The organism is Curtobacterium sp. ME12 (genome assembly GCF_903970855.1).
GTDB classification, from domain to species: Bacteria; Actinomycetota; Actinomycetes; order Actinomycetales; family Microbacteriaceae; genus Curtobacterium; species Curtobacterium poinsettiae_A.
Map to the genome: position 1 here is coordinate 1 of NZ_CAJCKD010000028.1, position 45,905 is coordinate 45,905.

General features: G+C 71.3%; 40 protein-coding genes, 1 tRNA gene and 1 pseudogene. 37 read left to right on the forward strand and 5 right to left on the reverse strand.

From position 1 onward, the window contains the following. Window positions 1-65: 65 nt before the first annotated feature. The 4 genes and pseudogenes from gmk to H7A73_RS13275 form a co-directional block, all read left to right on the forward strand. Window positions 66-656 (forward strand): annotated as a pseudogene (gmk, locus tag H7A73_RS13260) (guanylate kinase); the annotation flags it as partial. Window positions 657-683: 27 nt separating this feature from the next. Continuing rightward, window positions 684-947 carry a DNA-directed RNA polymerase subunit omega gene (gene rpoZ / locus H7A73_RS13265; protein WP_017887186.1) on the forward strand — a complete coding sequence of 88 codons (264 nt, stop codon included), beginning with the start codon at window positions 684-686 and terminating at the stop codon, window positions 945-947. A 5-nt stretch (window positions 948-952) separates the two neighbouring features. Next, on the forward strand, window positions 953-2,164 hold the full coding sequence (gene metK / locus H7A73_RS13270) for a methionine adenosyltransferase (RefSeq protein WP_182066396.1): 1,212 nt from the start codon (window positions 953-955) through the stop codon (window positions 2,162-2,164). A gap of 8 nt (window positions 2,165-2,172) precedes the next feature. Further along, window positions 2,173-4,155 (forward strand): primosomal protein N', encoded by a 1,983-nt coding sequence (locus H7A73_RS13275; protein ID WP_182066397.1) that lies wholly within the window; start codon window positions 2,173-2,175, stop codon window positions 4,153-4,155. Window positions 4,156-4,276: 121 nt separating this feature from the next. Here H7A73_RS13275 and H7A73_RS13280 read toward each other — a convergent pair whose 3' ends face one another. Continuing rightward, window positions 4,277-4,732 (reverse strand): DUF4383 domain-containing protein, encoded by a 456-nt coding sequence (locus H7A73_RS13280; protein WP_027465734.1) that lies wholly within the window; start codon window positions 4,730-4,732, stop codon window positions 4,277-4,279. A gap of 134 nt (window positions 4,733-4,866) precedes the next feature. Between H7A73_RS13280 and H7A73_RS13285 the strand changes: the two genes are divergently transcribed. Then, on the forward strand, window positions 4,867-5,802 hold the full coding sequence (locus H7A73_RS13285; protein WP_182066398.1) for a methionyl-tRNA formyltransferase: 936 nt from the start codon (window positions 4,867-4,869) through the stop codon (window positions 5,800-5,802). Further along, the gene (locus H7A73_RS13290) at window positions 5,799-7,367 is read left to right on the forward strand and encodes an RsmB/NOP family class I SAM-dependent RNA methyltransferase (protein ID WP_259362894.1); all 1,569 of its coding nucleotides are present in this window, start codon (window positions 5,799-5,801) and stop codon (window positions 7,365-7,367) included. Before H7A73_RS13285 ends, H7A73_RS13290 begins: the two co-directional genes overlap by 4 nt. A gap of 41 nt (window positions 7,368-7,408) precedes the next feature. Here the strand turns inward: H7A73_RS13290 and H7A73_RS13295 are convergent, their stop codons facing one another. Next, the gene (locus H7A73_RS13295) at window positions 7,409-8,062 is read right to left on the reverse strand and encodes an NAD(P)-dependent oxidoreductase (protein WP_182066399.1); all 654 of its coding nucleotides are present in this window, start codon (window positions 8,060-8,062) and stop codon (window positions 7,409-7,411) included. A gap of 62 nt (window positions 8,063-8,124) precedes the next feature. Here H7A73_RS13295 and H7A73_RS13300 point away from each other — a divergent pair, with 62 nt between their 5' ends. The 17 genes from H7A73_RS13300 to H7A73_RS13380 all read left to right on the forward strand — a co-directional run bounded on the left by H7A73_RS13300 (window position 8,125) and on the right by H7A73_RS13380 (window position 27,491). After that, window positions 8,125-8,724, forward strand: coding sequence for a TetR/AcrR family transcriptional regulator (locus tag H7A73_RS13300; protein ID WP_182066400.1), 600 nt, complete (start codon window positions 8,125-8,127; stop codon window positions 8,722-8,724). Window positions 8,725-8,794: 70 nt separating this feature from the next. Beyond that, window positions 8,795-9,454 (forward strand): ribulose-phosphate 3-epimerase, encoded by a 660-nt coding sequence (gene rpe, locus H7A73_RS13305; RefSeq protein ID WP_111029262.1) that lies wholly within the window; start codon window positions 8,795-8,797, stop codon window positions 9,452-9,454. A 101-nt stretch (window positions 9,455-9,555) separates the two neighbouring features. Next, the gene (locus tag H7A73_RS13310) at window positions 9,556-9,819 is read left to right on the forward strand and encodes a phosphoribosyl-ATP diphosphatase (RefSeq protein WP_027465728.1); all 264 of its coding nucleotides are present in this window, start codon (window positions 9,556-9,558) and stop codon (window positions 9,817-9,819) included. Between the two features lie 46 nt (window positions 9,820-9,865). After that, window positions 9,866-10,705, forward strand: a complete 840-nt coding sequence (gene hisG, locus H7A73_RS13315) for an ATP phosphoribosyltransferase (protein WP_027465727.1) — start codon at window positions 9,866-9,868, stop codon at window positions 10,703-10,705. 11 nt (window positions 10,706-10,716) lie between these two features. Beyond that, entirely contained in the window at window positions 10,717-11,472 is a 756-nt protein-coding gene (gene hisF / locus H7A73_RS13320; protein ID WP_259362895.1) for an imidazole glycerol phosphate synthase subunit HisF, read from the forward strand. 25 nt (window positions 11,473-11,497) lie between these two features. Continuing rightward, the gene (gene hisI / locus H7A73_RS13325) at window positions 11,498-11,896 is read left to right on the forward strand and encodes a phosphoribosyl-AMP cyclohydrolase (RefSeq protein ID WP_027465725.1); all 399 of its coding nucleotides are present in this window, start codon (window positions 11,498-11,500) and stop codon (window positions 11,894-11,896) included. Then, entirely contained in the window at window positions 11,893-13,437 is a 1,545-nt protein-coding gene (locus tag H7A73_RS13330) for an anthranilate synthase component I (protein ID WP_182066402.1), read from the forward strand. Before hisI ends, H7A73_RS13330 begins: the two co-directional genes overlap by 4 nt. Next, window positions 13,434-14,132 (forward strand): Trp biosynthesis-associated membrane protein, encoded by a 699-nt coding sequence (locus H7A73_RS13335; RefSeq protein ID WP_182066403.1) that lies wholly within the window; start codon window positions 13,434-13,436, stop codon window positions 14,130-14,132. The genes H7A73_RS13330 and H7A73_RS13335 overlap by 4 nt, the downstream gene beginning before the upstream one ends. After that, a complete protein-coding gene (locus tag H7A73_RS13340; protein ID WP_182066404.1) occupies window positions 14,129-14,368 on the forward strand; it encodes an HGxxPAAW family protein in 240 nt (79 codons plus the stop codon). Before H7A73_RS13335 ends, H7A73_RS13340 begins: the two co-directional genes overlap by 4 nt. A gap of 19 nt (window positions 14,369-14,387) precedes the next feature. Next, a complete protein-coding gene (trpC, locus tag H7A73_RS13345) occupies window positions 14,388-15,173 on the forward strand; it encodes an indole-3-glycerol phosphate synthase TrpC (RefSeq protein ID WP_111039113.1) in 786 nt (261 codons plus the stop codon). Between the two features lie 100 nt (window positions 15,174-15,273). After that, window positions 15,274-16,488: a tryptophan synthase subunit beta gene (gene trpB / locus H7A73_RS13350; RefSeq protein WP_182066405.1), complete on the forward strand. Its 1,215-nt coding sequence runs from the start codon at window positions 15,274-15,276 to the stop codon at window positions 16,486-16,488. Next, entirely contained in the window at window positions 16,485-17,279 is a 795-nt protein-coding gene (trpA, locus tag H7A73_RS13355; protein WP_182066406.1) for a tryptophan synthase subunit alpha, read from the forward strand. The genes trpB and trpA overlap by 4 nt, the downstream gene beginning before the upstream one ends. A gap of 96 nt (window positions 17,280-17,375) precedes the next feature. Beyond that, complete coding sequence (gene lgt / locus H7A73_RS13360) at window positions 17,376-18,362, forward strand: prolipoprotein diacylglyceryl transferase (RefSeq protein ID WP_182066407.1); 987 nt, start codon at window positions 17,376-17,378, stop codon at window positions 18,360-18,362. 224 nt (window positions 18,363-18,586) lie between these two features. Beyond that, entirely contained in the window at window positions 18,587-23,191 is a 4,605-nt protein-coding gene (gene gltB / locus H7A73_RS13365) for a glutamate synthase large subunit (protein WP_411469317.1), read from the forward strand. Continuing rightward, entirely contained in the window at window positions 23,184-24,641 is a 1,458-nt protein-coding gene (locus H7A73_RS13370; protein WP_182066408.1) for a glutamate synthase subunit beta, read from the forward strand. Before gltB ends, H7A73_RS13370 begins: the two co-directional genes overlap by 8 nt. Window positions 24,642-24,820: 179 nt before the next feature. Continuing rightward, a complete protein-coding gene (pyk, locus tag H7A73_RS13375) occupies window positions 24,821-26,266 on the forward strand; it encodes a pyruvate kinase (RefSeq protein ID WP_110891587.1) in 1,446 nt (481 codons plus the stop codon). Between the two features lie 130 nt (window positions 26,267-26,396). Then, window positions 26,397-27,491 (forward strand): VIT1/CCC1 transporter family protein, encoded by a 1,095-nt coding sequence (locus tag H7A73_RS13380; protein ID WP_182066409.1) that lies wholly within the window; start codon window positions 26,397-26,399, stop codon window positions 27,489-27,491. 23 nt (window positions 27,492-27,514) lie between these two features. Here H7A73_RS13380 and H7A73_RS13385 read toward each other — a convergent pair whose 3' ends face one another. Continuing rightward, a complete protein-coding gene (locus tag H7A73_RS13385) occupies window positions 27,515-28,054 on the reverse strand; it encodes an HdeD family acid-resistance protein (RefSeq protein WP_173033968.1) in 540 nt (179 codons plus the stop codon). Between the two features lie 151 nt (window positions 28,055-28,205). Between H7A73_RS13385 and H7A73_RS13390 the strand changes: the two genes are divergently transcribed. The 6 genes from H7A73_RS13390 to H7A73_RS13415 all read left to right on the forward strand — a co-directional run bounded on the left by H7A73_RS13390 (window position 28,206) and on the right by H7A73_RS13415 (window position 32,744). Continuing rightward, on the forward strand, window positions 28,206-29,747 hold the full coding sequence (locus H7A73_RS13390) for an aldehyde dehydrogenase family protein (protein ID WP_182066410.1): 1,542 nt from the start codon (window positions 28,206-28,208) through the stop codon (window positions 29,745-29,747). Then, entirely contained in the window at window positions 29,747-30,145 is a 399-nt protein-coding gene (locus tag H7A73_RS13395; protein WP_182066411.1) for a DUF779 domain-containing protein, read from the forward strand. The genes H7A73_RS13390 and H7A73_RS13395 overlap by 1 nt, the downstream gene beginning before the upstream one ends. Window positions 30,146-30,197: 52 nt before the next feature. Continuing rightward, window positions 30,198-31,367: a GAF domain-containing protein gene (locus H7A73_RS13400; protein WP_182066412.1), complete on the forward strand. Its 1,170-nt coding sequence runs from the start codon at window positions 30,198-30,200 to the stop codon at window positions 31,365-31,367. A gap of 55 nt (window positions 31,368-31,422) precedes the next feature. Further along, a tRNA-Leu gene (locus tag H7A73_RS13405) sits at window positions 31,423-31,507 on the forward strand. 51 nt (window positions 31,508-31,558) lie between these two features. After that, the gene (locus tag H7A73_RS13410) at window positions 31,559-32,164 is read left to right on the forward strand and encodes an ANTAR domain-containing response regulator (protein WP_017887240.1); all 606 of its coding nucleotides are present in this window, start codon (window positions 31,559-31,561) and stop codon (window positions 32,162-32,164) included. 109 nt (window positions 32,165-32,273) lie between these two features. Further along, window positions 32,274-32,744, forward strand: coding sequence for a GNAT family N-acetyltransferase (locus H7A73_RS13415; protein ID WP_182066413.1), 471 nt, complete (start codon window positions 32,274-32,276; stop codon window positions 32,742-32,744). 16 nt (window positions 32,745-32,760) lie between these two features. On the opposite strand, the gene H7A73_RS13420 is transcribed toward H7A73_RS13415, so the two are convergent. After that, window positions 32,761-33,129: a PaaI family thioesterase gene (locus H7A73_RS13420; protein ID WP_051596794.1), complete on the reverse strand. Its 369-nt coding sequence runs from the start codon at window positions 33,127-33,129 to the stop codon at window positions 32,761-32,763. Window positions 33,130-33,230: 101 nt separating this feature from the next. Between H7A73_RS13420 and polA the strand changes: the two genes are divergently transcribed. The 7 genes from polA (at window position 33,231) to H7A73_RS13455 (ending at window position 43,810) form a co-directional block, all read left to right on the forward strand. Further along, window positions 33,231-35,900, forward strand: a complete 2,670-nt coding sequence (polA, locus tag H7A73_RS13425; RefSeq protein WP_182066414.1) for a DNA polymerase I — start codon at window positions 33,231-33,233, stop codon at window positions 35,898-35,900. A 50-nt stretch (window positions 35,901-35,950) separates the two neighbouring features. After that, window positions 35,951-37,630 carry a DUF885 domain-containing protein gene (locus H7A73_RS13430; protein WP_182066415.1) on the forward strand — a complete coding sequence of 560 codons (1,680 nt, stop codon included), beginning with the start codon at window positions 35,951-35,953 and terminating at the stop codon, window positions 37,628-37,630. A gap of 158 nt (window positions 37,631-37,788) precedes the next feature. Next, the gene (rpsA, locus tag H7A73_RS13435; RefSeq protein ID WP_182066416.1) at window positions 37,789-39,264 is read left to right on the forward strand and encodes a 30S ribosomal protein S1; all 1,476 of its coding nucleotides are present in this window, start codon (window positions 37,789-37,791) and stop codon (window positions 39,262-39,264) included. Between the two features lie 92 nt (window positions 39,265-39,356). Then, window positions 39,357-39,959 (forward strand): dephospho-CoA kinase, encoded by a 603-nt coding sequence (gene coaE / locus H7A73_RS13440; protein WP_182066417.1) that lies wholly within the window; start codon window positions 39,357-39,359, stop codon window positions 39,957-39,959. After that, entirely contained in the window at window positions 39,956-40,999 is a 1,044-nt protein-coding gene (locus tag H7A73_RS13445; RefSeq protein WP_182066418.1) for a BPSS1187 family protein, read from the forward strand. The genes coaE and H7A73_RS13445 overlap by 4 nt, the downstream gene beginning before the upstream one ends. 22 nt (window positions 41,000-41,021) lie before the next feature. Further along, window positions 41,022-42,518 carry a class I adenylate-forming enzyme family protein gene (locus H7A73_RS13450; RefSeq protein WP_182066419.1) on the forward strand — a complete coding sequence of 499 codons (1,497 nt, stop codon included), beginning with the start codon at window positions 41,022-41,024 and terminating at the stop codon, window positions 42,516-42,518. Window positions 42,519-42,565: 47 nt separating this feature from the next. Then, a complete protein-coding gene (locus H7A73_RS13455) occupies window positions 42,566-43,810 on the forward strand; it encodes an acyltransferase (RefSeq protein WP_182066420.1) in 1,245 nt (414 codons plus the stop codon). A gap of 143 nt (window positions 43,811-43,953) precedes the next feature. Here H7A73_RS13455 and H7A73_RS13460 read toward each other — a convergent pair whose 3' ends face one another. After that, window positions 43,954-45,282, reverse strand: a complete 1,329-nt coding sequence (locus H7A73_RS13460; RefSeq protein WP_182066421.1) for an MFS transporter — start codon at window positions 45,280-45,282, stop codon at window positions 43,954-43,956. Window positions 45,283-45,452: 170 nt separating this feature from the next. Between H7A73_RS13460 and H7A73_RS13465 the strand changes: the two genes are divergently transcribed. After that, on the forward strand, window positions 45,453-45,905 hold a 453-nt coding region (locus H7A73_RS13465; protein ID WP_182066425.1), incomplete at its 3' end, for a DEAD/DEAH box helicase family protein.

Genomic DNA, 45,905 nt, shown 5'->3' on the forward strand with positions numbered 1-45,905 from the left:
CCCCGGCTCTCCCGGGCGCAGCCGCCCTTTCCCTACACGACGCTCGTCCGGTCTAGCGCGCAGCCCTGGCCGACTGGCTCGCCGCCCGCGGTCGCAAGCGTGGTGCCTCGAAGCTCGTCGTGCTCGCCGGACCCACCGCGGTCGGCAAGGGCACGGTCAGCGCGCACATCCGACAGCACTACCCGGACGTCAACCTCAGCGTCTCCGCCACCACCCGGAAGCCGCGCCCCGGCGAGGTCGACGGCGTGCACTACTACTTCGTGGACGACGACGAGTTCGACCGCATGATCCGCGACCGCGAGCTGCTCGAGTGGGCGACCGTCCACAACTCGTACCGCTACGGCACCCCGCGCCCGCCGATCGACCGTGCGCTCGACGCGGGCGAGAAGGTCATGCTCGAGATCGACCTGCAGGGCGCCCGGCAGGTCCGCGACGCCATGCCCGAGGCGGTGCTCGTGTTCCTGTTGCCCCCGACGTGGGAGGAACTGGTGCGCCGGCTCATCGGCCGCGGGACCGAATCCGCCGAGGAACAGGCCCGTCGCCTCGAGACCGCGAAGGTCGAGCTGGCCGCCCAGGACGAGTTCGACGTGCGGATCGTGAACTCCGATGTCGGCACCGCGGCACGTGAGGTCGTAGACTTGTTCTCTGCGCCCTGACGGGTGCACTGACTTCGAGGAGACACCATGGCCAACCCCCAGGGCATCATCGACCCGCCCATCGACGACCTGCTCAGCAAGGTCGAGTCGAAGTACGCGCTCGTCATCTTCGCGTCGAAGCGCGCCCGCCAGATCAACGACTACTACGCCGACCTGCACGAGGGCTCGCTCTTCGACAACGTCGGACCGCTGGTCGACTCGACGATCGACGACAAGCCGCTGTCCGTCGCGCTCCACGAGATCAACGAGGACAAGCTCACCGTCACCAAGCAGCAGCAGCCCACCGACTGATCCCGGTGACTGCAGCTGCTCTCCGCCTCTTCACGTCCGAGTCGGTGACCGAGGGGCACCCCGACAAGATCTGCGACCAGATCTCGGACAGCATCCTCGACGCACTGCTGACGGTCGACCCGAACGCGCGCGTCGCCGTCGAGACGATGGTGACCACCGGGCTCGTGCACGTCGCCGGCGAGGTCACGACCTCCGGCTACGTCGAGATCCCCAAGCTCGTCCGTGACGTCATCACCGGCATCGGCTACAACTCGTCGGACGTCTCGTTCGACGGCGCCACCTGTGGTGTCGAAGTCTCGATCGGCGCCCAGTCGCCCGACATCGCGCAGGGTGTGGACGAGTCGCTCGACTCCCGCACCGGTGCGGTCGACCCGCTGGACCGTCAGGGTGCCGGCGACCAGGGCATCATGTTCGGTTTCGCGACGAACGAGACCCCCGTGTACATGCCGGTCGCGATCTGGCTGGCGCACCGCCTGGCCGAGCGCCTCGCCGCGGTCCGCAAGTCGGGCGAGCTGTCGTTCCTGCGTCCGGACGGCAAGACCCAGGTCACCATCGGGTACGACGGCGTCGTGCCGAAGACCGTCGAGACCGTCGTGCTCTCCACGCAGCACTCGCCGAGCGTCACGCTCGACGAACTCACCGCTGCGATCACCGAGCACGTGATCCGTCCGGTCCTCGACCTGGTCGACCTCGACTCGTCGCACGTCGACGTCATCGTGAACCCGACCGGTCGCTTCGAGATCGGTGGCCCCCAGGGCGACGCCGGGCTCACCGGCCGCAAGGTCATCGTCGACACCTACGGCGGGGCCTCCCGTCACGGCGGGGGTGCGTTCAGCGGCAAGGACCCGTCGAAGGTCGACCGTTCGGCGGCGTACGCGCTGCGCTGGGTCGCCAAGAACGCGGTCGCCGCAGGGCTGGCCGACCGGCTCGAGGTGCAGGTCGCCTACGCGATCGGCCGTGCGAAGCCCGTCGGGCTCTACGTCGAGACGTTCGGCACCGGACACGTGGACGACGCCACGATCGAAGCAGCCATCCGCCAGGTGTTCGACCTGCGTCCGGCCGCGATCATCCGCGACCTCGACCTGCTCCGACCGATCTACGCGCAGACCGCGACATACGGCCACTTCGGCCGTGAGCTCCCCGGGTTCACGTGGGAGCGGCTCGACCGCGTCGAGGAACTCCGCGCCGCCGCAGGACTCGTCGCCGCGACCGTCTGAAGCACCGCGTGACCACCGTCGCGCGCGTCGTCCTCGACTCGCCGCTCCCGCAGTTGGACCGTCTGTTCGACTACCGGGTGCCGGCCGAGCTCGAGGACGACTGCGTCGCGGGGGTCCGCGTCAAGGTGCCGCTGCGCACCGGAGCCCGGATGTCGGACGGGTACGTGGTCGAGATCGTCAGCGAGGGTGAGTACCCGGGCGAGCTCAGCCAGGTCGAAGCCGTCCTGTCCCCGGTGCCCGTCCTGGCGCCGGAGATCTGGACCCTCGCGCGCGCCGTCGCCGACCGGGCCGCGGGCGTCGCCTCCGACGTCCTGCGGCTCGCCGTGCCGCCGCGGCAGGTGCGGGCGGAGAAGTCCTGGCTCGCCCGCGACACCACCTGGTCGCCCCCGCCGGTGACCGCCCCGCCCGTCAGCGGCTACGCCGACGGCGTCCTGGAGGCCGTGGTGACGGAGCACGGACGCGCCGCGGTCGCCGCCGTGCCCCAGCCCGTGGCGATGGGTGACGCGGACGAGCCGGTCTGGGTTCCCGGGTGGGCCGCCACGCTCGCCCAGGCCGCCGCGCACACGCTGGCAGCCGAGCAGTCCGCGGTGATCGCCGTGCCGGACTTCCGCGACGTCGTCGACCTCGAGCGTGCCCTGCTCGCCGTGCTGCCACCGGAGCGGGTGGTGCGGTTCGACGCCAAGCAGACGAACGGGCAGCGGGCGAAGGCACTGCTGCAGGCCCGCACGCACCCGGTGGTCGCGATCGGCAACCGTACAGCGATGTACGCGCCGGCGTCCGAGCTCGGGCTGATCGCGATGTGGGACGACGGCGACGCCTCGTTCATCGAGCAGCGGGCGCCCTACGTGCACACGCGCGACGTCGCCCTGGTGCGGGCCGCCCAGTCGGGTGCCGCCCTGCTGTTCGTCTCGCACGCGCGCAGCACCGACGTGCAGCGCCTGGTCGAGCTGCACTGGCTGCAGGACGTCGTGCCCTACCGCGTGAAGACCCCGAAGGTCATCCCCACCGTGCAGCAGACCGGGGCCGAGGGGTTCGCCGCACAGGCTCGCATCCCGAGTTCCGCCTGGCGTGCCGCGCGCGAGGCGAGCCAGCACGGTGCCGTCCTGGTGCAGGTCGCGAGCCCGGGCTTCGGCACGGGGCTGGTCTGCGCCGAGTGCGGCGAACGCGCGCACTGCCGCGTCTGCGGTGGGCCGCTCGGGAGCCCGCACCGTGGCGCCACGCCGCAGTGCCGGTTCTGCGGCGCACTGGCCGTCGGGTTCCGCTGCCCGACGTGCGGCAACGGCACCGTCAAGCCGGTCGGCCAGGGGGCCCAGCGCACCGCGGAGGAACTCGGGCGGGCGTTCCCCGGTACCCGGATCATCGTCGCCGACGGCTCACGCCCGCTCGACGAGGTCCCCGCCCGCCCGTCCGTCGTCGTCGCCACCCGCGGGGCCGAGCCGTCGGTGCCCGGCGGCTACGCCTGCGTGCTGCTGCTCGACGGCGAGAAGATGCTCGCCCGCGAGGGGCTCCGCGTGCAGGAGGACGTCCTGCGCTTCTGGACGAACGCGGCGGCGAAGTCGGCCCCCGGTGCCGAGGTGTACCTGGTCGGGATCGGCGGCCGGCTGGCGTCGGCGATGGCCCTCTGGCGACTCGACGGACCCGCGCACGACGAGCTGACCGACCGCCGCGAACTCCACTTCCCACCGGCCGTCCGGGTGGCGACGATGACCGGCACCGACGAAGCCGTCACGGCGGCGGTCGAAGCGCTCGGCGACGCCGTCGTCGGTCCGGTGCTCGGCCCGGTCCCGGTCGAGGACGACGCCCTGCCCGGTACGGTCCGGGCGATCGTGCGGTTCCCGTACGCGCACGGGGCCGAGGTCGCCGCGACGCTCAAGGCCGAGGTGATCCGGCGCTCGTCGACCCGGCGGGTGCTCAAGGGCGGGAACCGCCGACGGGCGGCTCCGACGCTGCGGGTGCGGTTGGACGACGCCGAGCCGTTCTCCGAGGTCTGACCCGGCAGGCCTGCCCGGGCCCGATCGCTGCACGACGAAGCGCGACACCGCCGACGTCGTCGGACGTCGGCGGTGTCGTTCGGGGTCCGCCGCGCTGCCGCGACGGGCCGATGTGGGCCGGTCAGGCGTTGGCGGGCCGGCGACGCTCGCGCGGCAGCACCACGCCGAGGGCGACCATGCCGATGGCGAGCACCAGGTGCAGCCAGTTGTCGGCGTTGTTCAGCGGCACGAAGTTCGCGCCCGAGCTGTGGCCGGCGGTGAACAGGCCGTAGATCCACAGCACGAAGTAGACGATCCCGCCGATCACCAGGTACATCCGCGAGCCGGAGGCACGGTTGGCGGCGAGCAGTCCGACGACGCCGAACAGCAGGTGCACGATGTTGTGGAGCACGGACACCTGGAAGATGCCGAGCAGCATGCCCATCGACTCGTGTCCGGCCCCGGCCAGGTCACCGGTCGTGATGCCGGGGATGAACCCGGCGATCCCGACGAGCAGGAACACGATGCCGACGACGAGGGCGGCCTTCTGGACGGACGAACCGGCGTAGCGGTTGGTGGCGGTGGTGACGTCGCTCATGGGAGTTCCTTTCCTGATGTGATGGAGACGGTACGCAGGTGCTGCCCTGCTGTCTCCAAGGTGAGCCGGAACGCGCACCAGGTCGGTGTCGACCGGGCAAGGCGCACCGGCTCGCCCGTGGGAGGATCGAACCCATGCGTCTCGTCGTCGCCGGCAGCCCCGCTGCGGCCGTTCCCACCCTCCGCCGTCTGGCGGCGTCCGACCACGAGATCGCCGCGGTCCTGACGCGGCCGGCGACGCCCCAGGGCCGGAAGCGTGTCCTGACGCCCACCCCGGTGGCCGTCGTCGCCGAGGAGCTCGGGCTGCCGGTGATCGAGGCGAGCCGGGTCGACGACGCCGTCACCGCCCAGATCGCGGACCTCGACGTCGACCTCGGCGTGATCGTCGCCTACGGCGCACTGCTCCGCCGCCCGGCCCTCGACGCCCCGCGGCACGGGTGGATCAACCTGCACTTCTCCGACCTGCCGGCGTACCGCGGCGCCGCTCCGGTGCAGCGCGCCGTGATGGCGGGTGACACCCGCACCGCCGCGACGGTGTTCCAGCTGGTCGAGGCGCTCGACGCCGGCCCGGTCTACGCAGCCCTGCCCTTCGAGATCGACCCCGAGGCGACCTCGGGCGAGGTCCTCGGCGCGATGGCCGATGTCGGCGCCGACGTGGTGGCGGACGTCGTCGACGGCATCGCCGCCGGCACCGCCGTCGCGACCGAGCAGTCCGGCGAGCCAACGGTCGCCCCGAAGCTCACGATCGACGACGGCCGCATCGACTTCGCAGCGCCGGCCACCGCCGTGCACGCGCGGCTGCGCGGGGTGACGCCCGAGCCCGGCGCGTTCGCCCACCTGGGCGAGACCCGCGTGAAGCTGCTCCGCAGCACCCGCCTGTCGGGAGGCACGGGGGACCCCGCCCCGCAGCTCGCGCCCGGCGCCCTCGCACTCCACGGCGGTCGGCTGCTGGTCGGGACCGCCGACACCCCGCTGGTGCTGCTCGAGGTGCAGCCCGCGGGCAAGAAGGCGATGGACGCCGCCGCCTGGGCCCGTGGCCTCGGTGCACTGGACGGGAAGGTCCTCGCATGAGCCAGCCGACGAAGCACCAGGGAGCCCGCCGCGGCCCCCGTCCGGCGAACGCCCGTCGCGTCGCCTTCGACGTCCTCCGCGCCGTGCAGGTCGACGACGCCTACGCGAACCTGCTGCTGCCGACGCGCATCCGCCGCGCCGGCCTCTCCGCCCGCGACGCCGGGTTCGCGACCGAGCTCACCTACGGGTCGATCCGGATGCTCGGTCGCTACGACGTCGTCATCGCCCTCGCGTCCGGCCGTCGAGCGGAGAACATCGAGGCCGACGTGCTCGACGTCCTGCGCCTCGGCGCCCACCAGCTGCTGGCCATGCGGACCCCGACGCACGCCGCCGTCGACGCCACGGTCGAGCTCGCCCGCGAGGTCGGAGCCCGCCGCGCGACCGGGTTCGTGAACGCCGTGATGCGCAAGATCGCCGCCCGCACCGATCAAGAGTGGGACGCCCTGATCACCGAGGGCCGCGCCGGGGACGCCCTGCTCGCCACCCGCTGGTCGCACCCGGTCTGGGTCGTCTCGGCGCTCCGCGACGCCCTGGCCGCGGAACGCTCCCGCGACGAGCTCGCCGCCCTGCTCGCTGCCGACAACGCCGCACCCAGGGTGCAGCTCGCCGCTCTTCCCGGACTCGCCACCGACGAGGACATCGCCACCGCGACCGCCCGCACCGCCCCGGACGACGACACCGACGCCGCGTTCGCCGACGCGACCGGTGCGGACGACGTGCCCGCGGCCCTGGTGCCCGCCGACGACGAACCGGAGGCCGACGGCGCAACCGGGACCGTGCCTCCCGTCCGGGCCGGCGAGCCCGTCGTGGAGGCGGACGCCGCACCGGTGTCGCCCGTCGGCATCCGCGGCATCAGCGGCGACCCGGCGCGCGTGCCGGGCGTCGCCGCGGGACGCCTGCGCGTCCAGGACGAGGGCTCGCAGCTCGCGGCGCTGGCGCTGAGCCGCTCATCGGCCGTGCGCGCGGGGGAGCGGTGGCTCGACATGTGCGCCGGCCCAGGCGGGAAGGCGGCGCTCCTCGCCGCCGAGGCACAGCAGGGTGGGGCGACCCTGGTCGCCAACGAACTCGTGCCGGCGCGTGCCGGCCTCGTGCGGAACGCGCTCGAGGTGTTCGGCGACCACGTGCGGGTCGTCGAGGGCGACGCCCGTCGGTACGGACGCGACGGCACCGGGATGACCTTCGACCGCATCCTGCTCGACGCACCGTGCACCGGGCTCGGCGCGCTGCGTCGCCGACCGGAGGCACGCTGGCGGAAGCTCCCCGAGGACGTCGAGGAGCTCGCCGGGCTGCAGACCGAACTGCTCGACGCCGCCGTCCGGGTGCTCGCACCGGGCGGGACGTTGGCGTACGTGACCTGCTCGCCGCACCTGGCCGAGACCCGGGGGCAGGTCGACGCGCTCATGCGGCGGCACGGCGACCTGCTCGAGCAGCTCGACACCGCGTCGGTCGTCCGGGGCGTCGCCGCTCGCGACCCTCGGGTGGCGGACGGCGACACCGTGCAGCTCTGGCCGCACCGGGTGGGGACGGACGCCATGTTCATCGCGCTGTTCCGCCGCGTCGACTGATCAGCCCGCCGACCGGGATCAGGCTCAGCGCGACCGTCGGGTCAGCGTGACCGTCGGTAGGCACTGCCGTCGCACGTGTGCACGGCCGTCTCGTCGAACAGGGTGCGCAGGTTGTACGCGGCGCAGTCCCGGAAGGTGCCGATGCTGATCCACCGCGCCGAACGGCGGAGCTCGCCCTTCGCGGGGCCGTCCGAGCCGATGCCGGCGCGGTGGACCGTCCAGGCGATGTCCTGCGCCTCGGCGTCGAGGTAGCGCATCACCGACTCGTTGTCCGCGTGCTGGCCGCGGTAGTCCCGCGCGAGCGTCGACCGGACGACGCGGAGCACGGGGGCGAGCCGCTTGCCGGGAGGGGCGCTCAGCCCGCCGGCCTGGTACAGCAGGCGCCGGGTGCCGCTCCGGCGCATAGCGGGGACGAGGGTGCGGACGAACTGCGTGTTGACGGGTCGCTCGCGTTGCGCGGCGACGTCCCCGAGCATCACGACGACGCCCGTCACGCCGTCGAGCAGCGCGTCGAGGTCGAGGTCGTCCGGGACCGAGCCCTGCACGACCTGCAGGTCGTCGTGCTGGACCGCCAGCTTCGACGGCGTCCGCGCGACGGCGCGGACACGGTGTCCGGCATCGAGTGCGAAGCGGGTGAAGTGCTGGCCGGTTTGGCCGGTGGCGCCGAAGACGAGCAGGTGCTCTCGAAGTGTCATGCGCCCAATCTAGGCACTGTCTAGAAAATAGGCAACGCCTAGTACCGCGGTAGACTCTCCCCATGGCGGAGCGTCCCTTCCACCACGGGAACCTGCGGGCCGTGTTGCTCGACGAGGCCGTCGCGGTCCTGCGCGAGGACGGCGTCGACGGGTTGTCCCTCCGAGACCTGGCGCGCCGCGCGGGGGTCAGCCACGGCGCCCCGCGGAGCCACTTCGTCGACCGCCAGGCGCTCGTGGACGCCCTCGCCGTGCTCGGTTTCGAGCGACTGACCGCCGCGGTGCGTCGGGCACTCTCCGGCTCGGCCGACCTCGACGACCGGTTCCGCCGGGTCGCCATGGCGTACGTCGACTTCGCCATCGACGACGCGGCGCTCATGGACCTCATGTTCCAGGCGTCGACGGGGGGTCGCCCCGGACCCGTCCGCTCCGCCGCCGAGTCGCTGTTCGCCGTGCTCGACGGCGCGCTCGGCACCGCACCGGTCGATCCTGGGGAGGACCCGCGGACCACCTTCAAGCTCCTGTTCGCCGCGACCATGCAGGGGATCGCGGCCCTCGTCGTCGCGCGCCGGATCGACCGCCAGCAGGGCGAGCAGTTGGTCGAAGCAGCACTCGGGACGATGCTCCGGTCCGACCTCGGCACGCGCGCCCTCGGCGACGGCTGAGTCCGCCCGGAACGGCGCGGCCCGCACCGGTGCGGGCGGCCGAGCAGGCATGCGCCGGTAGGCTCGGGGGGTGACGATCCGCATCTCGCCGAGCATCCTGTCCGCCGACTTCGCGAACCTCGAGCGCGAACTCCAGCGCATCGAGACCGCCGACCTGGTGCACGTCGACGTGATGGACAACCACTTCGTCCCGAACCTGACGCTCGGGCTGCCGATCGTGCAGCGCCTGCAGCAGGTGTCGCCGGTGCCGCTCGACGTGCACCTGATGGTCACCGACGCCGACCGCAACGCGCCGAAGTACGCCGAGACCGGTGCCTCGAGCGTCACGTTCCACTTCGAGGCAGCCGACGACCCGGTGGCGACCGCTGCCGCGATCCGGTCGAACGGTGCCCGCGCCGCCGTCGCCGTGAAGCCCGGTACCCCGATCACGCAGGTGCTGCACCACCTCGACGCCTACGACATGATCCTGCTGATGACCGTCGAGCCCGGGTTCGGCGGTCAGTCCTTCATGCCGTCCGTGATGCCGAAGCTCGCCGACGCCCGCGCCGCGGTCGACGCCTCGGGCCTCGACGTCTGGCTCGAGGTGGACGGCGGGATCGCGGTCGACACCGTGCCCGAAGCCGTGCGGAGCGGTGCCGACACGCTGGTCGCGGGCTCCGCCGTGTACGGCGGCGAGCCCGCCGCGCGCATCGCCGACCTGCGCGAAGCCGCCGCTCGAGCACGCTCGTGACCGGGGGAGCGCCGGACGGCACCGGCACCACCGAGGCGACCACCGCCTCCCGTCCGGACGGTGCGTCGGGAGCGTCAGCGGAGACCGGTAGCCTGGACCCCGTGAAGACGTTCGACGACCTGTTCCAGGAGCTCACCGAGAAGGCGCGCACGCGCCCCGAGGGCTCCGGCACCGTCGCCGAACTGGACGCCGGCGTGCACCAGATCGGCAAGAAGATCGTGGAGGAAGCCGCCGAGGTCTGGATGGCGGCCGAGTACGAGGGCGACGAGCGCACCTCGGAGGAGATCTCGCAGCTGATCTACCACCTCCAGGTGCTCATGGTCGCCAAGGGGCTCACCCCGGCGGACGTCTGGCGACATCTCTGATCCGCTGATCAGCCGCCGACACCCCTCCCAGAAAGCAGACTCCCTGATGCTCCGCATCGCCGTGCCCAACAAGGGCTCCCTGTCCGAGACCGCGTCCGACATGCTGCGAGAGGCCGGGTACGCCGGCCGCCGCGATCCGAAGGCGCTGCACCTGCTCGACGAGCGCAACGGCGTCGAGTTCTTCTTCCTCCGCCCCCGGGACATCGCCACGTACGTGGGGTCCGGCGCGCTCGACGTCGGCATCACCGGCCGTGACCTGCTGCTCGACTCCGGGTCCGAGGCCCACGAGGTCGACGCGCTCGGCTTCGCCGACTCCACCTTCCGGTTCGCCGGCACGCCCGGTCGGTTCGCTTCGCTGCAGGACCTCGACGGCGTCCGGGTCGCGACGAGCTACCCCGGCCTGGTCGGTGCGTTCCTCGCCGAGCACGGGGTCAGCTCCACGCTCGTGAAGCTCGACGGCGCGGTCGAGAGCGCCGTGCGGCTCGGGGTCGCCGACGCCGTGGCCGACGTCGTGTCGACGGGGAGCACGCTCCGGCAGGCGGGCCTCGAGATCTTCGGCCCGGTGATCCTCGAGTCGACCGCGGTGCTCGTCAGCACCGACGAGACCATCCCCGGTATCGACGTGCTCCGCCGACGCCTGCAGGGCGTGCTCGTCGCCCGTGGCTACGTGATGCTCGACTACGACGTCCCCACGGCGCTGCTCGAGCAGGCGACGGCGGTGGCGTCCGGCATCGAGTCGCCCACGGTCTCACCGCTGCACGATCGCGACTGGGCGGCGGTCCGCGTGATGATCCCGCGCGACGACGCGAACCTCATCATGGACGCGCTCTACGACCTCGGCGCCCGGGCGATCCTCGTCAGCCCGATCCACGCCGCACGCCTGTGACCGCCGGGGGCGTGTCGGTCCGGGTCATCCCGTGCCTCGACGTCAAGGGCGGCCGCGTCGTCAAGGGCGTCAACTTCCTGGACCTCCAGGACGCCGGTGACCCCGTCGAGCTCGCGGCCCGGTACTACGAGCAGGGTGCTGACGAGCTGACCTTCCTCGACGTCGGTGCCACGGTCGAGAACCGGGCGACGATGTACGACACCGTGACCCGGGCCGCCGAGCAGGTCTTCATCCCGCTCACCGTCGGCGGCGGGGTGCGCAGCGTCGACGACGTCTCGCGGCTGCAGCAGTGCGGCGCCGACAAGATCGGCGTGAACAGCGCAGCGATCGCCCGGCACGAGCTCATCGGCGAGATCGCCGACCGGTTCGGTGCCCAGGCCGTCGTGCTGTCGCTCGACGTCAAGCGGTCCGACCGGATGCCGTCGGGCTTCGTGGTCACCACCCACGGCGGGCGGACCGAGTCCGACCTCGACGCCATCGCGTGGGCACGCGAGGCCGTCGAGCGAGGCGCCGGGGAACTGCTCGTCAACTCCATCGACGCCGACGGCACGAAGAACGGGTTCGACCTCGAACTCGTGGCCGCGGTACGCGCCGTCTCGTCCGTCCCGGTGATCGCCTCGGGAGGCGCGGGTCGTGTCGAGCACTTCGCCCCCGCCGTCGACGCGGGTGCGGATGCAGTCCTCGCCGCCAGCGTCTTCCACCGTGGCGAGATGACCGTGGGGGACGTCAAGGCCGCGCTCCGCGCGACCGGCCACGCCGTCCGCTGATCCGCCGCCGTAGGCTAGGAGCCTCATGACCGACAGCACCAGCACCGACACCGAGGCGGTCCTCGACCGCGCACGCTTCGGTGCGGACGGCCTGCTCCCCGCCATCGTGCAGGAGGAATCGTCGAAGGACGTCCTCATGCTCGGCTACATGGACCGGGAAGCCCTCCGCCGCACCCTCACCGAAGGCCGTGTGACCTTCTGGTCGCGGTCGCGGAACGAGTACTGGCGGAAGGGCGACACGTCGGGCCACGCCCAGTACGTCCGGGGCGCTGCGCTGGACTGCGACGACGACACGCTCCTCGTCACCGTGCAGCAGGTCGGGGCGGCGTGCCACACCGGTGCGCACCGGTGCTTCGACGTGGACCCGCTCGCGCCCGTGACCATGTCCGCCCCGGCGGACACGGCCGTGGAGCCGACCCGATGACCACCGCGACGATCTCCGAGACCCCGCACACGACCTCCCGACCCGAGTTCGACGGCCTGCTCGGCGACCACCGCGTCCTGCCGGTCGTCCGCGCGCTGTACGGCGACAGCGAGACGCCGGTCGGCGTCTACCGCAAGCTCGCCGACGGCCGCCCCGGGTCCTTCCTGCTCGAGTCCGCCGGTCAGGGCGGCCTGTGGTCCCGCTGGTCGTTCGTCGGCGTGCGGAGTTTCGGCGTCCTGACGCAGGACGGCGACCGCGCGGCGTGGATCGACACCGGCATCGACGCCGAGCGCGCCGTCGGGTCGCTCGACGGTGCCCCGCTCGAAGTCCTCGCGCGGCTGCACGAGCGCTGGGCCACGCCCCGCGTGCCCGGCTCGCCGCCGCTCGTCGGCGGCACCGTCGGCTTCATCGGTTGGGAGGCCGTGCGGCAGCTCGAGCACCTGCCGAACGTGCCGCCGGCCGACTTCGACGTGCCCGGCCAGGCGTTGTCGTTCGTCTCCGAACTCGCCGCGCTCGACCACCGCACCGGTCTCGTGCTGCTCGTCGCGAGCGTGCTGAACGACGGCACCGACGACGCTGACACCCTCTGGGCGGACGCGCAGCAGCGCCTCGACCGCATGCAGGGCGACCTGGTCCAGCCGAGCGTCGCGACCGTCGCCGAGGCCTTCGAGATCGCGGAGCCGACCCCGACGCACCGCACGAGCCCGGCCGACTACATGGCGGCCGTCGAGCGTTCGAAGGGCTTCATCCGCGACGGTGACGTGTTCCAGGTCGTCGTCTCGCAGCGGTTCGACCACGAGGTCACGGCCGACCCGCTCGACGTCTACCGGGTGCTCCGGACGCTGAACCCGAGCCCGTACATGTACTTCCTCGCCCTCGCGGACACCGCCGACGAGCGGTTCTGGATCGTCGGCGCCTCGCCCGAGGCCCTGGTGAAGGTGCAGGGCGACCGGGCCATCACACACCCGATCGCGGGGTCCCGCCCGCGTGGTGCGACGCCCGAAGCGGACGTCCACCTCGGCGAGGACCTGCTCGGCGACCCGAAGGAGCGCGCCGAGCACCTGATGCTCGTCGACCTCGCCCGCAACGACCTGCAGAAGGTGTGCGAGCCGGGCACCGTCAGCGTCACCGAGTTCATGACCGTCGAGCGGTTCAGCCACATCATGCACCTGGTGTCGAGCGTCGAGGGGCGGGTGCGTCCCGACGCCTCGGCGATCGACGTGTTCCGGGCGACGTTCCCGGCCGGCACGCTCTCGGGCGCGCCGAAGCCGCGTGCGCTCGAGATCATCGACGAGCTCGAGCCGGCGAAGCGCGGTGCGTACGCCGGTGTCGTCGGGTACTTCGACTTCGCCGGTGACGCCGACCTGGCGATCGCGATCCGTACCGCCCTGATCAAGGACGGCGTCGCCCGCGTGCAGGCCGGTGCCGGACTCGTCGCGGACTCCGACCCGGAGACCGAGCACGTCGAGGCGGTCAACAAGGCCGCCGCCCCGTTGCGTGCCGTCGCCACGGCCAACCGGATGCGCGAGGTCCGCTCGTGAAGCGCTCGCGTCCGATCGTGGTCGTCGCCGGGCTCCTGGTCGCTGGCGTCGTCATGCTCGCCTGGACCCAGACCTGGTTCACCGTGCGCCTGCACGCGGGCGCTGCCGTCACCTCGACGGTCTCGGCCGACGGCGCTGCGGTCGTGCCGCAGTACACCGCGCTGGCGATCGCGAGCCTCGCGCTCTTCCTGGCGATGACCATCGCCGGACGGGTGCTGCGCATCGTGCTCGCCGCCGTCGAGATCCTGCTCGGCCTCGGCGTGGTCGTCAGTGGGATCACCACACTCCGTGACCCGATCGCCGCTGCACGCGGGGCCGTCGGCGAGGTCGCCGGGGTCAGCGACCTCGGCGCCGTCCGCGGCGTCGTGTCGAGCGTCTCCGTGAGCCCGTGGCCCGCCGTCGGGATCGCGGGCGGCGTGCTCGCCGTGCTGCTCGGCGTGGTCGTCATCGTGGTCCAGCGCGCCTGGCCCGGCCCGAGCCGGAAGTACGGTGCCGCGACCGCCGGAGCCGCCGCGGCGGCACGCGCAGCAGCACCTGTCCAGCGCGACGCGGTCGTCGACTGGGACGACCTGAGCGCGGGCGTGGACCCGACCACCGCCGACGGCGCGGGCGCGGGGGCGCCGAGTGACGACGCGGTAGGATCGACAGGGCGTCGCTCGACCGACGACGCCGGAGCAGAACGAGGAGCACCGTGAGCAACACTGAGCCCGCAGAACTCGGCGAAGGCCACTCGCCGGCCGCCTGGACCGCCGTCGTGATCATGCTGATCGGATTCGCGGCAGGCACGCTGTTCTTCTGGTTCGACCAGCCGTGGGGCGTCTGGGCCTCCGCTGGCGTCGTCCTCATCGGCCTCGTCGTCGGTGGCGTGATGAAGAAGGCCGGCTACGGCGTCGACGGTCCGAAGTTCGTCCCCAAGCACCACGGCGAGTAGGGGCCTCCCGATGCCGAACGTGCTCGAGACCCTCGTCGCGGGCGCGCTCGAGGACGCCGCCGCCCGTCGTGTCGACCGTCCGTACTCGGACGTCGAACGCGACCTCGACCGGGTGGCGTCGCCGCTCGACGCCCTCGCGTTCCTCAGCCCGGGCGACCGGGTGAAGATCATCGCCGAGGTCAAGCGAGCCAGCCCGTCCCGCGGGTCGATGGCCGCGATCGCCGATCCTGCAGCCCTGGCCGCCGACTACGAGCGTGGCGGGGCCTCGACGATCAGCGTCCTGACCGAGGGGCGCAAGTTCCTCGGCAGCCTCGCCGACCTCGAAGCCGTGAAGGCTCGTGTCGGGGTGCCCGTGCTCCGCAAGGACTTCATCGCCGACCCGTACCAGGTGATCGAGGCCCGGGCGTCCGGAGCCGACGTCGTGCTGCTCATCGTGGCGGCGCTCGAGCAGGCCCGCCTGGTCGAGCTGCACACCCTGGCCGAAGAACTCGGCATGCGCGTGCTGGTCGAGGCGCACTCCGGCGACGAGGTCACGCGTGGCCTCGACGCCGGCGCCCGCATCCTCGGCGTCAACGCGCGGGACCTCACCGACTTCTCGCTGGACCGCGACCTGTTCGGGTCGCTCGCCGACCGCATCCCCGACGGGGTCGTGCGCGTCGCCGAGTCCGCGGTCTCCGGTCCGGCCGACGTCGCCCACTACCGTGCTGCGGGTGCCGACGTCGTCCTGGTCGGCGAAGCGCTCGTGACGGGGGACGACCCCGCCGCGACCCTGGCGTCGTTCGTCGACGCCGCCGACCGGGCCTGACCGGCTCCGCCCACGCATCGAGGCCGCCGACCGCGGCCGCACGTTCCACCCGTCCGACGCGGCTGACCGGCCGCGTCGGACTCGTCCCGGGAGACACATCGTGACCTCACTCCGCGACCTGCACGGCCCCTACTTCGGTGACTTCGGCGGACGCTTCGTCCCCGAGTCACTCGTCCTCGCGCTCGACGAGCTCGAGGCCGCCTTCCGTCAGGCCTGGGCGGACCCGGCGTTCCGGGCGGAGCTCGACGAGCTGCAGCGCGACTACACCGGGCGCCCCTCGATCATCACCGAGGTGCCGCGGTTCGCGAAGCACGCCGGTGGTGCCCGGGTCATCCTGAAGCGCGAGGACCTGAACCACACCGGGTCCCACAAGATCAACAACGTCCTCGGCCAGGCGCTCGTCGCCCGTCGGCTCGGCAAGACCCGCCTGATCGCCGAGACGGGTGCCGGCCAGCACGGCGTCGCCACCGCCACCGCTGCCGCACTGTTCGGCATGGAGTGCGTCGTCTACATGGGCGCCGTGGACACCGAGCGACAGGCGCTCAACGTGGCCCGGATGCGCCTGCTCGGCGCCGAGGTGATCCCTGTCGAGACCGGTTCGCGCACCCTGAAGGACGCCATCAACGACGCCCTGCGCGACTGGGTCGCCAACGTCGAGTCGACGCATTACCTGCTCGGCACGGTCGCCGGTCCGCACCCGTTCCCCGAGATGGTGCGCGAGTTCCACAAGGTCATCGGCGAGGAGGCACGCCAGCAGGTCCTCGACCGCGTCGGGCGCCTGCCGGACGCCGTCGCGGCGTGTGTCGGTGGTGGTTCGAACGCGATGGGCATCTTCGAGGCGTTCCTCGACGACGAGTCCGTCGCACTGCACGGCTTCGAGGCCGGCGGCGACGGCGTCGAGACCGGCCGGCACGCGGCGAGCATCACGCTCGGTCGCGAGGGCGTGCTGCAGGGCGCGAAGTCGTACCTGATGCAGGACGAGGACGGCCAGACGATCGAGAGCCACAGCATCTCCGCCGGACTCGACTACCCGAGCGTCGGACCGGAGCACGCGTACCTTGCGTCGATCGGCCGTGCGGAGTACCAGCCGATCACCGACACCGAGGCGATGGAGGCCTTCCGCCTGCTGAGCCAGACCGAGGGCATCATTCCGGCGATCGAGTCCTCCCACGCCCTCGCCGGCGCCATCAAGCTCGGCAAGGAGCTCGGCCCCGAGGGCGTCGTGCTCGTGAACCTGTCCGGCCGGGGTGACAAGGACGTCGCGTCCGCCAGTCGCTACTTCGGCATCCTCGACGAGAACGCGGTGCAGCTGTGACCACGAACCGGACCGTCGCAACGACGATCGACACCGCCAACGCCGAGCGCGCCGGAGCCGTCGTCGGCTACCTGCCCGCGGGGTACCCGAACCTGCAGACCAGCGTCGACGCCGCCGTCGCCCTCGCCGAGAACGGCGTGGACGTCATCGAGTTCGGCCTGCCGTACTCCGACCCGGTGATGGACGGCCCCGTGATCCAGCGGGCGGCCGAGGAGAGCCTGGCGAACGGCTTCCGGGTGGCACAGGTCTTCGACGCCGTGCAGCAGATCACCGAGCGGGTCGACGTGCCGGTCCTCGTCATGACCTACTGGAACCCGGTGCTGCGCTACGGCGTGGACCGTTTCGCCGACGATCTCGTCGCGGCCGGTGCCGCCGGCCTCATCACGCCAGACCTCATCCCCGACGAGGCCGCCGCGTGGACCGAGGCCTCCGAGCGGACCGGGCTCGACCGGGTCTTCCTCGCCGCACCCTCCTCGTCCGACGAGCGCATGCGCCAGGCGGTCCGGGCCAGCCGTGGCTTCGTCTACGCCGTCTCCACGATGGGTGTGACCGGTGCACGCGCCGGGGTCGACGTCGCCGCACGCACGGTGGTGTCGCGCCTGCGCGACGCCGGGGTCGAGCGCACCTGCGTGGGTCTCGGGATCTCGACGGCCGAGCAGGTCGGCGAGGTGCTCGAGTACGCCGACGGTGCCATCGTCGGGTCCGCGTTCGTCCGCGCGCTGGCCGACCTCGGTGTGCAGGGTGTCGCCGACCGTGCCGCCGACCTCGCCACCGGCGCCCGCCGCCGCTAGTCCAGTTCCTGTCCGGCCCGTGAGCCGCGCTACAGTGAGCGAGGCCGACGCCACGTCGACCGCGCCCCGTCAGTTCCGAAAGGCGACAGCACCTCCATGCCCCTCCTGAGCATCCCGAGTCCGAGCACCGCCTGGCAGTACTTCGACCTGACCGCCTGGCTGCGCGACGCTTTCGGCTGGTCGCTGCCCCTCGACTTCCGCATCCACGCGTACGCGATCTGCATCCTGATCGGGATCGTGGCCGCGGTCGTCCTGGCGAACCGACGACTCAACGCCCGTGGCGTCGAGCGCTGGATCATCATCGACATCGCGATCTGGGCCGTGCCCGCCGGCATCATCGGCGGTCGCCTCTTCCACGTGTTCACCCACGTGTCCGACTACTTCGGCCCCGGCATCGACCCGCTGTCCTTCCTGTACATCTGGGAGGGCGGGCTCGCAATCTTCGGGGCGCTCATCCTCGGTTCGGTGGGCGCGTGGATCGGCTGCCGCCAGGTGGGCCTGCGGTTCACGTCGTTCATCGACGCCGTGGTGCCGGGCGTCCTGCTCGCGCAGGCCTTCGGCCGCCTGGGCAACTACTTCAACCAGGAGCTCTTCGGCATGCCGACGAGCCTGCCCTGGGGCCTCGAGATCGACTCGAGCAACGCCGCGTTCCCGAAGGGCCTGCCCGAGGGCACGCTGTTCCACCCGACGTTCCTGTACGAGATCATCTGGAACGTCCTCGGCGTCGTCGTCATCCTCTTCCTGGCGCGCAAGTTCACGCTGCAGTGGGGCAAGGTCCTCGGTCTGTACCTGATCTGGTACGGCGCCGGACGCTCGGTGCTCGAGTCCATCCGCGTCGACACGAGCGAGACCTTCTCCGGCGTCCGCACCAACGTGTGGGTCGCCCTCGCCGCGGTCGTCATCGGCATCCTGATCTTCGTGGTGCAGAGCCGTCGGCACACCGGCAAGGAGCCGAGCCCGTACCTGCCGGGTCGCGGGCCCCGTCCGGCCTCCGTTGTAGACTCCGAGGACACCTTCTCGGAGCACGATGACGACGCAGCAGACGGCGTCACGAGCGACGAACCGGTCACGACCACTCGCTGATCCCGTGGTGGGAGCACCCGCTCCCGACGACCACCGGTCACGTGCAGCACCACCACCAGCAGCAGCACCAGACGGTCTCCGCCACAAGCGGGGCCCAGCAACCTCGCCGGCCGACAGGGCAACTCACTGACGGCGGGCACGGGCACCAGTCCCGCCCGCTCGGGCGGAACGCACCACCGGGCCACCGCTGTCCCTGTTCCACTTCCTCGTGAGGACGGTTCCCCATGGCGCTCCAGCCAACCCAGCCCTCGGCACCGACGAGCCTCGTGCCGCCGCACCGCCGCTTCTCCGCGATCCCGGACGCCACGGGCATGTACGACCCGGCGAACGAGAAGGACGCCTGCGGCCTCGCGATGGTCGCGACCCTGCGCGGCACGCCCGGACACGACATCGTCGACGCGGCGCTCGGTGCGCTCCGGAACCTCGAGCACCGCGGTGCCGTGGGCTCCGACGCGGGTACCGGTGACGGCGCGGGCATCCTGTGCCAGGTGCCCGACGAGTTCCTCCGGGCCGTCGTGCCCTTCGAGCTGCCGGCAGCGGGGGAGTACGCCGTCGGTACCGCCTACCTGCCCCTCGACGACGACGCGCGCCACGCGGTGAAGGGTGCCGTCGAGCGGCTCGCCCGCGAAGAGGGCCTGAAGGTCCTCGGGTGGCGCGAGGTCCCGGTGCGTCCGGAGGTCCTCGGCACGCTGGCCCGTGCCGCGATGCCGGCGTTCGAGCAGCTGTTCGTCGCCTCCATCCGGCACGACGTGCACGGTGCCTCGTGGAGCGGCATCGCGCTGGACCGCCAGGCCTTCCGGCTCCGCAAGCGCGCCGAGCACGACAACGACCTGTACTTCATGTCGCTGTCGAGCCGCACCATGGTCTACAAGGGCATGGTCACGACGCTCCAGCTCGAGCCGTTCTACCCGGACCTCAGCGACGAGCGCTTCGCTTCGAAGCTCGCGATCGTGCACTCGCGGTACTCCACCAACACGTTCCCGTCGTGGCCGCTCGCGCAGCCGTTCCGGACGATCGCCCACAACGGCGAGATCAACACGGTGCGCGGCAACCGCAACTGGATGCGCGCGCGCCAGTCGCAGCTCGAGAGCGAACTGCTCGGCGACATGGCGCCGCTGCTGCCCATCGTGAGCCCGGGGGCGAGCGACTCGGCCTCGTTCGACGAGGTCCTCGAGCTGCTGACCCTGACCGGCCGGACCCTGCCGCACGCCGTGTCGATGATGGTGCCCGAGGCGTGGGAGAACCAGGTCGGGATGGATCCGGACCTCCGCGCGTTCTACGAGTACCACTCGATGCTCATGGAGCCGTGGGACGGCCCCGCCGCGATCACCTTCACCGACGGCTCGCTCGTCGGCGCCACCCTCGACCGCAACGGCCTGCGCCCCGGACGCTTCCTGGTCACGGACGACGGCCTCATCGTCATGGGCTCCGAGACGGGCGTCATCGACGTGCCGGCCGCCAAGGTCGTGCGCAAGGGCCGCCTGCGTCCGGGCCGGATGTTCCTGGTGGACACCGAGGCCGGGCGCATCATCGAGGACGACGAGGTCAAGCGCGAGCTCGCCGCCTCGGGGCCGTGGGGAGACTGGCTCGAAGCCGGCCGCATCAACCTCAACGACCTGCCGGAGCGCGAGCACATCGTGCACACCCCGGCCTCGGTCACCCGACGGCAGCGCGCGTTCGGGTACACCGAGGAAGAGGTCCGGATCCTGCTGCGCCCGATGGCGGCAGCGGGGGCCGAACCCCTCGGTGCGATGGGTTCGGACACCCCGATCGCCGTGCTGTCGGAGCGTCCGCGGCTGCTGTTCGACTACTTCACGCAGCAGTTCGCGCAGGTGACCAACCCGCCGCTCGACTCGATCCGCGAGCAGGTCATCACCTCGATGGGGATGGGACTCGGTCCGGAGCGCAACCTGCTCTCCGCCGGCCCCGAGCACGCGAAGCAGATCACGCTCGACTTCCCGGTGATCGACAACGACCAGCTCGCCAAGGTCCAGCACTTCGAGACCGAGTCGGGTCGCCACCTGACCGTCACGATCAAGGGCCTGTACCGCGTCGACGCCGGCAAGAAGGCGATGCAGAAGCGCATCGCCGCCGTGTGCGACGAGGTCGACGCCGCGATCGAGTCCGGCAAGCAGTTCATCGTGCTGTCCGACCGCGACGGCAACTCCGAGCAGGCACCGGTGCCGAGCCTCCTGCTCCTCGCCGCGGTCCACCACCACCTGATCCGCACCGAGCAGCGGATGAAGGTCGGGCTCATCGTCGAGGCCGGCGACGTGCGCGAGGTCCACCACGTGGCGACCCTCATCGGGTACGGCGCCTCGGCGATCAACCCGTACCTGGCGATGGAGACCTGCGAGAACCTGGTCCGAGCCGGCATGATCCCCGGGATCACACCGGAGCAGGCCGTCAAGAACGTCATCAAGGCGCTCGGCAAGGGCGTCCTGAAGATCATGTCGAAGATGGGCATCTCCACGGTGTCCAGCTACGCGGGCGCACAGGCGTTCGAGGCCGTCGGGCTCAGCCAGGAGTTCGTCGACAGGTACTTCACGGGCACCTCGTCGATCCTGGGTGGCGTCGACATCGACGTCATCGCCAAGGAGAACGCCGAGCGGCACGCCCAGGCGTACCCGCAGGACGGCGCGGTGCTCTCCCACGAGCGGCTGCAGATCGGTGGCGAGTACCAGTGGCGCCGGCAGGGCCCGCCGCACCTGTTCAACCCGGACACGGTGTTCCGCCTGCAGCACGCCACCCGTGCTCGCCGGTACGACATCTTCCGCGAGTACTCGAGCGCCGTGGACGACCAGTCCGAGCAGCTCATGACGCTCCGCGGGCTGTTCCGGTTCAAGCAGGGCGCTCGGAAGCCCATCGCGCTCGACGAGGTCGAGTCGATCGAGTCGATCGTCAAGCGGTTCAACACGGGTGCGATGTCGTACGGGTCCATCTCGAAGGAGGCCCACGAGACGCTCGCCATCGCGATGAACCGACTCGGTGGCCGATCGAACACGGGCGAGGGTGGCGAGGACGTCGACCGGTTGCTCGACCCCGAGCGTCGCAGCGCGATCAAGCAGGTCGCCTCCGGCCGCTTCGGCGTGACGAGCATGTACCTGACGCACGCCACCGACATCCAGCTCAAGATGGCGCAGGGCGCGAAGCCCGGCGAGGGCGGGCAGCTGCCCCCGGCGAAGGTCTACCCGTGGGTGGCCCGCACCCGGCACGCCACCGCGGGCGTCGGGCTCATCTCGCCGCCGCCGCACCACGACATCTACTCCATCGAGGACCTCAAGCAGCTGATCTTCGACGTCAAGCGCGCCAACCCGGCCGCGCGCGTCCACGTGAAGCTCGTGAGCCAGTCCGGCATCGGTGCGGTCGCGGCCGGCGTGACGAAGGCCCTGGCCGACGTCGTGCTCGTGTCCGGCCACGACGGCGGCACCGGCGCGAGCCCGCTGAACTCGCTCAAGCACGCCGGCACGCCGTGGGAGATCGGCCTGGCCGAGACCCAGCAGACGCTCATGCTGAACGGCATGCGCGACCGCGTCGTCGTGCAGGTGGACGGGCAGATGAAGACCGGGCGCGACGTCGTCGTGGCCGCGTTGCTCGGGGCCGAGGAGTACGGCTTCGCCACCGCACCACTCGTGGTCGAGGGCTGCATCCTGATGCGCGTCTGCCACCTGGACACCTGCCCGGTCGGCGTCGCCACGCAGAACCCCGAGCTCCGCAAACGGTTCTCCGGCAAGCCCGAGTTCGTCGTCAACTTCTTCCAGTTCATCGCGCAAGAGGTCCGCGAGCTCCTCGCCGAGCTCGGCTTCCGCAGCCTCGACGAGGCGATCGGGCAGACCGACGCGCTCGACGTCGACCGTGCCGTCGAGCACTGGAAGGCCTCCGGGCTCGACCTCGCGCCGGTGCTCAAGGGACCGCGCTTCGACGACGCCGAACCGCGCCGCCACCACCGCGAGCAGGACCACGAGCTGGACCAGCACTTCGACGTGCAGCTCATCCAGCAGACCGCGGACGTGCTCGACCACGGCGGTTCGATCGCGCTCGACCTGCCCATCCGCAACACCGAGCGTGCCGTCGGCACCATGCTCGGCCACCAGGTGACCCTGCGACACGGCGAGCACGGTCTGCCGAACGGTTCGATCGACGTGACGCTGCGCGGTTCCGCCGGGCAGTCGCTCGGCGCGTTCCTGCCGGCGGGCATCACGCTGCGGCTCATCGGCGACAGCAACGACTACGTCGGCAAGGGGCTCTCCGGCGGCCAGATCGTCGTCCGTCCCGACGCCGGTTCGGGCTTCGACCCCGCCGAGAACGTCATCGCCGGCAACGTCATCGGGTACGGCGCCACCCAGGGCAGCATGTTCATCCGCGGCATCGTGGGTGAACGGTTCCTGGTGCGGAACTCCGGTGCCACAGCCGTCGTCGAGGGCGTGGGCGACCACGCGCTCGAGTACATGACGGGCGGGCTCGCGCTCATCCTCGGCGAGACCGGCCGGAACCTCGGTGCCGGTATGTCCGGTGGGACGGCGTACGTCCGTGGGCTCCGCGAGGAGCACGTGAACACCGACGCCCTGCTGTCCGGCGAACTCCGGCTCGAGGCGCTCGACAGCGCCGACGTCGAGATCGTCACCGACCTGCTCACCCGGCACGCCGACGAGACGGGGTCGACGCTCGCGTCCGACCTGCTGGCGTCCGGAGACCTGAGCGACTTCGTCAAGGTGCTGCCGCGCGACTACGCGGCGGTGCTCGAGACACGCAGACAGGCCGTCGACGAGGGGCTCGACCCCGACGGTGACATCGTTTGGAACAGGATCATGGAGGTGACCGGTGGCTGACCCCAAGGGATTCCTGAAGGTCCAGGAACGCGAACTGCCGCCCCGGCGACCCGTGCCCGTGCGGCTCATGGACTGGAAAGAGGTCTACGAGCAGCAGGAGTCCGGTGTCCTGAAGCGCCAGGCCGGCCGCTGCATGGACTGCGGCGTGCCGTTCTGCCACCAGGGCTGCCCGCTCGGCAACCTGATCCCGGAGTGGAACGACCTGACCTGGCGCGGTGAGGGCCGGCAGGCGATCGAGCGCCTGCACGAGACGAACAACTTCCCGGAGTTTACGGGTCGGCTCTGCCCGGCACCGTGCGAGTCGTCGTGCGTGCTCGGCATCAACCAGCCCCCGGTGACGATCAAGCAGGTCGAGGTCTCGATCATCGACCAGGCGTTCCAGAACGGCTGGGTCACCCCGCACCCGCCGGAGCGCCTGACGGGCAAGACCGTCGCCGTCGTGGGCTCCGGCCCCGCCGGCCTCGCCGCCGCGCAGCAGCTCACGCGTGCCGGCCACACGGTCGCCGTCTACGAGCGGGACGACCGCATCGGCGGCCTGCTCCGCTACGGCATCCCGGACTTCAAGATGGAGAAGCGCCAGATCGACGCGCGCCTCGCCCAGATGCAGGCCGAGGGCACCCGGTTCCGTGCCGGGGTCGAGATCGGCAAGGACATCACCTGGGACGACCTGAAGTCGCGCTACGACGCGGTCGTCGTCGCCACCGGTGCCACGGTGCCGCGCGACCTCCCGATCCCGGGGCGTGACCTCGAGGGCGTGCACTTCGCGATGGACTACCTGGTCCAGCAGAACAAGGCGAACGCGGGCACGACGGTCGACAACCAGATCACGGCCGAGGGCAAGCACGTCGTCGTCATCGGCGGTGGCGACACCGGCGCGGACTGCATCGGCACCGCCCACCGCCAGGGCGCGTTGAGCGTGACGAACCTGGCGATCGGCAAGCAGCCGCCGCTCGAGCGCCCGTCCGACCAGCCGTGGCCGATGTTCCCGACCGTGTTCGAGGTCACGAGCGCCCACGAAGAGGGCGGCGAGCGGCACTTCCTCGCCTCCACCGTCGAGTTCCTGTCGAACGACGCCGGCGAGGTCCGTGCGCTGCGGGTCGCCGAGACCGAGTACCTCGACGGCCGACGGGTCCCGAAGGCGGGCAGCGAGCGGGAGATCCCGGCCGACCTCGTCCTCATCGCGATGGGCTTCACCGGCCCCGAGTCGGACACGATCGAGCCGCAGCTCGGGCTGCCGACGACGGTCTCGGGGGCGCTCGACCGCCGTGCCGACTACGCGACCAACGAGGCCGGGGTGTTCGTCGCCGGCGACGCGGGTCGTGGGCAGTCGCTCATCGTCTGGGCGATCGCCGAGGGCCGTGCCGCGGCCGCACAGGTCGACGAGTACCTCGAGGGCTCCACGATCCTGCCGGCACCGGTCAAGGCGACCGACCGGGCGATCTCCGTCTGATGTCGGACGCACACCAGATGTCGGACCGCCGCCGGACGGCGGACCGTCTCCACCAGATGCTCACGCTCCCGTGAGCGTGAGGCCACCAGCACTCGGTAGGGTGCTGGTGGCCTCGATCCGTTCCGCGCGGCCCCACAGCGCGGAAACCCAAGCTCCATCCACCACCACGAAGGAATCCATTGAGACGCGCAAAGATCGTTTCGACGCTCGGACCGGCAACGTCGGACTACGAGACCGTCAAGGAGATCATCGAAGCGGGCGTCGACGTCGCCCGCCTCAACCTCAGCCACGGTGACTACAGCGTCCACGAGGCCAACTACGTCAACGTCCGTCGTGCCGCCGAAGAACTCGGCAAGCCCGTCGCGATCCTCGTCGACCTGCAGGGTCCGAAGATCCGTCTGGCACGCTTCGCCGACGGCCCGCACGACCTGGCGGTCGGTGACGTCTTCACCATCACGACCGAGGACGTCCCGGGCTCGAAGGAGATCTGCGGCACGACGTTCAAGGGCCTGCCGCAGGACGTCAAGCCCGGCGACCCGCTGCTCATCGACGACGGCCGTGTCCGCCTCCGTGTCCTCGACACCGACGGCGTGCGGGTCCGCACCGAGGTCGTCGTCCCCGGCACGGTGTCCAACAACAAGGGCATCAACCTGCCCGGTGTCGCCGTCAACGTCCCCGCGCTGAGCGAGAAGGACGAGGCCGACCTGCGCTGGGCGATCCGCCAGGGCGCCGACCTCATCGCGCTGTCGTTCGTGCGCAACGCGAGCGACGTCGTGCGTGCCCACGAGATCATGGACGAAGAGGGCAAGCGCCTGCCGGTCATCGCCAAGGTCGAGAAGCCCCAGGCCGTCGACGCCCTCGAGGAGATCATCGACGCCTTCGACAGCATCATGGTCGCCCGCGGTGACCTCGGCGTCGAGCTCCCGCTCGAGGCCGTCCCGATCGTGCAGAAGCGCGCCGTCGAGCTGTCCCGCCGCATGGCCAAGCCGGTCATCGTCGCGACGCAGATGCTCGAGTCGATGATCTCGTCGCCGATCCCCACCCGCGCGGAGACCTCCGACGTCGCCAACGCCGTCCTCGACGGTGCGGACGCGGTCATGCTGTCCGGTGAGACGAGCGTCGGTGAGTACCCGGTGCAGACCGTCCGCACCATGGCCCGCATCGTCGAGTCCACCGAGGACCACGGTCTCGAGCGCATCGCGCCACTCGGCACCAAGCCGCGCACCCTCGGCGGTGCGATCACCCTCGCCGCCGTCGAGATCGCCGAGTTCACCGAGGCGTCGTACCTCTGCGTCTTCACCGAGTCCGGTGACTCGGCCCGCCGCATGTCGCGTCTGCGCCACGGTCTGCCGATCATCGCCTTCACCCCGAACGAGGCCACGCGCCGCCGGATGGCCCTCACCTGGGGAGTCCGTTCGTTCCTGGTGGAGCGGAAGACCCACACCGACGAGCTCTTCTCGCAGGTGGACGACGTCCTCCTCGAGAACGGCCTGGCCGCTCCCGGCGACCGCGTCATCGTGACGGCCGGGTCCCCTCCCGGCATCGAGGGCTCGACGAACGACCTGCGCGTGCACCGGGTGGGCGACGCCCACGCCGAGGCCGCCCCGGCCTACGTCCGGGACTGATCCGAGGGATCCGTCGCCACCAGGGCGCGGACTGGAGGCCCGGCGCGAGCAGCGTCGACCGCCCCCGGTCCGCGCCCTGCCGCGTCTCCACGGCCCTGGTGGTGACCGGACGTCGGCCGCAGGCGGCAGGATGGTCGCTGTGAGCCTCCGATCCGACACCCCGGCGTCGCGCGCCGACGTCCGCCGCTGGCGTCGCTACCTGGCCGACGAACGTGCCGAAGCGGCCGTGTACCGCAACCTCGCTGCCCGCCGTTCCGGCGAGGAACGCGAGATCCTCGCCGCGCTGGCCGAGGCCGAAGGGCGGCACGCCGACCACTGGCTCGACCTGCTCGGCGACGACGTCGGACGACCGGAGCGGGGGAGCCTGCGCACCCGGGTGCTCGCCGTGCTGGCCAAGCGGTTCGGGTCGGTCTTCGTCCTCGCGCTCATGCAGCGCGCCGAGGACCGCTCGCCGTACGCCGACGACTCGGACGCGACCGCGCGGATGGCCGCCGACGAGCGGATCCACGGCGAGGTCGTGCGCGGGCTCGCGAACCGTGGCCGGATGCGGCTCTCCGGCACGTTCCGGGCGGCGGTGTTCGGCGCGAACGACGGCCTGGTGTCGAACCTGGCGCTCATCATCGGCATCAGTGCCTCCGGGGCCGACCGGCACTTCGTGCTGCTGAGCGGCATCGCCGGCCTGCTCGCCGGCGCGTTGTCGATGGGGGCGGGGGAGTACGTCTCCGTCCGGTCGCAGCGCGAACTGCTCGAGGCGTCCGCGCCGCATCCCGAGGCCGGCAGGGCGGTGTCGGACCTCGACGTCGACGCGAACGAGCTCGCGCTGGTCTACCGGGCGCGCGGGATGTCCGAGGCCGAGGCGACCGAGCACGCCGCGCAGGTGCTGTCCGGCATCGGCGAGCGGCGGCCGGCGACGGGTCCGACCGCGGTCGCGGACGACCACGAGGCGGTCGGCACCGGGCTGAGCGCCGCGGTGTCGAGCTTCTGCTTCTTCGCCTCGGGCGCGGTCATCCCGGTGCTGCCGTTCCTGTTCGGCATGCAGGGGTGGCCGGCGATCGCCGTGGCCGGCGGGCTGGTGGGCATCGCCCTGCTCGGCACCGGTGCCGTCGTCGGCGTGCTGAGCGGAGCGTCCCCCGGCAAGCGGGCCTTCCGGCAGCTCGCCATCGGGTTCGGTGCGGCGATCGTCACCTACGCACTCGGGCTGCTCTTCGGCACCGGGTCAGCCTAGCGGCGGACGGCGGCGCGCGCCGGCTACCGGCGGACGGCGGCGCGCGGCGGCAGGAGCAGCAGGGCCGCGGCCCCGACGACGATGAGCGCGATGCCGGCGAAGACCATGAAGACGGTCAGCGCGAGTCCGGGCGCGACGAGCACGACGATGCCACCGATGATCGACAGCACGCCACTGACGACCGTCGGGACGCGTGACGATCCCGGGTGTCCGACGAAGCCGCCGACGATCGCGGCGACCCCCTCGATCAGGAACCCGACCCCGGCGAGCACGGCGTAGACGACGAGCGGGATCGCCGGGTCGAGCAGCGTCACGAGCCCCGCGACCGCGACCAGGCCGCCGACGATGCCGGACGTCCACCGCCACACCGGGCGGGTACCGTGGCCCCGCACCGCGGCGAAGACGCGCAGTGCCCCGGCCACGACGAGGTACACGCCGAACAGCAGGGCCACGAGCACGAGCGACGGGCGGGGCCAGACGATCGCCACGATGCCCAGTGCGATGGCGACGACGGCGGTGACGACGACGAACACCCGGAACGTCCTGACGGCACGAGAATCCACGAGCGCTCCTCCCTGTTCGCCGGCGCTGGTGTCCAGCACGCTACCCGTCGGAGCCGCGGGCCGTGCAACGACCTGCAACCCCCGCGGTCGTACGGTGCGGAGCAGGCGCGCGACCCGTGCGCCCCGACAGCGTCGTCGAAAGGGCACCACCATGACCATCGCACCCTCGCCCACCAGCTACGCCGCACCCGGCGAGCCCGGCTCCCTGGTCGAGTACCGATCCCGGTACGACCACTTCATCGGCGGTGAGTACGTGCCGTCCGCCAGCGGGCAGTACTTCGAGAACCCGACGCCCGTCACGGGCAAGGTCTTCACCGAGGTCGCACGCGGTGACTCCACGGACGTCGACCGCGCCGTCGCCGCCGCCTGGAAGGCGTTCCCGGCCTGGGGCCGGACGAGCGCGGCCGAACGTGCCGTCATCCTCAACAAGATCGCGGACCGCATGGAGGAGCACCTCGAGATGCTCGCCGTCGCCGAGACGTGGGAGAACGGCAAGCCGATCCGCGAGACCCTCGGCGCCGACATCCCGCTCGCGATCGACCACTTCCGGTACTTCGCCGGGGCGATCCGTGCGCAGGAGGGCTCCGCCGGCGAGATCGACCACGACACCGTGGCCTACCACTTCCACGAACCGCTCGGCGTCGTCGGGCAGATCATCCCCTGGAACTTCCCGATCCTGATGGCCGTGTGGAAGCTCGCACCGGCCCTCGCCGCCGGCAACTGCGTCGTGCTGAAGCCCGCCGAGCAGACCGCGGCGTCCATCCACGTGCTCGTCGAGCTCATCCGCGACCTGCTTCCCGCCGGGGTGCTCAACGTCGTCAACGGCTTCGGCATCGAGGTCGGCGCACCGCTCGCGCAGCACCCCGACATCCGGAAGATCGCCTTCACGGGGGAGACCACCACCGGGCGGCTGATCATGCAGTACGCGTCGCAGAGCCTCATCCCGGTGACGCTCGAGCTCGGCGGCAAGAGCCCGAACGTGTTCTTCCCCGACGTGGCGGCCGAGAAGGACTCCTTCTACGACAAGGCGCTCGAGGGCTTCACCTTCTTCAACCTCAACCAGGGCGAGGTCTGCACGTGTCCGTCCCGGGCACTCGTGGCGAAGGAGATCTACGACGGGTTCGTCGCCGACGGCCTGGAACGCGTGCGTGCGGTCAAGCAGGGACACCCGCTCGACCTGTCGACGATGATCGGCGCCCAGGCGTCCAACGACCAGCTCGAGAAGATCCTGAGCTACATCGACATCGGCAAGCAGGAGGGCGCGAAGCTCCTGACCGGTGGCGAGCGCGCCGACCTGGGCGGCGAACTCTCCGGCGGCTACTACGTCACGCCGACGGTGTTCGAGGGCGACAACTCGATGCGGATCTTCCAGGAGGAGATCTTCGGGCCCGTGCTCGCCCTGACGTCCTTCAGCGGCTACGACGACGCGATCGCCACGGCCAACGACACCCTGTACGGGCTCGGCGCCGGGGTGTGGAGCCGAGACGTCACGACCCTGTACCGCGCCGGACGTGACATCCAGGCCGGGCGCGTGTGGTCGAACACGTACCACCAGTACCCGGCGGGTGCGGCCTTCGGCGGCTACAAGCAGTCCGGCATCGGGCGCGAGAACCACAAGATGATGCTCGACCACTACCAGCAGACGAAGAACCTGCTCGTCTCCTACGCCGATGGACCGATGGGCTTCTTCTGATGCCCGACACCGCACGCGTCGCGGTGACGCCGGTGGCGGAGGAGCTGCTGCGCACCCTCACCGCCCGGCACGGCCCGCTGATGTTCCACCAGTCCGGCGGCTGCTGCGACGGCTCGAGCCCGATGTGCTACCCCGTCGGCATGTTCCGGACCGGCCCGGGGGACGTCCTGCTCGGCGCGTTGCAGGTCGACGGCCTCGAGCCGGTCGAGGTGTACATGTCGGTGTCGCAGTTCGAGTACTGGAAGTACACGCACCTGACGATCGACGTGGTCGACGGTCGGGGCGGCGGGTTCTCGGTCGAGGTCCCCGAGGGCAAACGGTTCCTGACCCGGTCGCGGATGTTCGACGACGCCGAGCTCGCCGATCTCGGCCTGGTCCCGCGCGTGGCCCGGACGTAGGCTGACCGTACGCGTCGCGACGGAGCGGCGGGTGGGGTCGATCGGAGGACGCATGCGCGCACCCGGTCGGCTCCGCCCGCTCGTCGCCGCGTCCTGGCAGCGGTCCGCCCGGGTCGACCCCGACGCCACCCCGGTCCTCGCCCTCGACGACGACGAACTCGACGCCGTACGACACGACGGCCCGCTCTCCACCCTGCTGCCGGTGGTCCGTCGGCTGCTGCTCGACGACTCCCGCTCGGCTGGCTGCGTCGTCGCCGTCGCGGACGCCGCGGGTCGTCTCGTCTGGGTCGACGGCGCCCGCTCCACGCGTCGTGCCGCCGAGGACATGGGCTTCGTCCCCGGAGCCGACTGGTCGGAGGACCGCGTCGGCACCAGCGCGCCCGGCACGGCACTGCGTCTGGACCGTCCGGTGCAGATCCGGTCCGACGAGCACTACGCGAACGCCGTCAAGCCGTTCTCGTGCACGGCCGTCCCGGTGCACGACGCGAGCGGTGCCACGGTGGGGGTGCTCGACCTGACGGGCGACGACCGCGCCGTCGAGCGGCACACGCTGCCGCTGCTCGCCGCCACGGTCGCCGCCGCCGAGGCCCGGCTGGCCCTGGCCGCGGTCCGTCCACGCGCGCGGACACCCCGCGTGCCGCCGGCCCGACTGACCGTGCTCGGGACCGACACCGCCGTGCTCCGGATCGCCGACCGCCGGGTCGAGCTGTCCGCCCGGCACTCCGAGCTGCTCGTCGTGCTCGCCGCGCACCCCGACGGCCTCGCGGCGACCGACCTCGCCGCGGCCGTCTACGGTGACCCGGGCTCGGTCGTCACCCTGCGCGCCGAGGTCGTCCGGCTCCGGCGGGTCCTCGCGCAGCACGCGCCGGACGTGACCGTGACGTCGCGGCCGTACCGGCTGGCCGGGGTCCGGACCGACGTCGACGGCGTGCTGTCCGCGCTCGAACGCGGGGCGCGCCTCCAGGCCGTCGACCGGTACGCCGGACCGGTCCTGCCGGGCTCCGCCGCACCGGGCGTGGACGCGGTCCGTGACCTGGTGCGGCTGCGGTTCCGCGAGTCGGTCGTCGCCGACGGCGGCGTCGACGCCCTGCTCGCGTGGGCGCGCACCCCGGACGGTGCGACCGACGCGCTCGTGCTGCGCGCGCTGCTCGCGGTGCTGCCGCGGCGGTCGCCGCGACGAGCCGGTCTCGTGACGGCGATCGAGGCGCTCGAGGGCTCCTGAGACGGTCGACGACGGGCCGGGAGGCACGGGTCGGGCTGGTAGTGTTGGCCTCCTCGCGAGTGTGGTGGAATCGGCAGACACGGGGCACTCAAAATGCTCTGCCTCACGGCGTGCGGGTTCAAGTCCCGCCACTCGTACCAAACCGGTGGGTCTGGGATACGGCACTTCCGTCGTCTAGTAGGCTTTCGTCCGTGAGTGACACAGAAGCAACAGCACCAGCACCCCGTCGCGTCGTCGTCGCCGAGGACGAGTCGCTCATCCGCCTCGACATCGTGGAGATCCTCCGCGACAACGGGTTCGACGTGGTCGGTGAAGCCGGTGACGGTGAGACCGCCGTCCAGCTCGCGACCGACCTCCGCCCCGACCTCGTCGTGATGGACGTCAAGATGCCCCAGCTCGACGGCATCTCCGCAGCCGAGAAGCTGTCCAAGAACCACATCGCGCCCGTCGTCCTGCTGACCGCGTTCAGCCAGAAGGACCTCGTCGAGCGTGCGACCGAGGCCGGCGCGCTGGCCTACGTGGTCAAGCCCTTCACCCCGAACGACCTGCTCCCCGCAATCGAGATCGCCCTGTCGCGCTACCAGCAGATCATCACGCTCGAGGCCGAGGTCGCGGACCTCGTCGAGCGCTTCGAGACCCGCAAGCTCGTCGACCGGGCCAAGGGCCTGCTGAACGAGAAGATGGGCCTCACCGAGCCCGAGGCGTTCCGCTGGATCCAGAAGGCATCGATGGACCGCCGCCTGACCATGCACGACGTCGCGAAGGCGATCATCGAGCAGCTCAGCGCCAAGAAGTAGTCCAGCGCACCACCGTCGCTCACGGAACGCCGCCGCCCCACCCGGGTCCGGTGGCGTTCCTGCGTCCGGGGGCGGGGCGTGTGCCGCGACCACCTGGCAGGCTGGAGCCATGGACGACGTGGTGATCCGGGCCTCCCGACCTGACGACATGCCGGCGGTGGCCGACCTGCGGTGGCGGTGGAGCGTCGACGAGGGCGGCGCGCAGCCGGCGGCGAGCGTGGAGGCCTACCGCGATGCGATGACGGCCTTCGCGGCCGACCACGCGGAGTCGCACCGTTGCGTCGTCGCGGAGCGGGACGGCGTCGTGCTCGGGATGGCCTGGCTCGGGCTCGTCGCGCGACCGCCACTGCCGGACCGGCCGGGGCACCGACTGACCGCCGACGTGCAGACGGTCTACGTGCACCCGGAGCTGCGAGGCTCCGGCGTCGCCGGACGGCTCGTGACGGCGCTGCTCGCGGTCGCCGACGAACTCGGCGTGGAGCGGACGTCGGTGCACTCGAGCGTGGACGGCGAGCGGCTCTACCGGCGGCTCGGGTTCGGCGATGCCCGCCTGTTGCTGCAGCGGCCGCCGGAGGACTGAGTGGTCAGTTCGTCGGTCAGCGACGCTCGCGGATCATGTTCGTGATCCGCACCGTGGAGCACCGGCGACCCTGGTCGTCGGTCAGGACGATCTCGTGGGTGGTGAGCGTGCCGCCCAGGTGGATGGCGGTGCACGTGCCCGTGACGATGCCGCTCGTCGCGCTGCGGGAGTGCGAGGCGCTGAGCTCGATGCCGACGGCGTAGCGGCCGGGCCCGGCGTGCACGTTCGCGGCCATCGACCCGAGGCTCTCCGCCAGGACGACGTAGGCGCCGCCGTGCAGCAGGCCGACCGGCTGGCGGTTGCCCTCGACGGGGATCGAACCGACCGCCCGCTCAGCCGAGAGCTCGGTGATGACCATGCCCATCTTCTCGGCCAGCTCGCCCATGCCGCGTTCGTCGAGGCGGGGATCGATCGTGGTCGATGTGGTGTCGTCGGTCACGGTCTGCGTCGACCTTCCGTGTCAGCGGGCGTCGGTAGGCTGTCCGGGTGTCGGACTCCGCAAAGCCTACCCTCATGGTCATCGACGGCCACTCGCTCGCCTTCCGGGCCTTCTACGCCCTGCCGGTCGACAGCTTCGTGAACCGCGAGGGGCAGCACACCAACGCGATCCACGGCTTCATCTCGATGCTGCTGATGCTGCTGCAGCGCGAGAAGCCCACCCACCTGGCGGTGGCGTTCGACATCTCCCGGTTCTCGTTCCGCACGCGGGAGTACGCCGAGTACAAGGGCACCCGCTCCGAGACCCCGGCCGAGTTCAAGGGACAGATCCCGCTCCTGCAGCAGGCGCTCGAGGCGATGGGCATCACCACCGTCACGAAAGAGGACTACGAGGCCGACGACATCCTCGCGACCCTCTCCAAGCAGGGTGCCGACCAGGGCTTCACGGTCTACGTGGTCTCCGGTGACCGCGACTCGATCCAGCTGGTCAACGACGACGTCACGCTGCTCTACCCGTCCGTCCGCGGTGTCTCCGAACTCACCCGCTACGACCGCGACAAGGTCTACGAGCGCTACGGCATCGAGCCCCACCAGTACCCGGACATCGCCGCGCTCGTCGGGGAGACCAGCGACAACCTGATCGGCATCGACAAGGTCGGCGAGAAGACGGCGGTCAAGTGGGTGACCCAGTACGGGTCGCTCGACGGCGTCCTCGAGCACGCCGACGAGATCAAGGGCGTCGTCGGCAACAACCTGCGCGAGCAGCGGGACCGGGCGATCCGGAACCGCCGGCTCAACCGCCTGGTCACCGACGTCGAGCTGCCCGTCGGTCCCGCCGACGTCGCGCTCCGCCCGGTCGACGAGACCGCGGTGCGCGAGCTCTTCGCCAAGCTGCAGTTCCGCACGCTGCTCGACCGCGTCTTCAAGGTGGCCGGGTCGGGCGACCCCGCCGAGCCGGCGGCCGAGGGCACCGTCGATGAAGGCGCGCCGACCCCGCCACCGGTCAAGACCCTGATCGACGAAGAGCTCGGCTACTGGCTCGAGCGCCGCAACGCGACCGAGGCGGCGAACGGCTACGGCGTCGCGGTCGAGGTCATCGACGGACGCCTCAGCGCCATCGGCATCGCGACCCACGACGACGCCGTACTGGTGCCGGGCGGCAGCGGTGCGAAGGACTACGAGCAGCTCTCGGCCTGGTTCGCCTCCGACGCCCCGAAGCACTTCCACGACGCCAAGGCCGCCATCAAGGCGCTCGGCACCGCCGGCTTCGTCGTGAACGGCATCGCCGGCGACGCCCGGATCATGGGGTGGCTCGCGCAGCCCGGCAAGCAGGGGCAGCCGCTGTCCGACCTCGTCTACCAGGAGCTCGGCGAGGAACTGCCGACGGCCGACCCGAACCAACTGGTCCCCGAGACCGATCCCGTGAACGTCGGGGTGCACGCGTGGTTCGTGCTCCGCGTCACCACCGCCCTGCGCGCCCGGATCGACGCGTCCTCGCTGCAGGTCCTCGACGACATCGAGCTGCCGCTCGTGTCGGTGCTGGCCGGCATGGAGACCATCGGTGTCGGCATCGACCGCCCGGTGCTCACCGGCCTGTCGAAGGAACTCGGGGAGCGCGCCGCCGAACTCGCCCAGCAGGCGTTCGCCGAGATCGGGCACGAGGTCAACCTCGGGTCGCCGAAGCAGCTGCAGGAGGTCCTGTTCACCGAGCTCGCGATGCCGAAGACCCGCAAGACCAAGACCGGGTTCTCGACCGACGCCGCGAGCCTGGCCGACCTGCAGGAACAGCACCCGCACCCGTTCCTCGGGCTCCTGCTGCAGCACCGCGACGCCACGAAGCTCCGGCAGATCGTCGACACGCTCGACGCCGCCGTGGTCGACGGGCGCATCCACACCCGCTACGAGCAGACCGGTACGAGCACCGGCCGGGTCTCGTCGACCGACCCGAACCTGCAGAACATCCCCGTGAAGACGGCCGTCGGTCGCCGGATCCGGTCGGCCTTCGCGGTCGCTGAGCCGTACACGACGCTCGTGACCGCCGACTACTCGCAGATCGAGATGCGGATCATGGCGCACCTCTCCGGCGATCCGGGGCTCATCCAGGCCTTCAACGAGGGCGAGGACCTGCACCGCTTCGTCGGTGCCCGGGTCTTCGGGGTCGACCCGTCCGAGGTCTCCAACGAGATGCGCACCAAGGTCAAGGCGATGTCCTACGGCCTGGCCTACGGGTTGAGTGCCTTCGGCCTGTCCAAGCAGCTGCGCATCGAGCAGTCCGAGGCCCGCACCCTGATGACCGAGTACTTCGCCCGCTTCGGTGCGGTGCGCGACTACCTGCGCAACGTCGTCGAGCAGGCGCGCGAGGACGGCTACACCGAGACGATCTTCGGACGCCGCCGCCCGTTCCCCGACCTGAAGAGCCCGAACCGGGTCCTGCGCGAGAACGCCGAGCGGGCCGCGTTGAACGCCCCGATCCAGGGTTCGGCCGCCGACATCATCAAGATCGCGATGCTCGGGGTCGCCGACGACCTGCGCGAGGGCGAGCTGCAGTCGCACCTGCTGCTCCAGGTGCACGACGAGCTCATCCTCGAGGTCGCGCCGGGTGAGCAGGAGCGTGTCGAGGAGATCCTCCGCACCCGGATGGGCAGCGCCGCCGAGCTGAGCGTCCCGCTCGACGTCTCGGTCGGCGTGGGGCCGAACTGGGAGAGCGCCGCCCACTGACCCGGGCGGCTCGGGAGTCCTGCCGACCCGCGGGTCGGTAGGGTCGGGGCATGAGCGAAGAGCGTCCTGTCCGCCAGCCGTCCGCCGTCGACTGCGTCGCCGAGGACTGGGTCACCACCCTCGTCGACCTCGACCCGACGACCGCCACGTACATCGGCGTCCCGGGACGCACGGGGGAGTACGGCGACACCTCGCCCGCCGGTGCCGCGGCGATGGCCGAGGCCGCGCGCGGTGCGAAGCGGGCACTCGACGCCGCTCCCGCCGTCGACGCCGTGGACCAGGTGACGAAGGCCGACCTCGGCGCCGAACTGGACCTCGTGCAGGAGTCGTACGAGCGCAAGCTGCACCTCCGTGACCTCAACGTCATCGCGAGTCCGGCGCAGTCGGTCCGCGAGATCATCGACCTGATGCCGACCGCCACCGAGGGGGACTGGCAGGACATCGCGAGCCGACTGCACGCGCTGCCGGACGCGCTCGAGGGCATCCGCGAGACCCTGCTCGAGGGCACCCGCGAAGACGTCACCCCGGCCAAGCGCCAGGTCGCCCTGGTCGCCGAGCAGGCAGCGAGGAACGGCGCCGAGGACGGCTTCTTCGCCCGCCTCGCCGAGGGTGCCGCGTTCGACGACGGTTCGCCGGTGCCGGACACGCTCCGCGCCGAGCTCACCCGTGGTGCCCAGGTCGCCGCGGCCGCCTACCGGTCGCTCGGGCAGTTCCTGGAGCACGAGCTGCTGCCGCTCGCCACCCCCGTCGACGCCGTCGGTCGCGAGGCCTACGAGTTGCACTCGCGCCGGTTCCTCGGTGCGGTGGTCGACCTCGACGAGACGTACGAGTGGGGCCTCGAGGAACTCGCGCGCATGCGGGACGAGCAGGAGCGCATCGCCGACCGCATCGAGTCCGGCGCGAGCGTCGCCCGGGCGATCGAGGTGCTCGACACCGACCCGTCCCGGATCCTGCACGGAACCGACGCGCTGCAGCGGTGGATGCAGGAGACGAGCGACGCGTCGATCGCCGCGATGGCCGGTACCTACTTCGACATCCCGGACCCGATCCGTCGCCTGGAGTGCCGGATCGCTCCCACGCAAGAGGGAGGCATCTACTACAGCGGCCCCTCCGACGACTTCTCCCGTGCCGGCCGGATGTGGTGGTCGGTGCCCCAGGGCGTCACCGAGTTCGGCACCTGGCGCGAGAAGACGACGGTCTACCACGAGGGCGTCCCCGGACACCACCTCCAGATCAGTCAGGGCGTCTACAACCGCGGCGAGCTGAACACCTGGCGCCGGCAGCTGTCCGGGTCCTCCGGGCACGTCGAGGGCTGGGCGCTGTACGCCGAGCGACTGATGGAGCAGCTCGGGTTCCTCGACGACGACGGCGACCGGCTCGGCATGCTCGACGGGCAGCGGATGCGTGCGGCCCGCGTCGTGCTCGACATCGGCGTGCACCTGCAGAAGACGAACCCCGACGGCGGCGGCTGGACGTGGGAGTACGCGCTCGACTTCATGGGGCAGAACGTGAACATGGACCCGGCGTTCGTCCGGTTCGAGGTCGCGCGGTACTTCGGGTGGCCGGGGCAGGCACCGTCGTACAAGGTGGGTCAGCGCGTCTGGGAGTCCATCCGCGACGAGGTCGCTGCGCGCGAGGGAGCGGACTTCGACCTGAAGGCGTTCCACCACCGTGCGCTGTCGCTCGGCAGCATCGGCCTCGACACCCTCCGGACCGCCCTGGTCGGGTGACGCGCCGTCGACACGCCCGGTTGTGGGGCCTCCGCCGGTGCGGTTAGACTTGTGCGGCGCAATCCGCGCCACTCAATCAATCGCCACGGCGGTGCACCACGGGGGCCGAGTCCCCGCACGCCATGGCCCGACTCATGTCCGTTCGGAGCAATCTCTACATGACAACCACTACGACCAAGGCTCCTAAGCAGGTCGCCATCAACGACATCGGTTCGGCTGATGACTTCCTGGCCGAGGTCGAGAAGACCCTGAAGTTCTTCAACGACGGTGATCTCATCTCCGGCACCGTCGTGAAGATCGACCGCGACGAGGTTCTCCTCGACGTCGGTTACAAGACCGAGGGCGTCATCCCCTCGCGCGAGCTCTCGATCAAGCACGACGTCGACCCCAACGAGGTCGTCGAGGTCGGCGACGAGGTCGAGGCCCTGGTTCTCCAGAAGGAGGACAAGGAAGGCCGCCTCATCCTGTCGAAGAAGCGCGCGCAGTACGAGCGTGCGTGGGGCGACGTCGAGAAGATCAAGGAGTCCGACGGCGTCGTGACCGGGACGGTCATCGAGGTCGTCAAGGGCGGTCTCATCGTCGACATCGGCCTCCGTGGCTTCCTCCCCGCTTCGCTCATCGAGCTCCGTCGTGTCCGCGACCTCACGCCGTACCTCGGCCAGGAGATCGAGGCCAAGATCCTCGAGCTCGACAAGAACCGCAACAACGTGGTCCTGTCGCGCCGTGCGCTCCTCGAGCAGACGCAGTCCGAGTCCCGGACGACGTTCCTCAACAACCTCCACAAGGGCCAGGTCCGCAAGGGCATCGTGTCCTCGATCGTCAACTTCGGTGCGTTCGTGGACCTCGGCGGCGTCGACGGTCTCGTCCACGTCTCCGAGCTCAGCTGGAAGCACATCGAGCACGCCAGCGAGGTCGTCGAGGTCGGTCAGGAAGTCACCGTCGAGATCCTCGAGGTCGACCTGGACCGCGAGCGCGTGTCGCTCTCGCTCAAGGCGACGCAGGAGGACCCGTGGCAGGTCTTCGCCCGCACCCACGCGATCGGTCAGATCGCACCGGGCAAGGTCACGAAGCTCGTCCCGTTCGGTGCCTTCGTCCGCGTTGCCGACGGCATCGAGGGCCTCGTGCACATCTCGGAGCTCTCGAACAAGCACGTCGAGCTCGCCGAGCAGGTCGTCTCGGTCAACGACGAGGTCTTCGTGAAGATCATCGACATCGACCTCGACCGTCGCCGCATCTCGCTCAGCCTCAAGCAGGCGAACGAGGGCGTCGACCCGGAGAGCGACGAGTTCGACCCGGCACTCTACGGCATGCCGACCGAGTACGACGACAAGGGTGACTACAAGTACCCCGAGGGCTTCGACCCGGAGACCAACGAGTGGCTCGAGGGCTACGACACGCAGCGCACCGAGTGGGAGGGCCAGTACGCGGCCGCCCAGGCGCGTTGGGAAGCCCACAAGGCGCAGGTCGCGAAGACCATCGCCGACGAGGCGCAGGGTGGCTTCGACCTCCCGGCCTCGGCTTCCTCGTCGTCGTCGACCTCGTCGTTCGCCGGCGAGACGGGTGGCGCGAGCCCCCTGGCCGACGACGCGTCGCTCGCGGCACTCCGCGAGAAGCTCAGCTCGACCAACAACTGATCGAGCGGTTCGTCCCGACCGGAAGCCCGGCACTCCTGACAGGGTGCCGGGCTTCCGGCGTTTCCGGATGCACGGATCGTTACCCTGTTGCCGTGCACATCATCGGACTCACGGGCGGCATCGCCGCGGGCAAGTCAACCGTTTCCCGGCGATGGGCGGAGCACGGGGCCGTCGTCGTCGATGCAGACCGACTGGCGCGGGACGCCGTGGCGCCGGGCAGCCCGGGCCTGGAGCAGGTCGCCGAGCGGTTCGGTCCGTCGGTGATCGCCGCAGACGGTTCCCTCGACCGGCCGGCGCTCGGGTCGATCGTGTTCGCGGACCCCGCGGCCCGGAAGGACCTCGAAGCCATCACGCATCCGGAGGTCTGGCGGCTCGCGCAGCAGGCGTTCGACGTCGCCGAGGACGCCGACCCCGACGCCGTGGTGGTCTACGACGTGCCCTTGCTCGCCGAGGCCCGCGGCTCGCGTCCGCTCCGGTTCGACGCCGTCGTGGTGGTCGACGCCCCCGCGGCGCAGCGCATCGAACGGCTCGTCGCGCACCGCGGGATGCCCCGTGACCAGGCCGAGCGTCGCGTCGCCGCCCAGGCGAGCGATGCCGATCGTCTCGCCCTCGCCGACCACGTGGTCGACGCCACCGGGACGCTCGAGCAGACGATCCGCTCCGCTGACGAGGTGTGGGCGCGGATCACTGCGTGAACCACCGCCTGCTCCTGGTCATCGCCGCCATCGTCCTCGTGGCGATCGGGGCCGCGTCGCTCGTCGCCGCGAACGTCCTCGGTGCCCAGCGCGTGGCGGACAACGGCCGGGTCGCGGTGCACGAGCGCCCTTCGGGTGACCAACACGGGCCCGAGGGGGAGTTCCACCGGTTCCGGCTCGGCACGGTGAACGGTGAGCGGCTCACGCCGAACCGGGACGACTTCGCAGCACGCACCTCGGCCGACGGTCCGCTCCTGCTGTTCCTGCCGGCGACCCGGTCCCGTCCCGCGGAGTACCAGCGGTTCCTCGGGGCCGCCCTGGCCGACGGCTACCACGTGCTCGGTCTCGACTACTGGAACCTCGGCCGCACCCTGTCCGGCACGTGTGAGGCCGACGCACGCTGCTACGGCATGGTGCAGCGGAACCGCTTCGACGGCACGCGGCCCTCGGAGTTCAGTGCGGTCAGTCCGGCCGGGTCGATCGTGTCACGCTTCCGGGACGCGGTCGCGTACCTCGACGACCACGACCCCGACGGCGGATGGGGTCGGTTCGTCCAGGGCGACGACCGGATCGTCTGGGACGACATCGTGGTCGCCGGGCACTCGCAGGGCGGCGGAGAGGCGGCGTACATCGCGCACATCCGCAGTGTCCACGGCGCGCTGATGTTCTCCTCGCCCGTCGAGTCGCGCGGGCCGGCACACGCAGCGTGGATGGATCGCCCGGGCAGGACACCGGTGGACCGGATGTACGCCATCGACGACGTCCGGGACACCTTCGGCCCCCGCATCACCGGTTCGTGGGACGTCCTCGGCCTGAGTGGCGTGTCCGGGCCGTTCGAGACGGACACCGAGCCGCCACTCGCCGGCGCCGACCCGCACGCGATCCTCACCGACCTCGGCGGCGACGGCAAGGCGCACTCCCTGATCATCAAGGACTCGACACCGCTCACCCGTGACGGTGAGCCACGGATGCTCCCGCTGTGGCAGTGGATGCTGCACCGGTTCTCCACAGATCCCGCTGTTCCCTCCGACCGCTCATAGGGTCGCGCAATAGCCTTCCTGCGTGCAGCCCGTTCGCGATGAACCCGATCTGCGCTCGCTCATCCGGGCCCGTGCGGCCGACGGGGGCGAGCGCCACTTCCTCGAGGACGCCCGATCCGAGCGCGTCCTCACGTACCGTGCGCTCGACGACACGGTGACCGCCTGGTCGCGGACCTTCGACGCGATCGGCATCGCCCCGTCGGGTGCCGTCCTGGTCGACGTGGGCGACCCGCTCGCGTTCGCGGTCGTGCACCTGAGTGCCGTCGCCTCCGGACGCCGGGCGATCCCCGTCGACACCGGCCAGCCGGCCAGCGAGCCCGGCCGGCTCGCCGACCTGATCGGCGGCGCGTCCATCGTCGTGTCCGACCGTGCGGTGGACGCGACCGTCCCCGGGGCGCCGGCCAGCGGGATCGACCCCACCACGTTCCTCCCGACCGCCGTCCGCGACGGCGACCTGCCCGCCGACAGCCCGCACGCGCCTGGCCAGGGGTCCGTCGTGCTGTTCACCTCCGGGTCGACCGGCACGCCGAAGGGCGTCGAGCTGCCCGAGACGCAGCTGCTGTTCGTCGCCCGGGCCGTCGCGCGGCACAACCGGCTCGTGCCGGACGACCGCGGGTTCAACTCCTTGCCGCTGTTCCACGTCAACGCCGAGGTGGTGGGACTGCTCGCGACGCTCGTCGCCGGCGCGACCCTCGTGCTCGACCGGCGCTTCCGCCGCACCGGGTTCTGGGACCTGCTCGCGGAACGACGGATCACCTGGCTCAACGCCGTCCCGGCGGTCCTGGCCGTCCTGACGAAGACCGGGCCGCTCGAGTTCCCGCCGGGCCTGCGGTTCGTGCGCAGTGCGTCGGCGCCGCTGCCCGATCCCGTGCGCGCCGCCCTCGGCGACGTGCCGCTCGTCGTGAGCTGGGGTATGACCGAGGGCGCCTCGCAGATCACGGCGACCCCGCTCGACGGACCGGCCCGGCCCGGCACCGTCGGGGTGCCGGTCGGGTGCGAGGTGCAGGTCCGCGGCGAGGACGGGGCGCTCCTGCCTCCCGACGAGATCGGCGCGCTCTGGGTGCGTGGCGAGGGGATCGTCCGCGGGTACCTCGGGGGTCGTGCGTCCGAGCGGTTCGACGCCGACGGCTGGCTCCACACCGGTGACGTCGGTTCCGTGAGCGCCGACGGCTGGGTGTCCCTGGCCGGGCGCTCCGACGACGTCATCAACCGCGGCGGCGAGAAGGTCTACCCGTCCGAGGTCGAGGACGTCCTGCTCGGTGACCCGCGCGTGCTCGAGGCGGTCGTCGTCGGCCGCCCCGACGACGTGCTCGGTGCCGTGCCGATCGCCTACGTGATCCCGCAGCCCGACGAACCGACCGACCACGCAGCCCTCGTCGCCGAGCTCGTGGCCCGGGCCGAGGCACACCTGACCCGGTTCCGTCGACCGGTCGAGGTCATCGTCGTGCCCGACCTGCCGCGTGCACCCACCGGCAAGGTGCAGCGCGCCAAGGTCCGGACCATGGCCCGACCCTCGTGAACGGACCATCACGCGTGTCGCCGGCATCGAACGGCGACGAGCCGGGGGTGCAGACGCCGACGCGCACGGCCGAGGGCAAGCCGCGGCACCTGTACGAGGTCGACGTGCTCCGCATCCTCACGTTCGCGTGCGTGATCGGGGTGCACACCACGAGCCACACCGCCGCCACCGACGACGTCGGGCTGAACGCGCTGCTCGCCCTGCTGCACTTCACCCGGCTGGTCTTCTTCTCGCTGACCGCGTTCGTGCTCGTGTACAGCTACACCTTGCGCCCGAGGCCGATGGCGCAGTTCTGGCCGAAGCGGTTCCTGCTCGTGGGCGTGCCGTACCTGGCGTGGTCGTTCGTCTACGTCGCGGCGGCGTGGCTGCTGAGCCCGACCCGCCGCGGCGACGTCCCGGACCTGGTGCGCACCGCGGCCGAGGGCATCGTCACCGGCACCTCGTGGTACCACCTGTACTTCCTGCTCGTGACGATGCAGGTGTACCTGCTCCTGCCGGTGATCGTCTGGCTCGTGCGCCGGACCCGCGGGCACCACGTGACCGTGCTGGTCGTGGCCTTCCTCGTCCAGCTGGTGGTGTTCGCCGGGTACAAGTACTTCCCGGCGAGCGACGCGTGGATGCAGGGGTACCAGAAGCAGTTCTTCTTCTCGTACGTCTTCTTCATCGTCTCGGGGGCGATCGCCGCCGACCACGCCGACGCCTTCCTGCGGTTCATCCGGGTCCACCGGCGTCCGGTCCTGTGGGGGTTCGCCGGCGTCGGGGGGCTGACCCTCGGCGTGTGGGCGCTCCAGGTGGGACTCGGGCAGTCCCTCTACGCCGCGGGGACACCGCTGCAGCCGATCCAGGTGGTCTGGAGCACCGCGGTGTTCGTCGGGTTCCTGGCGATCGGCGCCGCATGGGCGGACCGACGGCGCCCCGGGAGCCGGACCGCCCGGTTCGTCGACTACGCCTCCGATCGCTCGTTCGGCATCTTCCTGAGCCACCCGTTCGTCATCTGGATCCTGCTCTACGGCGACAGCTGGCTCGAGGCCGTCGTGCCACGGCCGTGGCTCACCCTCGTCACCTACGTGCTCGTGCTGGTGCTGTCCGTCGCGGTGACCGAGCTGTTCCGGTGGACGCCGCTCAGCGTGCCGCTGACCGGGCGGCCGTCGTTGTCGTCGCGGGCGTCGCGAGCGGCGCGGGCGCGTCGATCCGCAGGCGCGGCGGTGGCGCAGCCGTTGCCGGAGCCGGTGGAGCCGGACGACGCCCTCGTCGGCGAGACCGACGACGTCGGGCGGCGCGCCACGCGCTGAGTGCTCGCTCACGCCAGCCGCGCGGTGCGGTGGACGCGTGGCACGGCGACCGGGAGGCGCGGGGCGGGCCCGACCCGCGCCTCCCGGCCGTCGCGCGCGGACCACCAGGGCCGGCGCACGTTCCGCGCTCCGGCTGCCGGCCGTCAGGCCGAGCGCTGCTCGGCCTTAGGGACGCCGATCTCGAGCACGCCGTCGGTGGAGGTCAGCCGCTGCGGTTTCATGAACCACGCGACGACGGCCGCGGCTCCGAGCAGGACACAGGAGAGCGCGAAGGGCACCTGCCAGCCCGAGGCGTCGATGAGCAGGCCGAACACGATGGGCGAGACCACACCGGCGATGCCGAACCCGGTGTTCATGAAGCCCGAGGCCGTGCCGGACCACTGCGGCGCGACGTCCATCGGGATCGCCCAGAGGTTGGCGTTGCAGAGTTCGAGGAAGAAGAACGACAGCGCCAGCGAGATCGTCGCGACGAGCAGCCCCTGCCCGATCACGAGCGGGACGAGGCAGAGGAGCGAGCCGCCGAGTCCGATCACCAGGATGATCCGCCGGGCGTTCCGGGTGTTCCCGCCGCGGTGGATGATGCGGTCGCTGAGCATCCCGCCGACCGTGTCCCCGACGACACCGGCCAGCAGGATGAGGGTGGTGAACAGGGCGAAGTCGCCGATCTCCAGGCCGTAGGTGGAGCTGAGGAACGTCGGGAGCCACGTGAGGAACACCCAGAGGGTCCAGCCGTACCCGAAGTCGACGAAGGTGACCGGCAGGATCTGCTTCGCCATCTGCCGCCACGGCACCGGGGGACGGGTCGCGCGCGTCTCGACCGGCGGGAGCTCGGCGAGCTCGACCTGCGTGATGCCCTTCGCGGACTCGGGCTTGTCGCGGAACCAGACGAACCAGACGACCGCCCACGCCAGGGACAGCACCGCGGTGGCGTAGAACGCCCAGCGCCAGCTGCCCGTCGCGCCGATCACCCACGCAACGATGAGCGGGGCCAGAGCGTTGCCGAGCCGGGCGGCCGAGTGGACCACGCCCTGGGCGAAGCCGTTCCGGTCGCGGGGGATCCACCGGCTCATCGCCTGCGTGGCGGTCGGGAACGCCGCGGCCTCGCTCAGCCCGAGCAGTGCCCGTGCGGCGAAGAGGGTCCAGAAGCCGACGGCGAACCCGGTCCAGAGCGTCGCGACGCCCCAGATCACCGTGATGACGAAGAGCGCACGGCGCGGGCCGAACTTCTCGCTGATCGTGCCGCCGAACACCTGCAGCAGGGCGTACGGCAATGAGAACGCGGAGACGATGAGGCCGGCGGTCGCCTCGTTGAACCCGAACTCCTCGGTGATGTGCGGCAACGCGGTCGAGATGTTCGTCCGGTCGATGTACGAGATCGCGTACATGCAGCAGAGCAGGACGAGCACACGACCGCGGATGCGTCCGCGGAACGGGGTGCCCTTGATCGGTGCGGCCGGGGTCGCCGTGGTCATGAGGCCTCTTCGGGGGAGTGGGAAGGAGTCGGGTGACTGAACGGATCGGACGGTATGCCTGGTGACCATCAGTCGACTTGGAGCCTGCTTGCAGCGGACAATACGCCGAGGGCGAGCAGCGGTCCTCGGTGTCAGGGGTGCCGACTACCGTTGTCGCCATGGGTGTTGCGATCGAACCGACCCGAGCGGTGCGTCCGTTCGAGGTCATCAGCGAGTACTCGCCGAGTGGCGACCAGCCCGCGGCCATCGCGGAACTCGCCGGGCGGATCAACGCCGGTGAGACCGACGTCGTGCTGCTGGGTGCGACCGGTACCGGCAAGTCGGCGACGACCGCGTGGCTCATCGAGCAGGTGCAGCGGCCGACGCTCGTGCTCGCGCACAACAAGACCCTCGCGGCGCAGCTCGCCAACGAGTTCCGCGGCCTGATGCCGAACAACGCGGTCGAGTACTTCGTCTCGTACTACGACTACTACCAGCCCGAGGCGTACGTCCCGCAGACGGACACCTTCATCGAGAAGGACTCCTCGGTCAACGCCGAGGTCGAACGGCTCCGGCACTCCACGACGAACTCGCTGCTCAGCCGTCGTGACACCGTGGTGGTGTCCACCGTCTCCTGCATCTAC

Excerpts from the sequence above, each read along its gene's own strand:
- H7A73_RS13300 (WP_182066400.1), top strand. The coding sequence starts at position 8,125 with ATGGCGGAGCGTCCCTTCCACCACGGGAACCTGCGGGCCGTGTTGCTC.
- rpoZ (WP_017887186.1), top strand. The coding sequence starts at position 684 with ATGGCCAACCCCCAGGGCATCATCGACCCGCCCATCGACGACCTGCTC.
- rpsA (WP_182066416.1), top strand. The coding sequence starts at position 37,789 with ATGACAACCACTACGACCAAGGCTCCTAAGCAGGTCGCCATCAACGAC.
- H7A73_RS13390 (WP_182066410.1), top strand. The coding sequence starts at position 28,206 with ATGACCATCGCACCCTCGCCCACCAGCTACGCCGCACCCGGCGAGCCC.
- H7A73_RS13460 (WP_182066421.1), bottom strand. The coding sequence starts at position 45,282 with ATGACCACGGCGACCCCGGCCGCACCGATCAAGGGCACCCCGTTCCGC.
- H7A73_RS13285 (WP_182066398.1), top strand. The coding sequence starts at position 4,867 with ATGCGTCTCGTCGTCGCCGGCAGCCCCGCTGCGGCCGTTCCCACCCTC.
- gltB (WP_411469317.1), top strand. The coding sequence starts at position 18,587 with ATGGCGCTCCAGCCAACCCAGCCCTCGGCACCGACGAGCCTCGTGCCG.
- H7A73_RS13395 (WP_182066411.1), top strand. The coding sequence starts at position 29,747 with ATGCCCGACACCGCACGCGTCGCGGTGACGCCGGTGGCGGAGGAGCTG.
- H7A73_RS13400 (WP_182066412.1), top strand. The coding sequence starts at position 30,198 with ATGCGCGCACCCGGTCGGCTCCGCCCGCTCGTCGCCGCGTCCTGGCAG.
- H7A73_RS13290 (WP_259362894.1), top strand. The coding sequence starts at position 5,799 with ATGAGCCAGCCGACGAAGCACCAGGGAGCCCGCCGCGGCCCCCGTCCG.
- H7A73_RS13330 (WP_182066402.1), top strand. The coding sequence starts at position 11,893 with ATGACCACCGCGACGATCTCCGAGACCCCGCACACGACCTCCCGACCC.
- hisI (WP_027465725.1), top strand. The coding sequence starts at position 11,498 with ATGACCGACAGCACCAGCACCGACACCGAGGCGGTCCTCGACCGCGCA.
- lgt (WP_182066407.1), top strand. The coding sequence starts at position 17,376 with ATGCCCCTCCTGAGCATCCCGAGTCCGAGCACCGCCTGGCAGTACTTC.
- hisG (WP_027465727.1), top strand. The coding sequence starts at position 9,866 with ATGCTCCGCATCGCCGTGCCCAACAAGGGCTCCCTGTCCGAGACCGCG.
- H7A73_RS13415 (WP_182066413.1), top strand. The coding sequence starts at position 32,274 with ATGGACGACGTGGTGATCCGGGCCTCCCGACCTGACGACATGCCGGCG.
- H7A73_RS13380 (WP_182066409.1), top strand. The coding sequence starts at position 26,397 with ATGGTCGCTGTGAGCCTCCGATCCGACACCCCGGCGTCGCGCGCCGAC.
- H7A73_RS13420 (WP_051596794.1), bottom strand. The coding sequence starts at position 33,129 with ATGGGCGAGCTGGCCGAGAAGATGGGCATGGTCATCACCGAGCTCTCG.
- H7A73_RS13280 (WP_027465734.1), bottom strand. The coding sequence starts at position 4,732 with ATGAGCGACGTCACCACCGCCACCAACCGCTACGCCGGTTCGTCCGTC.
- H7A73_RS13295 (WP_182066399.1), bottom strand. The coding sequence starts at position 8,062 with ATGACACTTCGAGAGCACCTGCTCGTCTTCGGCGCCACCGGCCAAACC.
- H7A73_RS13430 (WP_182066415.1), top strand. The coding sequence starts at position 35,951 with ATGAGCGAAGAGCGTCCTGTCCGCCAGCCGTCCGCCGTCGACTGCGTC.